51 protein-coding genes (2 of these 51 cut by a window edge) are annotated in these 57,126 nt (G+C 65.6%); 43 read left to right on the top strand and 8 right to left on the bottom strand.

Annotated features, from left to right (window positions below):
• A protein-coding gene (locus ACS5NL_RS11690) for a Gfo/Idh/MocA family protein (RefSeq protein WP_439353963.1) crosses the window boundary here: on the top strand, positions 1–893 show its 3' portion. Its footprint begins 112 nt before the window's first position; only the last 893 of its 1,005 coding nucleotides appear in the window; its start codon lies off the left edge, out of view; its stop codon occupies positions 891–893.
• A 50-nt stretch (positions 894–943) separates the two neighbouring features.
• Here ACS5NL_RS11690 and ACS5NL_RS11685 read toward each other — a convergent pair whose 3' ends face one another.
• Complete coding sequence (locus tag ACS5NL_RS11685) at positions 944–2,431, bottom strand: C13 family peptidase (RefSeq protein ID WP_439353962.1); 1,488 nt, start codon at positions 2,429–2,431, stop codon at positions 944–946.
• A 78-nt stretch (positions 2,432–2,509) separates the two neighbouring features.
• On the opposite strand from ACS5NL_RS11685, the gene ACS5NL_RS11680 reads away from it, so the two are divergent.
• The gene (locus ACS5NL_RS11680) at positions 2,510–3,727 is read left to right on the top strand and encodes an MFS transporter (protein ID WP_439353961.1); all 1,218 of its coding nucleotides are present in this window, start codon (positions 2,510–2,512) and stop codon (positions 3,725–3,727) included.
• A gap of 89 nt (positions 3,728–3,816) precedes the next feature.
• On the opposite strand, the gene groL is transcribed toward ACS5NL_RS11680, so the two are convergent.
• Together groL and groES are read right to left on the bottom strand one after the other, a co-directional pair.
• A complete protein-coding gene (gene groL, locus ACS5NL_RS11675; RefSeq protein ID WP_411365855.1) occupies positions 3,817–5,463 on the bottom strand; it encodes a chaperonin GroEL in 1,647 nt (548 codons plus the stop codon).
• Between the two features lie 45 nt (positions 5,464–5,508).
• The gene (groES, locus tag ACS5NL_RS11670) at positions 5,509–5,799 is read right to left on the bottom strand and encodes a co-chaperone GroES (protein ID WP_411365854.1); all 291 of its coding nucleotides are present in this window, start codon (positions 5,797–5,799) and stop codon (positions 5,509–5,511) included.
• A 320-nt stretch (positions 5,800–6,119) separates the two neighbouring features.
• On the opposite strand from groES, the gene ccoG reads away from it, so the two are divergent.
• The 3 genes from ccoG (at position 6,120) to ACS5NL_RS11655 (ending at position 11,730) form a co-directional block, all read left to right on the top strand.
• The gene (gene ccoG / locus ACS5NL_RS11665; RefSeq protein WP_439353960.1) at positions 6,120–7,553 is read left to right on the top strand and encodes a cytochrome c oxidase accessory protein CcoG; all 1,434 of its coding nucleotides are present in this window, start codon (positions 6,120–6,122) and stop codon (positions 7,551–7,553) included.
• A gap of 100 nt (positions 7,554–7,653) precedes the next feature.
• Complete coding sequence (locus tag ACS5NL_RS11660) at positions 7,654–9,903, top strand: carotenoid biosynthesis protein (protein WP_439353959.1); 2,250 nt, start codon at positions 7,654–7,656, stop codon at positions 9,901–9,903.
• A gap of 24 nt (positions 9,904–9,927) precedes the next feature.
• Entirely contained in the window at positions 9,928–11,730 is a 1,803-nt protein-coding gene (locus tag ACS5NL_RS11655; RefSeq protein WP_439353958.1) for a sensor domain-containing diguanylate cyclase, read from the top strand.
• Positions 11,731–11,751: 21 nt separating this feature from the next.
• Here ACS5NL_RS11655 and ACS5NL_RS11650 read toward each other — a convergent pair whose 3' ends face one another.
• Both ACS5NL_RS11650 and metK read right to left on the bottom strand, forming a co-directional pair.
• Complete coding sequence (locus tag ACS5NL_RS11650; RefSeq protein WP_439353957.1) at positions 11,752–13,827, bottom strand: PAS domain-containing sensor histidine kinase; 2,076 nt, start codon at positions 13,825–13,827, stop codon at positions 11,752–11,754.
• A 164-nt stretch (positions 13,828–13,991) separates the two neighbouring features.
• Entirely contained in the window at positions 13,992–15,170 is a 1,179-nt protein-coding gene (gene metK / locus ACS5NL_RS11645; protein ID WP_439353956.1) for a methionine adenosyltransferase, read from the bottom strand.
• Between the two features lie 209 nt (positions 15,171–15,379).
• Between metK and ACS5NL_RS11640 the strand changes: the two genes are divergently transcribed.
• The gene (locus ACS5NL_RS11640) at positions 15,380–16,261 is read left to right on the top strand and encodes a lysophospholipid acyltransferase family protein (protein WP_439353955.1); all 882 of its coding nucleotides are present in this window, start codon (positions 15,380–15,382) and stop codon (positions 16,259–16,261) included.
• A 13-nt stretch (positions 16,262–16,274) separates the two neighbouring features.
• Positions 16,275–17,192 carry a lysophospholipid acyltransferase family protein gene (locus tag ACS5NL_RS11635; protein WP_439353954.1) on the top strand — a complete coding sequence of 306 codons (918 nt, stop codon included), beginning with the start codon at positions 16,275–16,277 and terminating at the stop codon, positions 17,190–17,192.
• Between the two features lie 3 nt (positions 17,193–17,195).
• On the opposite strand, the gene yihA is transcribed toward ACS5NL_RS11635, so the two are convergent.
• The gene (yihA, locus tag ACS5NL_RS11630; RefSeq protein ID WP_439353953.1) at positions 17,196–17,906 is read right to left on the bottom strand and encodes a ribosome biogenesis GTP-binding protein YihA/YsxC; all 711 of its coding nucleotides are present in this window, start codon (positions 17,904–17,906) and stop codon (positions 17,196–17,198) included.
• Between the two features lie 104 nt (positions 17,907–18,010).
• On the opposite strand from yihA, the gene ACS5NL_RS11625 reads away from it, so the two are divergent.
• The 5 genes from ACS5NL_RS11625 to msrQ all read left to right on the top strand — a co-directional run bounded on the left by ACS5NL_RS11625 (position 18,011) and on the right by msrQ (position 24,057).
• Complete coding sequence (locus ACS5NL_RS11625) at positions 18,011–18,622, top strand: c-type cytochrome (RefSeq protein WP_439353952.1); 612 nt, start codon at positions 18,011–18,013, stop codon at positions 18,620–18,622.
• A 160-nt stretch (positions 18,623–18,782) separates the two neighbouring features.
• Complete coding sequence (locus ACS5NL_RS11620) at positions 18,783–20,927, top strand: cytochrome c biogenesis protein ResB (protein ID WP_439353951.1); 2,145 nt, start codon at positions 18,783–18,785, stop codon at positions 20,925–20,927.
• Positions 20,924–22,288 carry a c-type cytochrome biogenesis protein CcsB gene (gene ccsB / locus ACS5NL_RS11615; RefSeq protein WP_439353950.1) on the top strand — a complete coding sequence of 455 codons (1,365 nt, stop codon included), beginning with the start codon at positions 20,924–20,926 and terminating at the stop codon, positions 22,286–22,288. The genes ACS5NL_RS11620 and ccsB overlap by 4 nt, the downstream gene beginning before the upstream one ends.
• Positions 22,289–22,411: 123 nt before the next feature.
• Positions 22,412–23,419 (top strand): protein-methionine-sulfoxide reductase catalytic subunit MsrP, encoded by a 1,008-nt coding sequence (gene msrP / locus ACS5NL_RS11610; protein ID WP_439353949.1) that lies wholly within the window; start codon positions 22,412–22,414, stop codon positions 23,417–23,419.
• Positions 23,419–24,057, top strand: coding sequence for a protein-methionine-sulfoxide reductase heme-binding subunit MsrQ (msrQ, locus tag ACS5NL_RS11605; protein ID WP_439353948.1), 639 nt, complete (start codon positions 23,419–23,421; stop codon positions 24,055–24,057). The genes msrP and msrQ overlap by 1 nt, the downstream gene beginning before the upstream one ends.
• Here msrQ and lptM read toward each other — a convergent pair.
• Positions 24,038–24,259 carry an LPS translocon maturation chaperone LptM gene (lptM, locus tag ACS5NL_RS11600; protein WP_439353947.1) on the bottom strand — a complete coding sequence of 74 codons (222 nt, stop codon included), beginning with the start codon at positions 24,257–24,259 and terminating at the stop codon, positions 24,038–24,040. The genes msrQ and lptM overlap by 20 nt on opposite strands.
• 15 nt (positions 24,260–24,274) lie before the next feature.
• Between lptM and cyaY the strand changes: the two genes are divergently transcribed.
• The gene (gene cyaY, locus ACS5NL_RS11595; RefSeq protein ID WP_439353946.1) at positions 24,275–24,604 is read left to right on the top strand and encodes an iron donor protein CyaY; all 330 of its coding nucleotides are present in this window, start codon (positions 24,275–24,277) and stop codon (positions 24,602–24,604) included.
• Here the strand turns inward: cyaY and ACS5NL_RS11590 are convergent.
• Positions 24,594–27,020, bottom strand: coding sequence for a penicillin-binding protein 1A (locus ACS5NL_RS11590; protein WP_439353945.1), 2,427 nt, complete (start codon positions 27,018–27,020; stop codon positions 24,594–24,596). The genes cyaY and ACS5NL_RS11590 overlap by 11 nt on opposite strands.
• A 270-nt stretch (positions 27,021–27,290) precedes the next feature.
• On the opposite strand from ACS5NL_RS11590, the gene ACS5NL_RS11585 reads away from it, so the two are divergent.
• From ACS5NL_RS11585 to hisA, 30 genes are all read left to right on the top strand, one after another.
• Entirely contained in the window at positions 27,291–28,370 is a 1,080-nt protein-coding gene (locus ACS5NL_RS11585) for a pilus assembly protein PilM (protein WP_439353944.1), read from the top strand.
• Positions 28,367–29,002, top strand: a complete 636-nt coding sequence (locus ACS5NL_RS11580) for a PilN domain-containing protein (RefSeq protein ID WP_439353943.1) — start codon at positions 28,367–28,369, stop codon at positions 29,000–29,002. Before ACS5NL_RS11585 ends, ACS5NL_RS11580 begins: the two co-directional genes overlap by 4 nt.
• A gap of 12 nt (positions 29,003–29,014) precedes the next feature.
• Positions 29,015–29,722: a type IV pilus inner membrane component PilO gene (locus ACS5NL_RS11575; RefSeq protein WP_439353942.1), complete on the top strand. Its 708-nt coding sequence runs from the start codon at positions 29,015–29,017 to the stop codon at positions 29,720–29,722.
• Between the two features lie 2 nt (positions 29,723–29,724).
• Positions 29,725–30,270, top strand: a complete 546-nt coding sequence (locus ACS5NL_RS11570) for a pilus assembly protein PilP (RefSeq protein WP_439353941.1) — start codon at positions 29,725–29,727, stop codon at positions 30,268–30,270.
• Positions 30,267–32,453, top strand: a complete 2,187-nt coding sequence (locus tag ACS5NL_RS11565; protein ID WP_439353940.1) for a type IV pilus secretin PilQ — start codon at positions 30,267–30,269, stop codon at positions 32,451–32,453. Before ACS5NL_RS11570 ends, ACS5NL_RS11565 begins: the two co-directional genes overlap by 4 nt.
• Positions 32,431–32,859, top strand: a complete 429-nt coding sequence (locus ACS5NL_RS11560; protein ID WP_439353939.1) for a hypothetical protein — start codon at positions 32,431–32,433, stop codon at positions 32,857–32,859. The genes ACS5NL_RS11565 and ACS5NL_RS11560 overlap by 23 nt, the downstream gene beginning before the upstream one ends.
• Before the next feature lie 29 nt (positions 32,860–32,888).
• Positions 32,889–33,425: a shikimate kinase gene (locus ACS5NL_RS11555; RefSeq protein ID WP_439354206.1), complete on the top strand. Its 537-nt coding sequence runs from the start codon at positions 32,889–32,891 to the stop codon at positions 33,423–33,425.
• Between the two features lie 70 nt (positions 33,426–33,495).
• Entirely contained in the window at positions 33,496–34,617 is a 1,122-nt protein-coding gene (gene aroB, locus ACS5NL_RS11550; RefSeq protein WP_439353938.1) for a 3-dehydroquinate synthase, read from the top strand.
• On the top strand, positions 34,617–35,840 hold the full coding sequence (locus ACS5NL_RS11545) for a deoxyguanosinetriphosphate triphosphohydrolase (RefSeq protein ID WP_439353937.1): 1,224 nt from the start codon (positions 34,617–34,619) through the stop codon (positions 35,838–35,840). Before aroB ends, ACS5NL_RS11545 begins: the two co-directional genes overlap by 1 nt.
• Before the next feature lie 6 nt (positions 35,841–35,846).
• The gene (locus tag ACS5NL_RS11540) at positions 35,847–37,106 is read left to right on the top strand and encodes an MFS transporter (RefSeq protein ID WP_439353936.1); all 1,260 of its coding nucleotides are present in this window, start codon (positions 35,847–35,849) and stop codon (positions 37,104–37,106) included.
• Positions 37,107–37,126: 20 nt separating this feature from the next.
• On the top strand, positions 37,127–37,774 hold the full coding sequence (locus ACS5NL_RS11535; protein WP_439353935.1) for a hypothetical protein: 648 nt from the start codon (positions 37,127–37,129) through the stop codon (positions 37,772–37,774).
• A 59-nt stretch (positions 37,775–37,833) separates the two neighbouring features.
• Entirely contained in the window at positions 37,834–38,532 is a 699-nt protein-coding gene (locus tag ACS5NL_RS11530; RefSeq protein ID WP_439353934.1) for a transposase, read from the top strand.
• A 192-nt stretch (positions 38,533–38,724) separates the two neighbouring features.
• Positions 38,725–43,500: a glutamate synthase-related protein gene (locus ACS5NL_RS11525; RefSeq protein ID WP_439353933.1), complete on the top strand. Its 4,776-nt coding sequence runs from the start codon at positions 38,725–38,727 to the stop codon at positions 43,498–43,500.
• Between the two features lie 27 nt (positions 43,501–43,527).
• Positions 43,528–45,009 carry a glutamate synthase subunit beta gene (locus ACS5NL_RS11520; protein WP_439353932.1) on the top strand — a complete coding sequence of 494 codons (1,482 nt, stop codon included), beginning with the start codon at positions 43,528–43,530 and terminating at the stop codon, positions 45,007–45,009.
• Positions 45,010–45,086: 77 nt separating this feature from the next.
• On the top strand, positions 45,087–45,902 hold the full coding sequence (locus tag ACS5NL_RS11515) for an ABC transporter ATP-binding protein (protein ID WP_439353931.1): 816 nt from the start codon (positions 45,087–45,089) through the stop codon (positions 45,900–45,902).
• The gene (gene mlaE / locus ACS5NL_RS11510) at positions 45,899–46,684 is read left to right on the top strand and encodes a lipid asymmetry maintenance ABC transporter permease subunit MlaE (protein WP_439353930.1); all 786 of its coding nucleotides are present in this window, start codon (positions 45,899–45,901) and stop codon (positions 46,682–46,684) included. Before ACS5NL_RS11515 ends, mlaE begins: the two co-directional genes overlap by 4 nt.
• A gap of 13 nt (positions 46,685–46,697) precedes the next feature.
• Complete coding sequence (gene mlaD, locus ACS5NL_RS11505; protein WP_439353929.1) at positions 46,698–47,177, top strand: outer membrane lipid asymmetry maintenance protein MlaD; 480 nt, start codon at positions 46,698–46,700, stop codon at positions 47,175–47,177.
• Between the two features lie 43 nt (positions 47,178–47,220).
• On the top strand, positions 47,221–47,949 hold the full coding sequence (locus ACS5NL_RS11500) for an MlaA family lipoprotein (RefSeq protein ID WP_439353928.1): 729 nt from the start codon (positions 47,221–47,223) through the stop codon (positions 47,947–47,949).
• 127 nt (positions 47,950–48,076) lie between these two features.
• Complete coding sequence (locus ACS5NL_RS11495) at positions 48,077–48,703, top strand: MlaC/ttg2D family ABC transporter substrate-binding protein (protein ID WP_439353927.1); 627 nt, start codon at positions 48,077–48,079, stop codon at positions 48,701–48,703.
• Positions 48,704–48,712: 9 nt separating this feature from the next.
• Positions 48,713–49,000 carry an STAS domain-containing protein gene (locus ACS5NL_RS11490; RefSeq protein ID WP_439353926.1) on the top strand — a complete coding sequence of 96 codons (288 nt, stop codon included), beginning with the start codon at positions 48,713–48,715 and terminating at the stop codon, positions 48,998–49,000.
• A gap of 100 nt (positions 49,001–49,100) precedes the next feature.
• Positions 49,101–50,030 (top strand): ABC transporter ATP-binding protein, encoded by a 930-nt coding sequence (locus ACS5NL_RS11485; protein WP_439353925.1) that lies wholly within the window; start codon positions 49,101–49,103, stop codon positions 50,028–50,030.
• On the top strand, positions 50,027–50,782 hold the full coding sequence (locus ACS5NL_RS11480; protein ID WP_439353924.1) for an ABC transporter permease: 756 nt from the start codon (positions 50,027–50,029) through the stop codon (positions 50,780–50,782). The genes ACS5NL_RS11485 and ACS5NL_RS11480 overlap by 4 nt, the downstream gene beginning before the upstream one ends.
• 9 nt (positions 50,783–50,791) lie before the next feature.
• Positions 50,792–51,031 carry a BolA family protein gene (locus ACS5NL_RS11475; protein WP_439353923.1) on the top strand — a complete coding sequence of 80 codons (240 nt, stop codon included), beginning with the start codon at positions 50,792–50,794 and terminating at the stop codon, positions 51,029–51,031.
• 15 nt (positions 51,032–51,046) lie between these two features.
• Complete coding sequence (gene murA / locus ACS5NL_RS11470; RefSeq protein ID WP_439353922.1) at positions 51,047–52,315, top strand: UDP-N-acetylglucosamine 1-carboxyvinyltransferase; 1,269 nt, start codon at positions 51,047–51,049, stop codon at positions 52,313–52,315.
• Positions 52,312–52,965 carry an ATP phosphoribosyltransferase gene (gene hisG / locus ACS5NL_RS11465; RefSeq protein WP_439353921.1) on the top strand — a complete coding sequence of 218 codons (654 nt, stop codon included), beginning with the start codon at positions 52,312–52,314 and terminating at the stop codon, positions 52,963–52,965. Before murA ends, hisG begins: the two co-directional genes overlap by 4 nt.
• A gap of 11 nt (positions 52,966–52,976) precedes the next feature.
• A complete protein-coding gene (gene hisD, locus ACS5NL_RS11460) occupies positions 52,977–54,320 on the top strand; it encodes a histidinol dehydrogenase (protein ID WP_439353920.1) in 1,344 nt (447 codons plus the stop codon).
• A gap of 5 nt (positions 54,321–54,325) precedes the next feature.
• Positions 54,326–55,417 (top strand): histidinol-phosphate transaminase, encoded by a 1,092-nt coding sequence (gene hisC / locus ACS5NL_RS11455; RefSeq protein WP_439353919.1) that lies wholly within the window; start codon positions 54,326–54,328, stop codon positions 55,415–55,417.
• Positions 55,414–56,028 (top strand): imidazoleglycerol-phosphate dehydratase HisB, encoded by a 615-nt coding sequence (gene hisB / locus ACS5NL_RS11450; protein ID WP_439353918.1) that lies wholly within the window; start codon positions 55,414–55,416, stop codon positions 56,026–56,028. The genes hisC and hisB overlap by 4 nt, the downstream gene beginning before the upstream one ends.
• A gap of 22 nt (positions 56,029–56,050) precedes the next feature.
• Complete coding sequence (gene hisH, locus ACS5NL_RS11445; protein WP_439353917.1) at positions 56,051–56,713, top strand: imidazole glycerol phosphate synthase subunit HisH; 663 nt, start codon at positions 56,051–56,053, stop codon at positions 56,711–56,713.
• A 22-nt stretch (positions 56,714–56,735) separates the two neighbouring features.
• On the top strand, positions 56,736–57,126 hold the 5' portion of the coding sequence (hisA, locus tag ACS5NL_RS11440; protein WP_439353916.1) for a 1-(5-phosphoribosyl)-5-[(5-phosphoribosylamino)methylideneamino]imidazole-4-carboxamide isomerase. 350 nt of this gene lie beyond the right edge of the window; 391 of the gene's 741 nt are visible here — the first part of the coding sequence; the start codon lies at positions 56,736–56,738; its stop codon lies off the right edge, out of view.

Raw genomic sequence — 57,126 nt, 5'->3', positions numbered from 1 at the left:
CGCTGCCTGCGGCCCAGGCCGCGGCGCGGTCGGCGGGCATCGCGCAGGCCTACGGCAGCTATGAGGCCTTGATCGCCGACCCCTTCATCGAGGCGATCTACAACCCGCTGCCCAACCACCTGCACGTGCCGCTGACGCTGCAGGCCGCCGCGGCCGGCAAGCACGTGCTGTGCGAGAAGCCCTTTGCCCTGAGCGCCAGCGAGGCGCAGGGTGCCCGGGATGCCGCGGCGCGGGTGCACATCGAAGAGGCCTTCATGGTGCGGCACCACCCGCAGTGGCTGCGTGCGCGGGAACTGGTGCGGGCCGGGCGCATCGGCGAGCCCCGGGCGGTCCAGGTGTTCTTCTCGTACTTCAACGACGACGCGGCCAACATCCGCAACCAGACCGCGATGGGCGGCGGCGCTTTGTACGACATCGGCTGCTACGCGGTGCTGGCCGGCCGCTATCTGTTCGAGGCCGAACCGCTGAGGGCGGTGTCGCTGGTCGACCGTGACCCGGTGCTCGGCACCGACCGGTTGACGAGCGCACTGCTGGACTTCGGTGCGGGTCGGCAGCTGAGCTTCACGGTGTCGACCCAGTGCGTGCCCTTCCAGCGGGTGCAGGTGGTGGGCACCCTGGGGCGGATCGAGCTGTTGGTCCCGTTCAACGCCGAGCGCGGCGGGCAGATGCGGCTGGCGCTCGACGTCGGGGGCCGGCTGGACGGCAGCAGCGTCACGCTGGAGACCTTGCCCCCGGCCGACCAGTACCGGCTGGAGGTCGAGGCGTTTTCGCGCCGCGTGCGGGAAGGCCGACCGCCGGGTGGTGCCGGCGTTGGCGATGCCGTGGCCCAGGCGCAGGTGATCGATGCACTCTGGCGGTCCGAACGCAGCGGGGCCTGGGCGGCGGTGGCCTGAGCAAGGGTGTTGCGCGGTTCCCGGGGGCGGGCGCACAGCCGCCGCTGGCGTCAGCGCGTGCTTTCAGGTGCAGCGGCGCGGCGCTCCATCCAGTGCGCCCACTGCGCACGAAAGCCTTCGCCGACCGCGATCTGCGGGTTCGAAAAACCGTCGTCCTTGCCCGCTTCGATTTCGCGCGTCCGGATGCGCGGCACCGCGTCGGCAAACGCGGCTTCCAGCGACAGCATGCGGTTCAGCGACTCTTCGAACACCGCCTTGCCGAAGAAGGTCAGCTCCGAGCGGTTGCCGCAACCGTAGGACGTGTGCTGTGCGTCGGCGGCCGTCATCACCAGCGTGTCCGCGCCCTTGAGCGGATCGATCCAGCCGCCCGAGTAGCAGGCCGACACCGCGATCGCCCGGTAGCGGATGCCCGCTTCGTCCAGCCACTGTCGCAGCTGGGCGGCGGTCAGTTCGTCCACCTGCAGCGGCCAGTGCGACGAGGACAGGTGGTGGTCACGCCCGCCGTGCGAGGTCATGTAGATCAGCAGCACGTCGCGCTCGCGGTCCATGCGGGCCGCCAGCGCCTGGATGGCGCGCTGCAGGTTCAGCGGCGTGGCCCAGGGCCACTGTTCGGTGGCGGCCGGGTGGTTGAGCAGGCGCACGACGCGGCCTTTCGCGTCCAGACGGCGGGTCATGCGTTCGGCCACCATCTCGCTCTCGCGCTGGAACACGTCCTGGGCGTAGGGCGCGTAGACCAGGCCGTACACGCGGATGTCGTCGGCGGCGGGGCGTTCCTCGAGGCCGGACAGGGTCTTCTGCAGCAGCGCTTCCTGGGCCATGAACACCGGCTGGCTCAGGCTCAGCTGGGGACGGTCCCCCTCTTCGGCATTCTGTCGCGGCTCCCAGGAGGAGGTGCGCAATGTCCAGCTCTGCAACACCAGCAGACCCAGGGCCAGCAACGGCAAACCCAGGCGCACGGCGCGCCACTGGTGCAGCGCCTGCGCCAGCCGCCAGAAGATGAGCAGGGCCCACAGCAGGCACAGCCCCCACAAGGACCAGCCGACCCATTCCTGGCGGGCCAGCGCGGGCGTCCAGCCATGGCCGTTGAGGACCGCGAGGCCGCGCATCAGCAGCGCCGGACCCATCAGGGCCAGCTGGCTGAGCAGCACCCAGGCGGCGACCGGGCTGGCGTGTCGCAGGCCGCGGCGCGTGGACGAAAACACCCACCAGACCAGCGCCAGCGGAAAGAGCAGGTGGATCTGGCTCCAGACCCAGCCATACGGCGAGAAGTCCACCGCCTGGGGATAGGCTGCGCGGTCGGCCGCCAGGATCAGCAAGGCGGCCATCGCCAGCACGGCGGCCATGGTGAGCGGCCCGACCTGTGCCGGCAGCTCGCGCAGCGGGCGCAGCAGCATGGCGCGCAGGCTTTCGGTCCACCAGCGTCGCCAGGACGGGCCGGCGGGCGCTGGTCGCTGCTCGGCAAGCGGTGGTGGCTCGGGGATCGGTGGCGGTGTTTCGGGGGGCGTGTCGGGGGCGGGCGGCTGTTGATCGGTGGTCATGCGAGGAGGGTGTGACAGCTGACGGTGCATTGTCGTTCAGCGCATGAGGGGTTCGGGGTGCGTGCTAGCCTCGAACGCATGCCCGAACTGCTCGCCCACCCCTCCTTTGTCCGCTTCTGGTGCGCCCGGGTGGCGGCGGTCGCGGGCACGCAGATGCTGATGCTGACCATCGGCTGGCACATGTACGAGCTGACCGCCAGCGCCTGGGACCTGGGCCTGGTCGGGCTGTTCCAGTTCGTGCCGGCGCTGATGACCACGCTGCTGGCCGGTCACGCCGCCGACCGCTTCCACCGGGCGCGCATCGTGGCCCTGTGCCTGTCCGCGCAGGCGGCGGTGGCGGTCCTGCTGGTGGCCGGCACACTGGCGCACGCGGTGTCGCGCGAATGGCTGCTGGTGCTGTCGGCGATGCTGGGGGCGATCCGGCCGTTCCAGATGTCGGCCCAGCAGGCGCTGCTGCCCTCGCTGGTGCCGGCGCCGTTGCTGGCCCGCGCGACCGCGGTCACCTCCACCGGCACGCAGGCGGCCATCATCGGCGGGCCGGCCATCGGCGGGCTGATCTTTGCGGTCGACGTGAACGCGGTCTACCTCGTCTGCACGGCGCTGTTCTGCGGCGCGGCGCTGGCCTGCCTCTGGGTGCGCTACGAGCGCCAGCCGGTGGCGCGCGAACCGGTCAGCATGTCGACGCTGCTGGCCGGTGTGCGCTACGTGTGGGGCCACCCGGTGCTGCTGGGGGCGGTGTCGCTGGACCTGTTTGCGGTGCTGCTGGGTGGAGCCACCGCGCTGCTGCCGATTTTTGCCAAGGAAATCCTCCACGTCGGTCCCGAAGGGCTGGGCGTGCTGCGCTCGGCACCGGCGGTCGGTGCGCTGGCGGCCGGTCTGGTGCTGTCGCACTTCGCGCTGGAGCGGCGCGTGGGCCGCAAGCTGCTGGTGGCGGTGGCCGTCTTCGGGCTGTGCATGGTGGTGTTCGGCCTGTCGACCTCGTTCTGGCTGTCGCTGCTGGCGCTGGCGGTGTCCGGCGCGGCCGACATGGTCAGCGTGGTGGTGCGGCAGACCCTGGTGCAGCTGGAAACGCCGGACCAGATGCGGGGCCGTGTGGCGGCGGTCAACACGCTCTTCATCGGCGCCAGCAACCAGCTGGGCGAATTCGAGTCCGGCGTGACGGCGGCCGCCTTCGGCCCGGTCGGCTCGGTGGTGCTCGGCGGCCTGGGCACCATCGGCATCAGCCTGGCGTGGTGGCGGCTGTTCCGGCCGCTGGCCGAGCGCGACGCGCTGGCCGGTCCGCACCGCAACGCCTGACCTCGCCGGCCATGAAAAAAGCCCCGCAAGTTGCCTTGCGGGGCTTTGGGTTCGGGTGAGGGCCGGAGCCCTCAGGCCGGGGGAGGCAATTACATGCCCATGCCACCCATGCCGCCCATGCCGCCCATGTCACCGCCACCCATGGACGGTGCGTCGTCCTTGGGGGACTCGGCAACCATGCACTCGGTGGTCAGCATCAGGGACGCCACGGAAGCGGCGTTCTGCAGCGCGGTGCGGGTCACCTTGGTCGGGTCCAGGATGCCCATTTCGATCATGTCGCCGTAGGTGTCGTTGGCGGCGTTGAAGCCGTAGTTGCCCTTGCCACCCAGGATGGCGTTGACCACCACGCTCGGCTCGCCACCGGCGTTGGCCACGATCTCGCGCAGGGGCGCTTCGATGGCCTTCAGGACCAGCTTGATGCCGGCGTCCTGGTCGGCGTTGTCACCCTTGATGGTGCCAGCGGCCTGACGGGCGCGCAGCAGGGCCACGCCACCACCGGCGACGATGCCTTCTTCCACCGCAGCGCGCGTGGCGTGCAGGGCGTCTTCCACGCGGGCCTTCTTTTCCTTCATCTCGACTTCGGTGGCAGCGCCGACCTTGATCACGGCCACGCCGCCGGCCAGCTTGGCCACGCGCTCTTGCAGCTTTTCGCGGTCGTAGTCGCTGGTGGCTTCTTCGATCTGCACGCGGATCTGCTTGACGCGGGCTTCGATGTCAGCGGCAGCGCCGGCGCCGTCGATGATGGTGGTGTTTTCCTTGCCCACTTCGATGCGCTTGGCCTGGCCCAGATCGGCCAGGGTCACCTTTTCCAGGGTCAGGCCGATTTCTTCGGCGATCACCTTGCCGCCGGTCAGGATGGCGATGTCTTCCAGCATGGCCTTGCGGCGGTCGCCGAAGCCAGGAGCCTTGACGGCGACAACCTTCAGGATGCCGCGGATGGTGTTGACCACCAGGGTCGCCAGGGCTTCGCCTTCGACGTCTTCGGCAATGATCAGCAGCGGACGGCCGGCCTTGGCCACGGCTTCCAGCGTGGGCAGCAGGTCACGGATGTTGCTGATCTTCTTGTCGAACAGCAGAACAAACGGGTTGTCCAGCAGGGCGGACTGCTTTTCGGGGTTGTTGATGAAGTAGGGCGACAGGTAGCCGCGGTCGAACTGCATGCCTTCGACCACGTCGAGTTCGTTCTGCAGCGACTTGCCGTCTTCCACGGTGATCACGCCTTCCTTGCCGACCTTGTCCATCGCGTTGGCGATGATGTCGCCGATGCTGGAGTCGGAGTTGGCGGAGATGGAACCGACCTGGGCGATTTCCTTGCTGGTGGTGGTGGGCTTGGAGGCCTTCTTCAGCTCGGCGATCAGGGACTCGACAGCACGGTCGATGCCGCGCTTGAGGTCCATCGGGTTCATGCCGGCGGCCACGTACTTCATGCCTTCGCGCACGATGGCCTGGGCCAGCACGGTGGCGGTGGTGGTGCCGTCACCGGCGTTGTCGGAGGTCTTGGAAGCGACTTCCTTGACCATCTGGGCACCCATGTTCTGGAGCTTGTCCTTCAGTTCGATTTCCTTGGCCACGGACACACCGTCCTTGGTCACGGTGGGGGCGCCGAACGAGCGCTCGAGCACCACGTTGCGACCCTTGGGGCCCAGGGTGGTCTTGACCGCGTTGGCCAGGATGTTCACGCCTTCAACCATGCGTGCGCGGGCTTCGCCGCCGAAAATGACGTCTTTAGCTGCCATGTTGATTTCTCCGGATTCAGTAAATGGGGATGGATGAGAGAAGGATTACTTCTCGACGACCGCGAACAGGTCGTCTTCCTTCATGACCAGCAGCTCGTCGCCGTCGACCTTGACGGTCTGGCCAGAGTACTTGCCGAACAGGACGCGGTCGCCGACCTTGACGGTCAGGGCCTTGGTCTCGCCCTTGTCGTTCGTCTTGCCCGGGCCGACGGCCATCACCTCACCCTGGTCGGGCTTCTCGGCGGCGGCGTCGGGGATGACGATGCCGGAGGCGGTCTTGGTTTCGCTGTCAATGCGCTTGACGATCACGCGATCGGCGAGAGGACGAAGTTTCATTGCATCTCCTGAGATGGAAAAAGTTGGGGGTCAGATGGGCGGGGCCACTGGCCATGGGGCGAAGCCCCGCGGATCGACTGGGAGTCGGGTGTTAGCACTCAACTCCAGCGAGTGCTAATGATAAGGGCGGGACGCACCGTTTTCAATAGAGTCTGTGCCGATAAGGGCATTCACTGCCATGACTGCCAAAAATGGCGGTTGTGGTGTGGCGGGTGACGGCGGTGGTGGCCGAAAGCGCGCGCAAGTGCCTGTTTTTGCAGGAATGGGCGGGCTGGCACGGATCTTGGACGGTGTCTGGTGACCCACCACGAGATAGACCCATGTCCCACAGCACTGTTCTCCCGGACGCCAGTCCTGCCCCCGACGTCGAGCCCGACGAGATCGAGGTCTCGCTGTACGAGTCGCGCAAGAAGATCCAGACGCGTTCGGTCACCGGCACCTTCGTGCGCTGGCGCTGGGCGCTGGTCTGGCTGACCCAGATCCTGTTCTACGGCGTGCCCTGGTTCCAGTGGAACGGGCGCCAGGCGGTGCTGTTCGACCTGCTCTCGCGCCGCTTCTACCTGGGCGGTCTGGTGCTGTACCCGCAGGACTTCATCTACCTGACCGGCCTGCTGGTGATGTCGGCGCTGTCGCTGTTCCTGTTCACGGCGGTGGCCGGGCGGCTGTGGTGCGGCTACGCCTGCCCGCAGACGGTCTACACCGAGATCTTCATGTGGATCGAGAAGAAGATCGAGGGCGACCGCGCGGCGCGCATCCGGCTGGACGACGCGCCGCTCTCCGGCGCCAAGTTCGGCCGCCGCGGCGCCAAGCACCTGGCCTGGATCGTGTTCGCGCTGTGGACCGGCTTCACCTTCGTCGGCTACTTCACGCCGATCCGCGACCAGGGCGCCGAGATGCTGGCCGGCACGCTGGGCGCCTGGCAGACCTTCTGGATCTTCTTCTACAGCTTCGCGACCTACGGCAACGCCGGCTTCATGCGCGAGCAGGTCTGCAAGTACATGTGCCCCTATGCGCGCTTCCAGAGCGCGATGTTCGACAAGGACACGCTGATCGTGACCTACGACGCCGCCCGCGGCGAGCCTCGCGGTTCGCGTGGCAAGAAGGTGGACTACCAGGAAAAAGGCCTGGGTGCCTGCGTGGACTGCACGCTGTGCGTGCAGGTCTGTCCGACCGGCATCGACATCCGCAAGGGCCTGCAGTACGAGTGCATCGGCTGCGGCGCCTGCGCCGACGTCTGCGACGAGGTGATGGGCAAGTTCGGCTACGCGCCCGGCCTGGTCAAGTACTCGACCGAGAACGCGATGACCGGCGGCTGGGACCAGTCACAGATCGTCCGCCGCGCCCTGCGTCCGCGGGTGCTGGTCTACACGGCCATCCTGGCCGCCATCGCGGTGGCGGTGGGGGTGAGCCTGACCCTGCGGGTGCCGATGAAGGTCGACGTGATCCGCGACCGCGGCGCGCTGGCGCGCATGGTCGAGCAGGGCCGCATCGAGAACGTGTACCGCCTGCAGATCATGAACGCCACCGAAGCCAAGCAGGTGGTGACCCTGGCGGTGGAGGGCATGGACGGCATCACGCTGGCCTCCGATCCGACGGTGGAGGTGCTGCCGACCGAGGTGCGCACGCTGGCGGTGCGGGTGCAGATCCCGCCGGGCGCCCCGAGTGGCTCGCACCCGATCCGGTTCAGGCTGCAGTCGCAGAACGAGGCGGCGATCCGCCTGGACGAGAAGACGACCTTCCTGGTGCCGCGTTGATGCATGACTGCGGGTAAACCCGTAGTGATGCGCATCGCACTTCGGGTCCAATGCCTGCGGTCCAGGGGGTCAACGCATGCACTGAGAGAAGCTGCCTGTGGTGTCGTCCATTGCCTCCGCGTCCGCCCCTTCCCCCGATTCCTTTTCCCCCACCGACCGCTTCCTGTACCGGCTGGCCGCCGCCGGCTCGGTGCTGCTGCTGGCGCACACCGCCTGGCGGTACCCGACGCTGACCCTGGCGCTGGTGTTCGCCTGCGTGGCGATGTTCTGGGCCTGCGCCTGGTCGGCCCACCGGCTGCTGGGCGCGCGCGGTGCCTGGGCGCTGACCGGGCTGGCGCTGGCGCTGGGCTGGTTCGCCGAGCAGATGGGCTCCACCCGCGGCTGGTTCTTCGGCCGCTACACCTACACCGAGGTGCTCGGCCCGCGGCTGGGCGACGTGCCGCTGGCGATTCCGCTGATGTGGTTCGCGATCAGCCTGGTCGGCTACGTGATGGCCTCGCTGATGCTCTGGCGCCAGCCGGTGCACACGCAGCCCACGCTGCGCAGCGGGCTGCTGACGGCCTGGCTGGCGGCGATGGTGATCACGGCCTTCGACCTCGGCGCCGATCCGTATTTCGTCTTCGTGCTCAAGGCCTGGATCATGCAGAAGACCGACGGCGGCTGGTTCGGCGAGACGCTGCAGGGTTTTGCGGGCTGGATGGCGGTGGCGCTGTTCATCCTCTGCAGCTTCCAGGCGATCGCGCCGCCGCGGCGTTCGCCGCCGCCGGCCGATGGCGCGGCGCTGGCGGTGCTGGTGCCGATCCTGGTCTATGCGTCCGGCCTGGTGTTCCAGTTCTTCCTGGGGCACCCGGTGGAGATCCGGGCGATTGCCTTTTTTGCCATGGGGCTGCCGGTGCTGGTGGCCTGGGCGGCGTGGTACGGCTGGTCGCGTCCGGCGACGGCGGCTGCCGGGGTGCCGCAGGCCGCCGGGCCTGACCTGGCGCCGATGCAGGGGGTGGCCGACCCGCTGGCCGACCGCACGGTGGCGGCGCTGATCGGTCCCTGGGAAACGGGGGGTGCGGCCACCGGCGAGGGCCTGCAGCGCATCGGCCAGGCCAACCGCCTGATGGCGCTCTGGACCCACAACGCGGCGCTGGCGGGCGACTGGGCGCAGGGCGCGCCGGCCGATCCGGCGGTGACGCAGGCCCTGCAGGACTATGTGGCGCAGGCCCGGCGCCTGCCCGACTGGGTCGATGCCGCCAAGGTCGCGCGGGCCGAGGCCATCTTCATGGAGCAGGGGCCGCTGTCGTGCACGCTGCTGTTCTGCTCCAGCCTGCCCGAGTGCTACGAGCTGCCGCAACTGGCCGAGGTGCTGCACATCGCCGGCCAGCTGGAGCAGCACACCGAACACCGCATCCGCCAGACCGCGGCCATGGTGTTCCCGGTGATGATGAAAGGCGGCCTGACCGATCCGGAGGGCGCGGGCGTGGCCCAGGTGCTCAAGGTGCGGCTGATCCACGCGACGATCCGCCACCTGATCCTGCACGGCGATCCGGAGCAGGTGCGTGGCCGGGTGCTGCCGTCGGCCGCGAACGCCGCATCCGGCCCGATGTTCTCGGCGCTGTCGGCGCACGGCTGGGACGTCGACGCGCAGGGGCTGCCCTGCCACCAGGTGGAGCTGGCCTACACGCTGCTCACCTTCAGCTACAGCTTCCTCAAGGGCATGCGCACCCTGGGCCTGGGGCTGCCGCGCGCGGACGAAGAAGCCTATCTGCACGCCTGGAACGTGATGGGCCATGTGCTGGGCGTGCGGCGCGAGCTGATGGCCTGGACCATGGACGAGGCCGCCGTGCTGTTCGAGCGTGTGCAGGCGCAGGCCACGCTGCTGCCGGGCCAGCCGGACGTGCGGCCGCCGCTGGGGCGTGCGCTGATGGACGCGATGGCGCGCTCGATCCGCCTCCCGGTGCTGCGGCATCTGCCGGTGCCGCTGACGCGCTGGCTGGTGGGGCCGGAGACGGCCAACCGCATTGGCGTGGACGGGCGGGTGTCCTGGCTGGTGCGGGGGGTGTTCCAGCTCGGTCGCCTGCTGGTCGGGCTGGTCGACGGCATCGGCGGGCTGCTCTGGCCGGGGTTTTCGCTCTCGCGCCTGCTCACGCGGGTGGTGGGCTACCACCTGCTGACCCACTTCCTGATGGACCAGACCCGGCCGCTGGCCTTGCCCGACCGGGTGCTGCAGCCGATGCGCTCGACGGTGTCGTCCTGGAGCCACGACGGGCGGGCGCCGGGCTGGATCAACGCGCTGGAAGATCGCCTGACGACCCGCGGAGACTGGACCGGCACCGACCGGCGCAGCGCCGATGCGACAGCCTGAGTGCATTTCGGTCGGGTTTTGGTGATGAAGATCACGATCGACACGGTCGGCCATTACGATCCCCTCATGCCCGCAACCCGGCCCCTACGGCCCGCACCTGCCGCCCGCACCGGCCACGTTTCCCGTGGGCTGCGCTGGCTGCTGTGCCTCTGGCTGACGCTGCTGGCCTGGCCGGCGCTGGCCCTGCACGTGCCCGGCGAGGGCGATGTCACCCTGCAGACCCGGTTCTGGATCGACAGCGCCGGTCAGGCCTCGGCTGGCGAGGTGGAGGCCCATGCCGACCGGCTGGAAGACATGGCGCACGACCGGTCGTTCGATCTCGGCCCGCAGGCCGCGCTCTGGATCCAGGTCCGGCCGGAAGCGCTGGACCCGGCCAAGCGCTGGTTCCTGCTGCTGACCGCCTCGGCGTTCAACAACGAGGTCAGCCTGCACGCGCGCGACGTGCACGGGGCCTGGGTGGTGCAGCGCTCGGGGGACCACCTGCCGGTGGCGCAGTGGGACCATCCCGACCAGACGCCGGTGTTCGCGGTCGATCCGGCGCTCGCCGGCCCGCTGTGGCTGCGGATCGTCAATTCACCGACGCCCACCAGCCCGCGGCTGCAGCTGCTGACCGAAGAAAGCCTGCAGACCAAGCGCTACACCACCTTCCTGTTCATCGGCGGCTACCTCGGCTTCGGCCTGCTGGTGCTGTTCCTGGGCTGGGTGCACGCGCGCCTTTACGGCGACCGGGCGTTCGTCGCCTACTGTTTCTATGTGGCCTGCATGCTGGGCTTCCAGGCGTCCTACACCGGCATTGCAGGCCTGTTCTTCTGGCCGCACTGGGCGGCGTGGAACGACGTGGCGCCGGCGTTCTTCATGCTCTGGCTCACCGGCTCGGGCATCTGGTTCGTGCGCGAAGCCTGCGCCGTGTCGCGGCACCACCGCGGCATCGACCGCTTGGTGGTGGCCTGGTCGCTGTTCGGGCTGCTCTATCCCTTCCTGTACGCGATGTTGCAGAGCCCGGCGGCGTTCAAGCTGCTCAACCTCTACGGCCTGTTGTCGGTGCTGCTGAGCATCTCGCTGTGCGTCTGGACCTGGCGCAAGGGCGAGAGCTACGCCGGCTGGCTGGCGCTGGGCTTTCTGCCGGTGCACCTGGGGTATCCGTTTCCGGCGCTGCGCAGCGCCGGTGTGCTGCCCGACAGCTGGGCCACGCAGTACGCCGTGCTGATCGGTTCGGCGATCGAGATTCCGCTGCTGCTCTACATCCTGCACCGGCGGGCCAAGGACTTCAGCGAGAACCGCGCCCGGCTGCGGGCCATGGAAAGCACCGACCCGCTGACCGGTCTGACGATCATGCCGGTGCTGCGTCTGCGGCTGCGCGATGCGCTCAAGCGGGCACGGCGCGGCAAGCACCAGTGCGGCCTGCTGCTGGTGGAGCTGTCCAACCACGGCGAGATTGCCGTGCGCGAGGGGCGCGAGGCGGGCGACCGGGCGCTGGTGGTGGCCGCCTCCCGGCTGGCCAGCGTGGTGCGCGATGTGGACACGGTCTGCCGCGTGTCCGACACCCGTTTCGCGCTGCTGATCGAAGGGCCGGTCAAGCCCGAGATGCTCAAGCTGGTGGCGCAGCACGTGGTGGCCAAGGGGCTGGAGCGGGTGCCGACCCTGCCCAACGACCTGTCGCTGAAATTCCGGCTGGTGTCGGCGGCGCCGCCGGAGGCCGACGACGAAGGCGGCGATGCGCCCGACGAGCAGCTGTTGCAGCGGCTGCACCGGGCGCTGGACCGTCTGGGCGGCGAGCCGCGCAAGGTGGTGCTGCACCTGCCGACCCGGCAGCAGGCGCCCGCCTGAGGCGGGGCCGGCGGGCAGGCCTCAGATCGTCAGGTCGGCCAAGGCGGACTTCGGGAAATCCATCTCGGGTTCCGCGCCGTCGAACGGCAGCGTGAAGTAGAAGGTGCAGCCTTCGCCGGGCGCGGTCTCGGCCCAGATGCGGCCGCCGTGGCGCTCGATGATGCGCTGCGACAGCGCCAGGCCGGTGCCCGTGCCCTCGAAGTCCATCGAGTGGTGCTGGCGCTGGAACATCACGAACAGGTTGTGGGCCTTTTCGAGGTCGAAGCCGACACCGTTGTCGTGCACGTAGAACGTGCGGCCGCCCACCGGGTTGACCTTCCAGCCCACCTCGATGCGCGCCTTCTCGCGCGGCCGGGTGTACTTGACCGAGTTGTTGAGCAGGTTGCCGAAGGCCTGGGCCAGCAGCATCGCGTCGCCACGCACCACCGGCAGGTCGTTGTCGATCACCCATTCGATCGGGCGGTTCTGGTTTTCCTGTTTCAGGTGCACGACCAGGCCTTCGAGCAGCGGCGCCAGCGGCACCGGCTGAGCCTCGATGGCCACGCGGCCCAGGCGCGCGTATTCGAGCAGGCCTTCGATCATGTGGCTCATGCGCTTGCTGGCCTTGGTGATCGAGTTGAGGTACTGCAGCGCGATCGGATCGCTGACTTCGCCCAGCTGCTCCTGCAGCAGCGTGACGAAGCTGCTGATGTGGCGCAGCGGTGCGCGCAGGTCGTGCGAGACCATGTGCGAGAACACGTCCAGATCCTTGTTGGCCGCGACCAGCTGCTGCGTGCGTTCGGCCACGCGCTTTTCCAGTTCGCGGTTGAGGTCGTTCATCACGTCCTCCAGGCTCTTGGCGGCGGTCATGTCGCGCGAGATGCACGACAGGCCCTGCAGCTCGCCCGATTCGTTGCGCAGCGCGGTGAGCACGGTGTGGGCCCAGAAGCGCGAGCCGTCGTCGCGCAGGCGCCAGCCACGGGTTTCCCATTGGCCGTGGGCCGTGGCCAGGCGCAGCACCTGGGAGGGATCGACCTCGTCCTCGCCGGCGTTGTCCACCGCCAGCAGGCGCAGGTAGGGCTTGCCGACCATCTGGGTGCGGGTGAAACCATGCAGGCGCTGGGCGCTCTCGGTCCATTCGGTCACCGCGCCCTGCTCGTCGACGAAGTAGATGCAGTGGTCCTGGATCGCGTCGACCATCAGGCGGTAGCGTTGCTCGCTCTGGAACAGCTCGGCGGTGCGTTCGCGCACCCGGTCCTCGAGGTCGCGGTTGGCTTCGAGCACGAACTCTTCGGTGCGGCGGCGCTCGGTGATGTCGTGCAGTTCGATGAAGATGCCCTCGACCACATCGTGCTGGTAGTCGGGGATGTAGTGGATCTCGTAGAAGCTGCGCGATCCGTCGGTCTCGATGCGTTCGGCCTCGAAGGTCTGCTTCTGCCCGTTGAGGGCGTCGGCGACGTGGGGCAGGATGTCGGGCAGCTGGGCCGGCTCGACCAGCTGGCTCAGGTGCATGCCCACCATCTCGCTGGCCTGCTTGCCGCTGCGGGCCGCGTGCGCCGTGTTGGCGAAGCGGCAGATCAGGTCCTTGTCGTAGTAGGCCAGGTGCGAAGGAACACGGTCGGTGATGCTGCGCAGGAAATCGTCGTGCGCCGCCAGCCGCTGTTCGGCCGCCTTGCGCTCGCTGATGTCGGCCACCGTGGTGTTGCTGTAGAGGAAGCGCCCCTGCGGATCGACCACCGCGGTGGACGAGCACAGGGCGTGGAACCGGGAGCCGTCCTTGCGGCGGAACTCCAGTTCCAGCGGGTCGCTGCGGCCGTTCTGCGCCAGCTCTTCGAGGCGGTGCCGCACCAGGAACACCCAGTCGGCGTCGATCAGCGCGGCCAGATCGAACTGCTCCACCAGTTCCTCCCGCCCGTAGCCCAGCCAGTCCAGCAGGGTGCGGTTGATGTTGACGAAGTGCAGGTTGGTGTCCAGCGACAGGTAGCCGCAGGGGGCCTGGTCGTAGAGCGACTGGGCGCGCTCCAGGGCGATCTTGAGCTCCTGCGTGCGCAGGGCCACGAGGCGTTCCAGCTCAGGACTGGTGGTGTCGGACCGTTCCGGGCAGGTGGCGGTATCCATGTTGGGCAGGCTCCAGGTCGTTGCGGGTACGGGGCGAGGGTTTCTGTTCACACCGTATCGGCGGCTGGACGAAAAACTTCAGGTCATTGTGCGACCGTGAGGTTTTTCACAGGCAAAGAAAAAGCCCCGCGGAGCGGGGCTTTTTCGGGGTTGCGGCGAAGGGTTTACAGACCGGCGGCAGCGCGCAGGGCTTCCACCTTGTCGGTGCGCTCCCAGGTGAATTCCGGCTCCTCGCGGCCGAAGTGGCCGTAGGCGGCGGTCTTCTCGTAGATCGGGCGCAGCAGGTCGAGCATCTGGATGATGCCCTTCGGACGCAGGTCGAACACCTCGGCGACGATGGCCGACAGCTTCTCGTCGCTGATCTTGCCGGTGCCTTCGGTGTAGACCGTGATGTTCATCGGCCTGGCCACGCCGATGGCGTAGGCGACCTGCACCTGGCACTGCTTGGCCAGGCCGGCGGCGACCACGTTCTTGGCGACGTAACGCGCGGCGTAGGCGGCCGAACGGTCGACCTTGGACGGGTCCTTGCCGGAGAACGCGCCACCGCCGTGCGGGCAGGCGCCGCCGTAGGTGTCGACGATGATCTTGCGGCCCGTCAGGCCGCAGTCACCCTGCGGGCCACCGACCACGAAACGGCCGGTCGGATTGATCAGGTAGCGGGTGTTCTGCAGCCATTCCTTGGGCAGCACCGGCTTGATGATCTCCTCGATGATGGCCTCGTTGAACTCGGGCTTCATCTTGTCGCCCAGGCTCCACTCGGGCGCGTGCTGGCTGGACAGCACCACGGTGTCGATGCTGTGCGGCTTGCCGTCGACATAGCGCATCGTGACCTGGCTCTTGGCGTCGGGGCGCAGGAAGGGCAGACGGCCGTCCTTGCGCAGCTGGGCCTGGCGCTCGACCAGACGGTGCGCGTAGTAGATCGGCGCGGGCATCAGCTCGGGCGTCTCGTCGCAGGCGTAGCCGAACATCAGGCCCTGGTCACCGGCGCCGGTGTTCAGGTGGTCGTCGGAGGCATGGTCCACGCCCTGGGCGATGTCGTTGGACTGCTTGTCGTAGCAGACCATGACGGCGCAACCCTTGTAGTCGATGCCGTAGTCGGTGTTGTCGTAGCCGATGCGCTTGATGGTGTCGCGGGCGACCTGGATGTAGTCGACGTGCGCGTTGGTGGTGATTTCACCGGCCAGCACCACGAGGCCCGTGTTGGTGAGCGTCTCTGCGGCGACGCGCGAGCGCGGGTCCTGCTTGAAGATCGCGTCGAGGATCGCGTCCGAGATCTGGTCGGCGACCTTGTCGGGGTGGCCTTCGGAGACGGATTCGGAGGTGAAGAGGAAATCGTTCGCCATATAAACTCCAGTGTGGATGAACCGGCGTTGCCGGTTTTCTGGGTTCGGCGAACGCTTTAGCGGAATTTGTGAATCGCCCCGCAATTAGTTCAATAACTCGGCGATGTCGCTGATTTTAAGCCGATTTGGCGAACCCCCTCCGGTGCGGCAGGCCCTGAAAAGACCGGGGTTTCCGGCCCAATCGCCTGTCCGTTCTCGTACTGACCATCTTGTATCCGTCGCTGTTCCGCTTTCTGTCGCGCCTGCCTCTGCCCGTGCTGCACGCGCTGGGTTGGGCTCTGGGCTGGTTGAGTTTCGCCCTGTCGGCGCGTTACCGCCGCAAGCTGTTCGAACAGGCGCAGCAGGCGGGCTTTGCGCGGTCGGTCGCCCTGGGGTCGGTGGCCGAGGCAGGCAAGATGGTGACCGAGCTGCCGCGTCTGTGGCTGGGCGGTCCGGTGCATCTGGAATGGGACGGCATGGCCCTGATCGAAGAAGCCATTGCCGACGGCAGCGGGGTGCTGTTCCTCACGCCCCACCTGGGCTGCTTCGAAATCACCGCGCAGCTGGTGGCGCAGCGTTTCGGCGACCGGCTGCCGGTCACGGTGCTGTACCGCCCGGCGCGCCAGCCCTGGCTGCGCGACATCATGGAGACCGCCCGCAGCCGACCCGGCCTTTCCACCGCGCCGACCACCCTGGCCGGGGTCAAGCAGCTGATCAAGGCGCTCAAGCTGCACCAGGGCGTCGGTCTGCTGCCGGACCAGGTGCCGCCCGAAGGGCAGGGTGTCTGGGCGCCGTTTTTCGGCCGCGACGCCTACACCATGACCCTGTCGGCGCGGCTGGCGCTGACCGCGGGTGCGCGCGTGTTGCTGATCTGGGGCGAGCGCCTTTCGTGGGGACGCGGCTACCGGGTGCACCTGCGCCCGTTCAGGCCGGAGGCTGGCGGCCAGCTGTCGCCGGACCCGCTCGAAGGCGCGCGGCAGATCAATGCCGCCATGGAGTCGCTGGTGCGGGAGTGTCCGGCGCAGTACCTGTGGTCCTACGACCGCTACAAGGCGCCGGCCGGCATCAGCCACTCGGCCCGCCTGCAGGCCGAAAAGACGCAGGGCGCCTGAGGCCGGTTGCACCATGACAGAAACCGCTGCCACCGCTCCCCGCAAACCCCTGGTCAAGACCCTGCTGGGCCTGATGGTGCTGGGCATGCTGCGCACCACCCGCGTGCTGCCGCTGTCGTGGCTGCGGGTGCTGGGGGCCGGCATCGGCTGGGTCCTGTACGGGCTGATCGGCCGGCGCCGCCGCATCGCCGAGATCAACATCGGCCTGTGTTTCCCGCAGCTGGACGCCGCGCAGCGCCGTGCCATGGTGCGCCGGCACTTTGTGCTGTTCGTGCAGGCCTGGCTCGACCGGGGCTGGATCTGGGGCGGCAGTCCGGAACTGGTGCGGCGCCGCCTGCGCCTGACGGGCGCGGTCGAAGAGCTGCAGAGCACGGCGCCCACGCTGCTCTTCGCGCCGCACTTCGTGGGCATGGATGCCGGCTGGATCGCCCTGACCGCCCATGTGCAGCGGCGGTTCTGCGGCCTTTATGCCCGCCAGCGCAACCCGGTGATGGACCAGTGGATGGCCGAAGGCCGGCGCCGTTTCGGCGAGCCGCACATCGTGGCCAAGAACGCCGGGCTCAAGGCCCTGGTGAGTGCGCTGCGCGCGGGCGAGCCGCTGTACCTGCTGCCCGACATGGACTACGGACCGCGCGACTCCGTGTTCGTGCCGTTCTACGGCGTGACGGCGGCGACCATCCCTTCGCTGTCGCGCTTTGCGCGCATGGGCGGCGCGCGCGTGCTGCCCATCCTCAGCCGCCTGACGCCCGAGGGCTATGACATCACGGTGCTGCCACCGTGGCAGGACTTCCCGACCGACGACGTGCTCGCCGACACGGCGCGCATGAACCGGCATCTGGAGGCGTGGATCGCTGAGGCACCCGAGCAGTACTACTGGGTGCACAAGCGCTTCAAGACCCGCCCCGCAGGCGAGCCTTCCTTCTACCGCTGAAGCTCAGACTTCCGACGGAGGTGCTTCGGCGCTGTCGGTGGTCGTCGCTGGTCTGGGCTCGTGCGCCCAGTCCCACAGCAACTGCGCCACCTCGTCCAGGCCCTGCTTCTTCAGTGCCGAGAACAGGCGGACCTCGCCGCCGCCGGTCTGCAGCTTCGCGATCGACAGGGCCTTGTTGGCCTCGGCGCGCGAGAGCTTGTCGGCCTTGGTCAGCAGCACCAGGAACTTCAGGCCCGCTTCGACGCGCGGCCGGATGATTTCCAGCAAGGCCTCGTCCAGCTCGGTCAGCCCCAGCCGCGGGTCGCACAGCAGCACCACAGCCTTGAGGTTCTCCCGCGTGACCAGGTAGTTGGCCATGACGCGCTGCCAGCGCAGCTTGGCTTCCCGGGGCACGGCCGCGTAGCCGTAGCCCGGCAGGTCGGCCAGCACCGCATCGGTCTCACCCTGCTTGCCCAGGGCAAACAGGTTGATGCTCTGCGTGCGCCCCGGCGTCTTGGAGGCAAACGCCAGGCGCTTTTGCTGGGTCAGCGTGTTGATCGAGGTGGATTTGCCCGCGTTGGAGCGTCCGACGAAGGCGATTTCCGGCAGGTCCAGGGCCGGAAGGTGCTCGAGTTGGGGGGCGGTGGTCAGGAAGCGCGCAGTGTGCAGCCAGCCGTGGGCGATCTTGGGGTCCGGGCGCCTGACCGGTGGTGCTGTACTGGTGGGTGGAGTCATTTGGGGGTTTTCCCGGTGGGACATTGTAAAATCATTGGGTTGTTCTCAGACCAGTTGCCAATTCCATCAACCCGACGCCGTCCCCTGCGACGATCGCCCCAGACATGAAACTGCCTGCATCACTTCTTTGCGCCGCCGCGCTCGTCCTGTCGTTCAGCGCACATGCTCAGAGCACCAAGCCCGATCTCGCCAAGGGTGCTGCCACGTTCGGGCAGGTCTGCGTGGCCTGCCATGCGGCCGACGGCAATTCGACCACGCCCGCCAACCCGAAGCTGGCGCACCAGCACCCCGAGTATCTGCTCAAGCAGCTGCAGGAGTTCAAGTCGGGCAAGCGCGACAACGCGGTGATGAAGGGCATGGCATCCGCCCTGTCCGACGACGACATGCGCAACGTCGCCTTCTGGCTGGCCGATCAGAAGGCCACCGGCGGCTTCGCCACCGAGAAGGACCTGGTCCGCGCCGGTGAACGCATCTACCGCGGCGGCATCCCCGATCGCCAGATCGCCGCCTGCGCCGGCTGCCACGGCCCCCGCGGCTCCGGCATCCCGGCCCAGTACCCGCGCCTGTCGGGCCAGCACGCCGAATACACCAGCACCCAGCTCAAGGCTTTCCGTGCCGGCACCCGCGGCAACAACGCCCAGATGCTGGGTGTGGCCGCCAAGATGAACGACACGGAAATCAAGGCCGTGTCCGACTACATCGCCGGCCTGCACTGACCGCAACAGCCCCGGAAAGTCCGGGGGCTTAAGCCTCAAACAATATTTGGCGGAACAATCGGGAAAGTTTGGCATTCCGGTTGAACCCCCAGCCTCTCGACAACTCTCAGCAGGGTGTGTTCTGGTTCTGCCGGAACCGCCCTGTTTCTGTTTCTGACGTATGACTGCATCCACCCAAGGCCTCCAGATCCGCTCGGGATCCCGCGTGTTCGGCAACCTGGTGGAACTGTTGTCGTCGATGCGCTTTGCGATTTCGCTGCTGACGGTGATCTGCATCGCGTCGGTGATCGGCACGGTGGTCAAGCAGCACGAGCCGCTGAACAACTACGTCAACCAGTTCGGTCCGTTCTGGGCCGAGGTGTTCGGCAAAGCCGGGCTGTTCACGGTGTACAGCGTCTGGTGGTTCCTGGTGATCCTGGCGTTTCTGGTGATCAGCACCAGCCTGTGCATCGCCCGCAACACGCCCAAGATCTTTGCCGACTTCAAGACCTTCAAGGAAAACATCCGCGAGCAGAGCCTGCGCTCGTTCCCGAACCGGGCCGAAGGTTCGGTCGACGGTCAGCCCGAGGTGGCCGCCCGCAGCCTGGGCCAGTCGCTGTTGTCGGCGGGGTGGCGGGTGAAACTGCAGTCGCGCGACACCCCCGAGGGTCAGGGCTGGATGCTGGCGGCCAAGAAAGGCACGGCCAACAAGATCGGTTATCTGGCGGCGCACAGCGCCATCGTGCTGGTGTGTCTGGGGGGGCTGCTGGACGGTGACCTGATCGTGCGGGCGCAGATGTGGTTCAACGGCAAGACGCCGTACAGCGGCGGCGGCATGATCGCCGACGTGCCGGCGCAGCACCGCCTCTCGCCCACCAACCCGACATTCCGCGGCAACCTGATGGTGAGCGAGGGCACCAGTTCGGGCACCGCCATCCTCAGCCAGTCCGACGGCGTGCTGCTGCAGGACCTGCCGTTCTCGGTCGAGCTCAAGAAGTTCGTGGTCGAGTATTACGACACCGGCATGCCCAAGCTGTTCGCCAGCGACATCGTGATCCACGACCACGAGACCGGCGAGAAGAAAAATGCGCGCGTCGAGGTGAACCACCCGGCCAGCCACCGCGGCATCAACATCTACCAGTCCAGCTTTGACGACGGTGGCTCGAAGGTGAAGTTGCAGGCCTACCCGATGGGGGCGGCGATCGCTCCGTTCGAGGTCTCGGGCACCGTGGGTGCCACGACATCCCTGAGCAACGGCGACAACAAGCTGACGCTGGAATACACCGCGCTGCGGGTGATCAACGTCGAAAACTTCGGCAAGGACGCCGACAGTGAGGCCACCGACGTGCGCAAGGTGGACCTGCGCGACGCGATCGAAAGCCGCCTGGGTTCGGGCCACAAGACCGGGTCGGAGAAGAAGCTGCGCAATGTCGGCCCGAGCATCACCTACAAGCTGCGCGACGCGTCTGGCCAGGCGACCGAGTTCCACAACTACATGCTGCCGATGGAACTGGACGGTGCGCGGGTGTTCCTGATGGGGGCGCGCGAATCGACCGGTGAGCAGATGCGCTACCTGCGGGTGCCGGTGGACGACAAGGACAGCATTGAGGGTTTCGTGCACCTGCGTTCGGCGCTGGCCGATCCGGCGCTGCGGGCCGAGGCGGTGCGCCGCTACACGGCCATGGCGGTGGAGCCCGGCAAACCCGAACTGAGCCAGGCGCTGGAAGGTTCGGCCCAGCGGGCGATCGCCCTGTTCGCCGGCACGGAGAAGATCGCGCCGCCCAAGACAGGTGCAATCAACAAGGACGCAGACATCCGCGGCGGCCTGCCGGCGGTGTCCGCGTTCCTCGAAGCGAACGTGCCGGAAACCGAGCGCGAACGGGCCAGCGAAGTGCTGGTGCGCATCCTCAACGGCACGCTGTTCGAGTTGCTGCAGATCAGCCGCGAGAAGGCGGGGCTGGCCCCGCTGCCGCGCGACGATGCGGCGCAGCAGTTCATGTCGCGCGCGGTGCTCAGCCTGAGCGACAGTTTCTATTACCCGGCGCCGATGGCGTTTGAGCTCAAGGACTTCCAGCAGGTGCAGGCCAGCGTGTTCCAGGTCGCTCGCGCACCGGGCCAGACCATCGTCTACCTCGGTTGTGTGCTGCTCATCCTGGGCGTGTTCGCGATGCTGTATGTGCGTGAGCGGCGCCTGTGGATCTGGCTTGCACCCGGTGCCGAAGGGGCCAGCCACGCCACCATGGCCCTGTCGTCGAACCGCAAGACGATGGAATCCGACCAGGAATTTGAACAGTTGAAGTCGACCTTGCTGAAGGGAAATGCATGAACACCGCCACACAGACCTTTGAGCTCAAGAGCGACCGGCAGGGTTCCGGCAGCGGCAACGCCTTCCTGGGCGGCCGGCAACTGTGGGACTGGCTGTTTGCGGCGCTGATCGTGGCCGGGGCGGCCTGGGCCTTCTTCCGCTACGAAGCCGCGATGGACATCTACGAAAAGGGCATCCTGCTCGGCGCGGTGCCCTCGCTGATCTGGCTGGGCTGGTTCTGGCGCCCGCTGGGCAAGCTCATGGCGGTGGTGACGGGGTTGTCGCTGCTGGCGATCTGGCTGTACCAGACGCCGGCCGGTGCGGCCGACCTGACCCGCGCCGACCATGTGTTCATGCTGAAGTACTTCATCTCCAGCCAGTCGGCCATCCTCTGGATGAGCATGCTGTTCTTCATGAGCACGGTCTTTTACTGGATCGGCATGTTCTCGCGCGACGGCAGCACCTTCGAGATGCTGGGCTCGCGCGTGGCCTGGGTCGCGGTGACGCTGGCGCTGGTCGGCACCATGGTGCGCTGGTACGAGAGCCACCAGATCGGCCCGGACATCGGCCACATCCCGGTCAGCAACCTCTACGAAGTGTTCGTGCTGTTCTGCTGGCTGACCGCGACCTTCTATCTGTATTACGAAGACCAGTACAAGACGCGCTCGATGGGTGCCTTCGTAATGCTGGTGGTCAGCGCCGCGGTGGGGTTCCTGCTCTGGTACACGGTGGTGCGCGAAGCCCACCAGATCCAGCCGCTCGTGCCGGCGCTCAAGAGCTGGTGGATGAAGCTGCATGTGCCGGCCAACTTCATCGGCTATGGCACTTTCGCGCTGTCGGCCATGCTGGCCTTTGCCTACCTGATCAAGCAGAGCGCCACCGAGAGCCGCTGGTACAAGCTCGCGCCGTTGTGGATCCTGGGTGTGGTGCTGTGTTTCGAGCCGGTGGTGTTCCGCCAGGGCGCAGCGGCCGCCAAGGGCAGCAGCTACTGGTTCATCTACTTCGGCATTTCGGCGCTGATCGCCGGCGGCATCCTGTCGGTGCGCCAGCGCATCGCCGCGCGCCTGCCCAGCTTCGAGGTGCTGGACGACGTGATGTACAAGGCGATCGCCGTCGGCTTCGCCTTCTTCACCATCGCCACGGTGCTCGGCGCCTTCTGGGCGGCCGAGGCCTGGGGGGGCTACTGGAGCTGGGACCCGAAGGAAACCTGGGCGCTGATCGTCTGGCTGAACTACGCGGCCTGGCTGCACATGCGGCTGATGAAGGGGCTGCGCGGCACGGTGGCGGCCTGGTGGGCGCTGGTGGGTCTGGCGGTGACGACCTTCGCGTTCCTGGGCGTGAACATGTTCCTCTCGGGACTGCACAGCTACGGCGAGCTCTGATCCGGCGCGCCGGACTGGTCGACACCCCGCTGCGGCGGGGTGTTTCTTTTGGCGTGCACGGTTTGCCGCGAACTTTGTAAGACACTGGCGCCTCGTACGACGGATGTCTTTAAGGAGCTCGCCATGATCATTCGTTCGACCGACGACGGTTTCCAGCATCCCGTCCCCAGCGACATCACTTCGCGCGAGGCGTATCTCGGCCGCCGCGCCTGGATGCAGCGCATGGCCTTGGGGGCAGGCGGAGCCGCGCTGGCGGCCTGGGCATCCCGCGATGCGCTGGCGCAGGCGGCGGCGATCCGTGCGCCGGGCAAGCTGCTGCCCTTGCCTTCGGTGCGCTCCAGCATCGCGGGCGCGCAGGCGGCCGACAAGCCGACAGAGTACGAACACGCCAGCAGCTACAACAACTATTACGAGTTCGGTACAGACAAGTCCGACCCGGCGGCGTATGCGAAGACCCTGAAACCACGTCCCTGGACGGTGTCGGTCGAGGGCCTGGTCAACAAGCCGCGCACCTACGGTCTGGACGACCTCATGAAGCTGGCGCCGATGGAGGAGCGCCTTTACCGGCTGCGCTGCGTCGAGGGCTGGTCGATGGTGATTCCCTGGGTCGGTTTTTCGCTGGCCGAACTGATTCGCCAAGTGGAGCCGCAGGGCAGCGCGAAATACGTGGAGTTCGTCACGCTGGCTGATCGCCAGATGATGCCCGGAGTGTCTTCGAATGTGCTGCTCTGGCCGTATGTGGAGGGCCTGCGCATGGACGAGGCGCGGCATCCGCTGACCATGCTGGCGTTCGGCATGTACGGCGAGGTGCTGCCCAACCAGAACGGCGCGCCGGTGCGGCTGGTGGTGCCCTGGAAGTACGGGTTCAAGAGCGGCAAGTCGCTGGTGAAGATCCGTTTCGTGGAGAAAGAGCCCAAGACCGCCTGGAACATCGCGGCACCGCAGGAGTACGGCTTCTATTCCAATGTGAATCCCGACGTGCCGCACCCGCGCTGGAGCCAGTCGACCGAACGGCGCATCGGCGACGAGGGCGGGCTGCTGGCCAAGCGGCGAAAGACCGAGCGCTTCAACGGCTATGAAGCCCAGGTCGGCCAGCTCTACGCCGGCATGGACCTCAAGAAGTTCTACTGATGCGCTGGCTGGGACACCCGGCGGTCAAGCCGGGGGTGTTTGTCGTCTGGTTGTTGCCGGCGGCCTGGCTGACCTGGGCGGCGTTCGCGGACCGCCTGGGTGCGAATCCGGCGGAAGCACTGATCCGGTCGCTGGGCGACTGGACCTTGCGGGCACTGGTGCTGGTGCTGCTGGTGACGCCGCTGCGGGTCTGGACCGGCTGGTCCCAGTTGGCGCGGCTGCGCCGCATGCTGGGTCTGTTCGTGTTCTTCTACGGCAGCCTGCACTGGCTGGCCTATGCCTGGTTCGACAAGGGGTTTGACTGGCAGGAGGTGCTGGTCGATGTGCCCAAGCGCCCGTTCATCCTGGTGGGCACGCTGGCCTGGCTGCTGCTGGTGGTGCTGGCGGCCACTTCCTTCAACCGCGCCATCCGCTGGCTGGGCGCGGCACGTTGGCAGGCCTTGCACCGCGCGGTGTACGCGGTCGCGCTGCTCGCGGTGCTGCACTTCTTCTGGATGCGGGCCGGCAAGCACAACTTCGCCGAAGTGGCGGTCTATGCCTCGATCTTCGCGGTGCTGCTGGGCTGGCGCTGGTGGCGCCATCTCATGCGCCGGCGGTCGTCTGCCGCCGCGGGCCGGGTCAGCGTGCCGCAGGGGTAGCCGCGTCCGCGGGCTTGGCCTTGCTGTCGGCCGCGGCCGGGGCGGCCTGTGGCGGTGCGACGGGGGCAGATGCCGACGCTGGCGGCGGAGGCAGGTACAGCGGACCCTTCTGACCACAGCCGGCGATCACCGACGCAGCCACCAGCAAGGCCAGGGCGCTGCAGCGAAAGAGACGGCGGCCTAGAATGGTTTGATTCGACATAGTGGTGGCATTGTAATGACCGACATGGAATATCAGGACCTGGCCGACGCCCTGTTGCGAGCGGTGGAGCGCGGGTGCGACCGCATCAACGACGAGAGCGATGCCGACCTGGACAATCAGCGCGTGGGTGGCATGGTGACGCTGACGTTTGCCAACCGCAGCCAGATCATCATCAACCTGCAGAAGCCCTTGCACGAGGTCTGGCTGGCCGCCCGCGCCGGCGGCTTCCACTACAAGTGGGACGGCAGCCTCTGGATGGACACCAAGGGCAACGGCGAGTTTTTTGCCCACCTGTCCCGTTGCGCGAGCGAGCAGGCGGGCCAGGAACTGGTCTTCAGTTCCTGAACAGGTCCAGGATGCTGCGGCGGTCCTCGCTTTCGCCGGCGGGGCGGGTGCCGGCTTCGCCTTCCTGAGCGCTGCCGGCCGCCGATTCGCCCGACGACGTGCCGGGCCACGGGTCGTTCAGACCCAGGCCGCGAACCCCGTGACCAGGCCCGTACTCCTCGAAATACCACTCGTTGCCGACATGTATCACGCCCGGCGGGGCCTGGATTTCCGCCACTGGAACACCCTTGAGCGCTTCGGTCATGTAGGAGATCCAGATTGGCAGGCTCAGGCCGCCGCCGGTTTCGCGGCTGCCCAGGTTGCGGGGTGTGTCGTAGCCGACCCAGGCCGCGCCAACGAGGGTGGGCTGAAAGCCCACGAACCAGGCGTCCATGGAGTCGTTGGTGGTGCCGGTTTTGCCGTACAGATCGGGGCGCTTGAGGGTCGCCTGGGCCCGGGCGGCGGTGCCGGAGCGGGTGATTTCCTGCAGCAGGGTGCTCATGACGAAGGCGTTGCGCGCGTCGATTGCCCGTTGCGACTCCGACGGCGCCACCGCCGGGGCTTCATACAGCACGCGGCCCTTGTGCTCGACCACCTTCGACACCAGCGAGGGCGTCACGCGGTAGCCCCCGTTGGCGAACACCGAGTAGCCGGCGATCATCTGCATGGGGGTCACCGTGCCGGCGCCCAGTGCCATCGTCAGGTAGGGCGGGTGCTTGTCGGCCTCGAAGCCGAAACGGGTGACCCACTCCTGCGCGCTGCGCGTACCCACGAGCTGAAGCACCCGGATGGACACCATGTTCTTGGACTTGGCCAGCGCGCGCCGGATCGTCATCGGACCTTCGAACTGACCGTCGTAGTTCTTGGGCTCCCAGGGCTTGCCACCGGTTTCGGTGGCCGAGAAGAAGAGCGGCGCGTCATTGACCACGGTCGCCGGCGTCACGCCCTTTTCCAGCGCTGCCGAGTAGATGAAGGGCTTGAAGCTCGACCCGGGCTGGCGCCAGGCCTGGGTGACGTGGTTGAACTTGTTCTTCTGGAAGTCGAAACCGCCGACCAGTGACCGGATGGCGCCATTGCGCGGGTCCATGGCCACAAAGGCCGACTCCACTTCGGGCAGCTGGCTGATGCGCCAGCCAGATTGCGGTGACTTGACGACGCGGATGATGGCGCCACGCCGGATCCTGATGCTGGGGCTGGCCTTGTCGCTCAGCCCGGACGTGACAGGCCGCAGGCCGTCACCGGTGATCTCGAACGGATCGCCGTCCTGGCGGATGGCCACCACCTTGCCGGGGTTGGCCTCCAGGACGACGGCAGACATCAGATCGTCGTTGTCGGGGTGATCGTTGAGGGCGTCGTCGATGGCTTCATCGCGGGCAGCCTTGTCGGCGGGCAGGGTGATGAACTGCTCAGGCCCCCGGTACTGCTGCCGACGCTCGTAATCCAGGATGCCCTGCCGCACGGCCCGGTAAGCGGCCTCCTGCTCGTTGCCTTGCAGGCTGGTCGTCACCACCAGTCCGCGGGTGTAGGCCTCGTCGCCGTATTGGGACACCATCGACTGCCGCACCATTTCAGCCACGTATTCGGCATGCACCTTGGGTTGGGTGTGGCTCGGACGCAGCTTGAGCTCCTCGCTCTTGGCCTGCAGGGCCTGCTCCTGGGTGATGAACCCGTTTTCCAGCATGCGGTCAATGATGTAGAGCTGGCGGATCCGGGCGCGCTTGGGGTTGGTGATCGGGTTGTAGGCGGAAGGCGCCTTGGGCAGGCCGGCCAGCATGGCCGCCTCGGCCACGGTGACGTCCTTGAGTTCCTTGCCGAAATAGGTCTGGGCGGCGGTGGAGAAGCCATAGGCGCGCTGGCCCAGGAAGATCTGGTTCATGTAGATCTCGAGGATCTGCTCCTTGGTCAGCAGATGTTCGAGCTTGAAGGTCAGCAGCACCTCATAGATCTTGCGGGTGTAGCTCTTCTCGGCCGACAGGTAGACGTTGCGGGCCACCTGCATCGTGATGGTCGATGCGCCCTGACTCTTGGCCTGACCGAGGTTGGCCAGGGCGGCGCGCATCATGCCCCGGTAGTCGACACCACTGTGTTCGAAGAAGCGGGAGTCCTCGATGGCCAGCACCGCGTTCTTCATGACATCCGGAATTTCCTTGAATGTCAGCAGGTTGCGCCGTTCTTCCCCGAATTCGCCGATCAGCTGGCCGTCGGCGGTCAGCACACGCAGGGGTAGTTTGGGCCGGTAGTCGGCCAGGTCGGCGACGTCCGGCAGGTTGGGGTAAGCGACGGCAAGCGCCAGACCGATGCCCATCAGCAGGGCAAGAACACCTGCAACCAGCAGGCCGGCCGTCGCGGCCGCGGCCTTGCCTATCCAGCGCAGCAGCGACGGGGCTTTGCCGCCGGCTGGTCTAGAGGGTCGTGCGGCGTCTTGGTCGTTGGCCATGCAATCGGTCCGGGCAATGAAGTGAGATCGGAAAAAGAGGTCGTGGGCACAGGCGCCAGACCGCATCCCCGATATTGTCGGGTGTCGCGCACCGCCGAACGGTCGGGGCCTTGCGAGGAGCGGTCATCACCAGAATTTGCGTATGCTTTTGACAACGTTTCTGTTTGTGCCAAACATGTAAATTCTTTGCTGCACAAAGGGCTTGCTGCTAGCATTGAAGTGATTTCTTAAGTCCGGCGCCCTCTGGCGCCACCATTTCTGGGGGCCACCTTGATCTCATTGGGGTCGTTTTTCAGCCGGGATCCGGCTCCGCTGCTGGGCATTGACGTCAGCTCGTCGAGTGTCAAGCTGGTCGAGCTCAGCCGCAACCGGTCCGGCGAACTGGTGCTGGAGCGCTGCGCCATCGAGCCGCTGGAGCGTGGGTGGATCACCGATGGCAACATTGAAAAATTCGACGAGGTGGCTGAAGCCATCCGGCGCGTGGTCCGCAAGAGTGGCAGCAAGACCAAGAATGTGGCGTTGGCGTTGCCTGCGTCGGCCGTCATCACCAAGAAGATCGTGCTGCCCGGCGGGCTGACAGAAAAAGAACTGGAAGCGCAGGTCGAGTCGGAGGCCAACCAGTACATCCCGTTCTCGCTGGACGAGGTGAGCCTCGATTTCTGTGTCATCGGACCCAGCGCAAGTTCTGCTGGCGATGCGGAGGTGCTGATCGCTGCATCCCGCAAGGAAAAGGTGTCGGATCGCCAGGGACTGGCCGAGGCCGCCGGCCTCAAGCCGGTGATCATGGATGTAGAGCCCTATGCGTCCCGCATGGCTGCCGGGCGGGTGATCGAGACCCTGCCCAATCAGGGCGTGGACTCTCTGGTCGCGTTGTTCGAGGTCGGCGCACTGACCACCAGCATGCAGGTGATGCGCAACGACGATGTCCTGTATGAACGTGATCAGGCCTTTGGTGGCGCACAGCTGACGCAACTGATCGTCCGTCAATACGGATTCTCCGCCGACGAGGCCGAGGCGAAAAAACGCTCGGGGGATCTGCCCGACGACTACAAGACCTCCGTTCTGGACCCGTTCATCGAGAGCATGGCTCAGGAAATTGGCCGCGCGTTGCAGTTCTTCTTCACGAGCACACCCTTCAACAAGGTTGACCACATTCTGCTGGCCGGCGGCAGTGCGGCGCTCCCTGGATTGACCGAAGCAGTGACCCATCAGACATCGTTTGCCTGCATGGTGATCAATCCGTTTGATGGCATGGAGATGTCGTCTACGGTGCATGCCCGCAAGATCGCGCGAGAAGCGCCCTCGTACCTCACCTCCACCGGCCTGGCCCTTCGGAGGTTCCACCAATGATCTTAATCAACCTTCTGCCGCACCGCGAAGCGACGCGGAAAAAGCAGAAAGACCAGTTCTTTACGCAATTGGGTCTTTCCGCCTTGCTCGGGGGCATCATCTGCGGAGCCGTGTACACCTGGTACCAAGGACGGATATCGGAGCAGCAGGAGCGCAATGCTTTTCTCCAGAAGGAGGCAGCCCGCCTTGATGCCGAGATCAAGGACATTGCCTCCTTGCAAGCCGAGATCGCTTCCTTGCGTGCCCGCCAGACTGCGGTGGAAAATCTTCAAGCTGATCGCAACATGCCTGTGCACTTGCTCGAAGAGATTGTCGGTGAAATGCCCGATGGCATCTATCTGCGCAGTCTGAAACAGGAAAACCAAAGCGTGTTGCTCACCGGTGTGGCTCAATCCCAGGAGCGGGTTTCGGATTTGCTTCGAAGTCTCTCCACCAGGACCAAGTGGTTGGTCAAACCAGAGCTGGTTGAAATTATCGCGGCCAATGCTGCGGTCTCCAGCCGGGAGCAACGCAGAGTGTCCAACTTCACCATTCGGGTGGGCTTGAATCGTCCCACGAGTGAAGCAGCCAAGCCTGTTGTGCCTGCAGTCGTGCCGACTTCCGGTGCGGTACCGGCTCCTGGAAAAGTTTGAGGAGCTTGGGTCATGGTCAAAGCTACAAATATCAATATCGACTTCAAATCGATTCAGGACAAGTTGAAGTCGCAGTTCACCGGACTGGATCCTAACGACCCTTCTCAGTGGCCGGCGGTTCCTCGGAATCTTTTGTTCGTTTTCGTCTGTGTTGCCGTGATGACGGCTTTGTGGTTCACCTGGCTAAAGGCGGTCGACGAAGAATTGATGGCCGAGCAGGCGCGAGAGCAGACGCTGAGAGAGGATTACCGGAAGAAACTGGTGCAGGCGGTCAATCTGGATGCTCTGAAAAAGCAGTTGGAGCAGGTACAGCAGTACGTGAGTCAGTTGGAAAAGCAGCTTCCCAGCAAAGCCGAGATGGATGCTCTTCTATCTGACATCAATCAGGCAGGGCTGGGTCGTAGTTTGCAGTTTGAGCTATTCAGGCCAGGTCAGGTGTCTGTCAAAGAGTACTATGCTGAACTTCCGATCTCGGTGAAGGTGACCGGGGCATATCACGATATTGGGTTGTTTGCTGCCGATATTGCAAATCTTTCTCGTATTGTGACTTTGAATAATCTGTCCATTTCCCCGCTCAAAGATCGGGACGGTTTTTTGACGTTGGACTGCGTTGCAAAAACCTTTAGGTATCTTGATCAAGAAGAGATCGCTTCCCAGCAAAAAGCGACCGCGGGCAAACCCAATGCTGCTGGTGCCGAGAAAGCAGGTGTGGGGAAATGACAATGAGATTATTTTTTGCTGTGCCGCTGCTCGCTCTGTTGTCAGCGGTGGCTGGGTGTTCCGGTTCTGATCAGGAAGAGCTTGGTGCGTGGATGCAACAAGAAAGAAACTCCATCAAACCAGATGTCAAGCCTCTTCCAGAACCGAAAAAATTTGAGCCCTATTCGTATGGTGGGGAGCGTTTTGTAGAGCCATTCAGCAGTGAAAAGCTCGCGAGCATTCTTAAAAGTGGTCAGTCTTTGCCGGCAGAAAAGTCGGCGTTGATCGAGCCGGAGCTCAATCGACGCAAACAACCACTAGAAGCCTTTCCTCTGGACACCATGAGTATGGTGGGCAGTCTGAACCGGGGTGGAAAGCTTGTTGGGCTTGTCAAGGTGGATTCGTTGCTGTATCAGGTGGCTCCGGGGAATTATCTGGGGCAAAACTTCGGTCGGATCCTGAAGGTTGAGGAAAACCAGATCGTCCTGCGGGAAATCGTGCAGGATGCTGCGGGTGAGTGGATTGAGCGACCTGCTGCATTGCAATTACAAGAGGAATCGACCAAATGATCAAGATGAATCAAATTGCGCCGCACGGGGGACGGATGGCTGCCGTTCGTGCAGTTTCGTTTTGTGTGGTTTCTGCGCTGTCGTGCTCAGTCGCACTGGCCCAGAACGCCATTCAGGCCCTCACCGGAAGTATCCAGTCTGGGGTGGAGGTCGTCCGCATTGAAACCGCAGAGCCGTTGACAGCGGTTCCTACCGGTTTCACCATTCAATCGCCTGCGCGCATCGCGCTGGATTTCCCCGGCGTGGTCAATGGCATTGGTCGCAGCGCCATCGAAATTGGGCAAGGGAATCTGCGCTCAGCGAACGTGGTGCAGGCCGGTGACCGTACCAGGGTTGTCATCAACCTCAAACAGTCTTCTGCCTATCAGGCCAAGCTGGAGGGCAAAACACTCCTGCTGGTGCTGGAGGCGCCGCCCAGCCCCACCGCAGCGCCCGCTCCCGCTGCGACTCAGGCTCAACCGACTACTTTTGCCCCTGCAGGCAATAGTGGAGTTTCCGTGTTGAAGGACATTGATTTCCGTCGTGGTACGGGCAATGCCGGACGGGTCGTGGTCGAGCTGGCGAACAATCAGACTGGAGTTGACATCCGGCAGCAAGGCAAAGACCTTGTGGTGGACTTCCTCAAGACCTCATTGCCTGAGGGTTTGCGCAGGAAACTGGACGTTTCAGATTTCGGAACACCAGTGCAATCCGTTGTGACCACCCAGATGGGAGACCGTGTTCGCATGCTGGTCACACCCTCTGGTTTGTGGGAGCACTCTGCCTACCAGAGCGACAACCAGTTTGTGCTCGAAATTCGCGAGCAGAAGGTGGATCCTGGGAAGTTGACGCAGGGTCCCGGCTACAACGGAGAGAAGCTCTCCCTGAACTTCCAGAACATTGAGGTGCGGTCTCTTCTGCAAGTCATTGCCGACTTCACTAATTTCAACGTGGTCACGTCCGACTCTGTGAGTGGTGCGGTCACGCTGCGGCTCAAGGATGTGCCTTGGGATCAGGCCTTGGACATCATTCTTCAAGCCAAAGGCCTGGGGATGCGAAAGAGTGGCAACGTTCTTTGGATTGCTCCAAAAGATGAAATTGCTGCCCGTGAGAAGCAGGATCTTGAATCCAAGGTCTCGGTGGAAAATCTTGAAACTCTGAGGACCCAGGGATTCCAGATGAACTACGCCAAGGCCAGCGATATTGCAGCGCAGCTGACTGCGAGCGGTGCTGGAGCAGGTGCTGGCGCGCAAGGAGCAAGTGCTCGCCTTCTTTCGTCCCGTGGCAGCGTCATGGCCGAACCTCGGACCAACCAGCTGTTTGTCACGGACATTCCCTCCAAGCTGGAACAGGTGCAGCAGCTGATATCGAAGCTTGATATCCCTGTACGTCAGGTGTTGATTGAGGCACGGATCGTTGAGGCAAATGATACGTTTGGCCGCTCTTTGGGGGTGCGTCTGGGTGGTAGTGATCTCCGCGGCGTCCGAGGAGGAGAGGCAGGGTATCCCGTGGCTGGCAACTCCCGTGTTGCGGTGGGGGGCAGCTACGACGCTGTGTCGAGCTCCACGGTGGAATCTGAAAACACCATGGACACCGTCAACACCAGTTTTGTGAACCTGCCGTCGACGGGTGCTGGTGGATTCTTGCCTGCAGCCTTCGCCGTTTCTTTGTTCAGCAAGGCGGCCAACCGCTTTCTCAATCTGGAAATCTCGGCGCTAGAAGCTGATGGGCGAGGGAAGATCGTTTCCAGCCCCCGGGTCGTGACTGCAGACCAGGTGAAGGCATTGATTGAGCAGGGTACCGAGTTCCCGTACCAGACCGCAACCTCCAGCGGCGCAACCGCGGTGGCTTTCCGCAAGGCCAATCTGAAGCTGGAGGTGACTCCACAGATCACTCCGGAAGGCAACATCATTCTGGATGTGGACATCAACAAAGACAGTCGAGGCGAAACGACCGCCGCCGGTATTGCCATCAATACCAAGCACGTTCAAACCCAGGTGCTGGTGGAAAATGGCGGAACGGTGGTGATCGGCGGTATCTTCACAGAAGATGAAACCGAGGATGTGGCCAAGGTGCCTCTGTTGGGGGATATACCCATTGTTGGTAACTTGTTTAAAAACAAGGCCAAGTCCTCACGCAAACAAGAGTTGCTGATTTTTATTACGCCGCGCTCAATCAGTGATGGCAATGTGGCGCGCCGTTGACTTATTTTTGGGGTATCCAATGAAATCCTGTGCAGCAAAATTGTGTGTGGTGATATTGGCTGGCTTTCTTGCCTCCTGTGGTGGGGGTGGGGATGTTGCTGGAGATGTTTCTACATTTAGCTTGAGTCCTAAAGAGATATCGATTGGTTGTCCTCCTGACTTAAATCCTACATACATTACTATCATTGGGGGGCAGCCACCCTATCGCATCATAAATTCTTGGCCTGATGCGATGATTGTCGATAAAACAGAGGCGACTGGTAAAGATCCTGTGTTCAAGGTGACGGCTACTGGCACTTCTTGCGTCAATCCTGGCACCATTACCGTTCTGGACTATCACTCTAAGATGGTGGGGCTTGAAGTTAAAATGGAAACTAAGGAGGCTGCGGCCACCACGGGTAATTGACTTTCAGATGATTGATTTCTGTTCATAGCTTGCATAAATCTATTGCTTTGGTCGGTCTACCGGGTTCTGGGAAGTCCACGATTGGCCGGCATCTTTCTCGGCGGCTTCTCGTCTCGTTTGTAGATTCTGATCATGTGATCGAGCACCGCTTGGGTAGCACGATTCGTGAGTATTTCGAACGGGAAGGCGAGGAGCGCTTTCGGGACGTCGAGCAGGCGGTCATCGACGAACTGACGCAACAACCGTCGTCTGTGCTTTCGACGGGTGGTGGTTCGGTGTTGCGGCCTGCGAACCGGGAACATCTGCATCAGCGTTGCCGGGTGGTGTATCTCCGGTCTTCTCCCGAAGAGGTGTTCAGGCGCCTGCGCCACGACCGGAACCGGCCGCTTTTGCAGGTGGCGGACCCGTTGCAGCGTCTGAAAGACCTGTACGCAGCCAGGGACAGCCTCTACCGAGAGACGGCCCATTTCGTGATCGACACCGGGCGTCCTTCGGTGGCCACCTTGGTCAACATGATCGTCATGCAGCTGGAACTGGCGGACCCACAGCCATCGACCTCGCCGTAAGCTGGCCTGGATCTCCTTGGAGGCGCCTCGGCGCCTCTTCCTCCAAGGTCGCTGCCCTACACTCAGGGGCATGCAAAGCACCTCTGAAAACACCGTCCCGCAACAGGTTGCCATCGCCCTGGGGGACCGCAGCTATTCCATCGACATCGGAACTGCGCTGCTGCACAAGACGTCGAGTTTTTCGGGTCTGCCCCGGGCTTCGACGGCGATGGTGGTCACCAACCACACCGTCGCTCCGCTCTATCTCGAACAGCTCCGGTCCGCGCTGGCTCCGGTCTATCCAAGGGTGCTGCAGGTGTCGCTGCCTGACGGCGAAGCGTTCAAGACCTGGGAATCGCTCAACCTCATTTTCGACGCGCTGCTCGCCAACGAATGCGATCGCAAGACCGTGCTGTTCGCACTGGGTGGTGGTGTGGTCGGGGATATGACCGGGTTCGCGGCGGCGTCCTTCATGCGTGGCGTGCCCTTTGTGCAGGTGCCGACCACCTTGCTGGCGCAGGTGGATTCTTCGGTTGGTGGCAAGACGGCGATCAACCATCCGCTGGGCAAGAACATGGTCGGTGCGTTCTACCAGCCGCAGCGGGTTGTGTGCGACCTGTCGACGCTCGATACCCTGCCCGAGCGGGAGCTTTCTGCCGGGCTGGCGGAAGTGATCAAGTACGGGCCGATTGCCGACATGGCTTTCCTCGACTGGATCGAGGCGAACATGCAGGGCTTGCGGGCGCGCGACACCCGGGCGCTGGCCCATGCCGTGCGCCGCAGTTGCGAGATCAAGGCCGAAGTCGTCGGTCAGGACGAGCGCGAATCCGGCCTGCGGGCGATCCTCAATTTCGGTCACACCTTCGGTCATGCGATCGAGGCCGGGATGGGTTACGGCCAGTGGCTGCATGGTGAGGCCGTGGGCTGCGGGATGGTGATGGCGGCGCGCCTGTCGGCCCGGGTCGGGCTGGCCGACGAAGCCTTCGTGGGGCGATTGCAGACCCTGGTGGAAGCAGCCGGGTTGCCTGTGACCGCGCCGGTGCTGGATGCGGCGGACAACGTGGGTCGCTACCTGTCGCTGATGCGGCTGGACAAGAAGTCGGATGCGGGCGAGATCCGGTTCGTGCTGGTGGACGGCCGTGGCACGGCGGTGGTGCAAGGCGCCCCCGACTCCCTGGTGGCCGAGGTGATTGCCGAAAGTTGCCAGGCGTGATGGAAGGCTCGGTCTCGCTGGTGCGCGGTGCGGTGGCTGGTCCCTTGCGCGCGGCCCCGGGACTGGCGCCGTACGCCGCCGACCCGCAGGCCAGCCGTGGACGCCGGTTTCCGGAGCCCGAGGCGCCGACGCGCTCGGTGTTCCAGCGCGACCGCGACCGCATCATCCACTCCACGGCGTTCCGCCGGCTGGTCTACAAGACACAGGTCTTTCTCAACCATGAAGGCGACCTGTTCCGCACGCGGCTGACCCACTCGCTGGAGGTCGCACAGCTGGGGCGAAGCATTGCGCGGACCCTGGGGCTCAATGAAGACCTGGTCGAAGCCATTGCGCTGGCCCACGACCTGGGACACACACCGTTCGGCCATGCCGGCCAGGATGCGCTGAATGCGTCGATGCGCGCGGCACAACCGGACAAGGCGGCGGCAGGTGGAGACTGGGGCTTCGAGCACAACCTGCAAAGCCTGCGGGTGGTCGACGAACTGGAGGAGCGTTACCCGCTGTTTGACGGGTTGAACCTGACCTTCGAAACGCGGGAAGGCGTTCTCAAGCACTGCTCGCGCAACAACGCCGAACGTCTGATGGCCACAGATCCTTCGGGCATCGCGCGCCGCTTTGTGGAGGGCGGCTCGCCGTCGCTGGAGGCGCAGCTGTGCAACCTGGCCGACGAGATCGCCTACAACGCCCACGACATCGACGACGGCGTGCGGTCCGGCCTGCTCACGCTGGACAAGATGAACGACGTGCCGCTGTTCGACCGCTACCGGCGGCAGGCACTGGCGACGCATCCCACGCTGAAGGGGCGGCGCCTGCTGTTCGAGTCGATCCGGCTTATGCTCAGCGATCAGGTCTACGACGTGATCGATTGCACCCGGCAGCATCTGCAGGCGTCGGGCGTGTCGGGCATCGATGAGGTGCGCGCAGTGCGCCGGCCGCTGGTGGGCTTCACGCCGGACATGACCGCCGAGTCGCAAGGCCTCAAGCAGTTCCTGTTCCGCAATCTGTACCGCCATCCCCAGGTCATGGAGACCACAGAGCGTGCGGCCCGCGTGGTGTCCGAACTGTTCACGCTCTATCTGGAGCGACCGGCGGAGTGTCCGGCGATTGCCGCCCAGCCGGGAGTGTCGCCGGCCCGCGCGGTGGCGGACTACATCGCTGGCATGACCGACCGTTTTGCCATCCGCGAGCACCAGCGACTCAGCGGCCGCGTTCTGTTCCCCTGAACGGGCATGGTGATGGACGCTGCGGAGTCGTCAGCCAACCTCAAGCGCCTTGGGGCAGACGGCGCACCCGTGGCGCCCCTGGTGGTCGGCGTGGGTGTGAGTTGCGCACTGCATGTGGGCAAGCTGCCGGTGGCGATTCCGCTGCTGCAGGCCGAACTGGCGCTGGATCTGGTGCAGGCCGGTTTTCTGCTGTCGCTGGTGCAACTGGCCGGCATGTCGCTCGGGCTGGTCGTGGGCTTGCTGGCCGACCGGCAGGGACCGCGGCGCGTGATGCTCTGGGGCCTGTCCGTGCTGGCGCTGGGCAGCCTGATCGGTGCAGCAGCACCCGGCGTTCGGGTGCTGCTGCTGTCGCGCGTGGTGGAGGGCGCGGGGTTTCTCCTGGCCGTGCTGCCGGCGCCCGGCTTGTTGCGCATGCACCTGACCACGCCAGCGGGCCTGTCGCGCGCGCTGGGCTGGTGGGGCACCTACATGCCACTGGGCACTTCGCTGGCGCTGTTGCTCGGTGTGCCCCTCATGGCGGTCGCGGGCTGGCGGGGGGCCTGGGTCCTGCTGTCGGCCCTGAGTCTGTTGGCGGTGCTGGTGCTGTGGTTTCGTGTGCCGGCGGACCGGCCGCCACCACCGGGGCAGGTCACAGCGCTCTGGCCGCGCCTGTCGAAGACCCTCCGGGCACCCGGGCCCTGGCTGGTGGCGCTGGGGTTCTTCCTGTATTCGGGCCAGTGGCTGGCGGTGATCGGCTTTCTGCCGACGATCTACCACGCCGCGGGCCTGGGCGCGGGCATGGTGGCCGTGCTGAGTGCGCTGGCCGCGGCGATCAACATGGGCGGCAACATCGCGGCCGGCCGCGGGCTCGCGCGAGGAGCGCAGCCTGCGTTCATGCTGGTGGCCGGGTACCTGGCCATGGCGCTGGGGGCCTGGGTGGCGTTTGGGGCAGAGGGGCATCCGGTCTGGCAGTACCTGGCGGTGCTGCTGTTTTCGGCCGTCGGCGGCCTGATTCCCGGCACGCTGTTCGGTGTGGCCGTGAACCTTTCGCCCGGTCAGGACACGGTGTCGACCACGGTGGGCTGGATGCAGCAATTCTCGTCGCTGGGCCAGTTTGCCGGGCCGCCGCTGGTGGCCTGGTGGGTGACGCGGGTGGGGGGGTGGCAGTGGACCTGGGTGATGACGGGCGCCTGCTCGCTGCTGGGTCTGCTGGTGGCTGCGTGTCTGCACCGGGCCTGGCGCCGGCGCGGATACACTGCCGCGGACCGGGGCAACACCGGCGACTGAAAATCCACAGGGGTGAAACGATGAGCTATCTCCACCAGCTCAAACGACAGGCGCAGTCTCTGCAGTCCGACCAGGGGGCGCAGCTGCAAGGCGCGGAGGCCAACACACAGGCCACCGAAGTGGCTTGCAGCCGGGTCTGGAGCTACTTCTCCGAACTGACGCGCCAGCTCAACGTGATCGAGCCGGCCTCGACCCGGATGGGTCTGGACAAGCGCAGCATGTGGCCCGACATGAAGCAGACCGGCTTCCGGTTCGACGCCCGCAAGAAGATGCTGCGCGACAAGGAAGTGTTCGACTACCTGGCCATCGGCTGGCAGATCCTGCCCCGCACGGGCGATGTGCGCCGGGCCTCCGTGAGCGTCAACTTCCCGCCGGATCTTGAGCGGGTGCAGACCCGCCTGGCCGCCGGTCACGTGGCGCACGATCGCACCGAGCAGCGGCACCCCGAATCCAATGCCTTGCTGGCCATCGTTTTCGAGTACGACCTGACCGCCCGTGCCAGCGTGCTGGTGACGGCCGATCACGACAGCGCGCGGCTGCAGTTCCGGCTCGCCTGCGTCAACGGCATGGAAATCGTGCAGCACAGCCTGCCGGCCAGCCAGGTCGATGCGGCCACGATGGATGAACTGGCGCGCCTGATCGTCGGCGAACCCAGCCGCTTTCCCTGAGACAGGTCTCCTGTTGCCTGGTGTCTCCATAATCGGGGTCGGATGACAAGGAGATCTTCGTGGCCCGACTCGCTCGCCTGACCCTGCCCGGCCGGGTGCACCTGGTGACCCACCGGGGCAACAACCGCCAGCCGGTGTTCGTCGACGACGAGGACCGCCAGAAGCTGCTCGACCTGCTGGGCGAGCAGGCCGTGCGCCACCGGGTGACCGTGCATGCCTATGTCCTGCTGCCCGGCGCCATCTACCTGCTGCTCACGCCCGAGACCGACCAGGGCGTGCCGGCCCTGATGCAGGCCATCGGACGCACCTATGTGCGGCACTTCAACGCCCGCCACGGGCGCAGCGGTACCCTGTGGGAAGGGCGTTACCGTTCGACCCTGATCCAGCCCGAGCGGCACCTCTTTGCCTGCATGAGCATGATGGACTCCGCGCCAGTGCGCGAGGGCCTGTGCGCGGAGCCCTTCGCGTATGCCTGGTCGAGCCACCGGCACCACATCGGTCAGGCCCACGACCGGCGCCTGACACCGCACCCCTTGTACTGGAGCCTGGGAAACACGCCGTTTGCCCGGGAAGCGGCCTACGCCGAATTGGTGCATCGCGGCCTGGATCTGCCGCAGTTGGGTGCCATCACCGACGCCGTGTGGCACGGCTGGGCGCTCGGTGACAGCCAGTTCGTCGATTCGTTGCAGCGCGACACCGCGCGTCGACTCGCGCCCGCACGGCCCGGTAGGCCGCCAAAACAGCGATCCGTCGGTTGAGAGGGGAAATCCCTTTCTGAATCAACGGGTTGTTTGTTCATTTGATCTGTCCCTATTTATCTTTGACAATATCTTTGTCTCTTTAAATCGGAATCTGACCCTGATTTATTTGCTTGGCATTGATGTTGCAATGCACTAAGCTTCGCGTCCCGCGCAATTTTTGCCATGCCCTTGTCCAGAAAAGGAAGCGCCATGACCACGGCAGCCGAACAGCAGCACATCCAGCAACAAGGTCTGTACGACCCGGCCAACGAACACGATGCCTGCGGCGTCGGCTTCGTGGCCCACATCAAGGGCGAGAAGCGTCACGACATCGTGACCCAGGCGCTCAAGATCCTGGAAAACATCGACCACCGTGGCGCCGTGGGGGCCGATGCCCTGATGGGCGACGGCGCCGGCATCCTGATCCAGCTGCCCGACGCGCTCTACCGCGAAGAAATGGCCAAGCAGGGCGTGAACCTGCCGCCGGCCGGTGAATACGGTGTCGGCATGATCTTCCTGCCCAAGGAGCACGCCAGCCGCCTGGCCTGCGAGCAGGAGATGGAGCGCGCCATCAAGGCCGAGGGCCAGGTGCTGCTGGGCTGGCGCGACGTGCCGGTCAACAAGGACATGCCGATGTCCCCGACGGTGCGCGAGAAGGAGCCGATCATGCGGCAGGTCTTCATCGGCCGCGGCAACGACGTGATCGTGCAGGATGCGCTGGAGCGCAAGCTGTACGTGATCCGCAAGACCGCCAGCGCCCACATCCAGGCGCTCAAGCTCAAGCACAGCAAAGAGTATTACGTGCCCAGCATGAGCAGCCGCACCGTGGTCTACAAGGGCCTGCTGCTGGCCGACCAGGTGGGCACCTACTTCCTGGACCTGCAGGACCCGCGCTGCGTCTCCGCGCTCGGTCTGGTGCACCAGCGCTTCTCCACCAACACCTTCCCCGAGTGGCCGCTGGCCCACCCGTACCGCTACGTCGCCCACAACGGTGAAATCAACACCGTCAAGGGCAACTACAACTGGATGAAGGCGCGCGAAGGCGTGATGTCTTCGCCGGTGCTGGGCGCCGACCTGCAGAAGCTCTACCCGATCAGCTTCGCCGGCCAGTCCGACACCGCCACGTTCGACAACTGCCTCGAACTGCTGACCATGGCCGGTTACCCGATCAGCCAGGCCGTGATGATGATGATTCCCGAGCCCTGGGAACAGCACACCATGATGGACCCGCGCCGCCGCGCGTTCTACGAGTACCACGCCGCGATGCTGGAGCCCTGGGATGGCCCGGCTTCCATCGTGTTCACCGACGGCCGCCAGATCGGCGCCACGCTGGACCGCAACGGCCTGCGCCCCTCGCGCTACTGCATCACCGACGACGACCTGGTCATCATGGGTTCCGAATCGGGCGTGCTGCCCGTGCCGGAAAACAAGATCGTGCGCAAGTGGCGCCTGCAGCCCGGCAAGATGTTCCTGATCGACCTGGAGCAGGGCCGCATGATCGATGACGAGGAGCTGAAAGCCAACCTCGCCAACAGCAAGCCCTACAAGCAGTGGATCGAGAACCTGCGCATCCGCCTGGACGACGTGGAGCACCCCGTCGCCGGTGAAGACGCGGTCGAGCTGCCGATCGCCCAGACCGAGCCGCAATCCACCGGTGCCGAACGCGTCTCGCCCGAGCTGCTGGACGCCCAGCAGGCCTTCGGCTTCACCCAGGAAGACATCAAGTTCCTGCTCAGCCCCATGGCCGCCAACGGCGAAGAAGGCATCGGCTCCATGGGCAACGACAGCCCGCTGGCCGTGCTCTCGGGCAAGAACAAGCCGCTGTACAACTACTTCAAGCAGCTGTTCGCGCAGGTGACCAACCCGCCCATCGACCCGATCCGCGAAGCGATCGTGATGTCGCTGGTGTCCTTCGTCGGTCCCAAGCCCAACCTGCTGGACATCAACCAGGTCAACCCGCCGATGCGGCTGGAAGTGAGCCAGCCGGTGCTGGACGCCGCCGACATGGCCAAGCTGCGCAACATCGAATCGGTGACGCAGGGCAAGTTCAAGAGCGCCACGCTGGACATCACCTACCCCGCCGCCTGGGGCAAGGAAGGTGTGGAAGCCAAGCTGGCTTCGCTGTGCGCCGAAGCGGTGGACGCGATCAAGGGCGGCAAGAACATCCTGATCATCAGCGACCGCGGCGTCAGCCGCACCCAGGTGGCCGTGCCCGCGCTGCTGGCGCTGTCGGCCGTGCACCAGCACCTGGTGCGTGAAGGCCTGCGCACCACCGCCGGTCTGGTGGTCGAGACCGGCACCGCGCGCGAGGTGCACCACTTCGCCGTGCTGGCCGGCTACGGCGCCGAAGCCGTGCACCCCTACCTGGCCATGGAAACCCTGCAGGCCATCGCCCAGGACCTGCCGGGCGAGCTGAGCGCCGACAAGGCGATCTACAACTACGTCAAGGCGATCGGCAAGGGCCTGTCCAAGATCATGTCCAAGATGGGCGTGAGCACTTACATGAGCTACTGCGGCGCCCAGCTGTTCGAGGCCATCGGCCTGAACAGCGAGACCGTGTCCAAGTACTTCACCGGCACCGCCAGCCGCGTGGAAGGCATCGGCGTGTTCGAGATCGCCGAAGAAGCCATCCGCATGCACAAGGCCGCCTTCGGCGACGACCCGGTGCTGGCCAACCTGCTGGAAACCGGTGGCGAATACGCTTGGCGCGCCCGTGGTGAAGAGCACATGTGGACGCCCGACGCGATCGCCAAGCTGCAGCACAGCACCCGCGCCAACAACTGGAACACGTACAAGGAATACGCGCAGATCATCAACGACCAGAGCAAGCGCCACATGACGCTGCGCGGCCTGTTCGAGTTCAGGATCGATCCGTCCAAGGCGATCTCCATCGACGAGGTGGAACCCGCCAAGGAGATCGTCAAGCGCTTCGCCACCGGTGCCATGTCGCTGGGCTCCATCTCCACCGAGGCGCACGCCACGCTGGCTGTGGCCATGAACCGCATCGGCGGCAAGAGCAACACCGGTGAGGGCGGTGAAGACGCGCTGCGTTACCGCAACGAACTCAAGGGCATCCCGATCAAGCAGGGCCAGACCATGTCCGACCTGCTGGGCAACATCTTCGAGGTCGACTACCCGCTCGAAGCCGGTGACTCGCTGCGTTCCAAGATCAAGCAGGTGGCATCGGGCCGTTTCGGTGTGACCGCCGAGTACCTGTCCAGCGCCGACCAGATCCAGATCAAGATGGCCCAGGGCGCCAAGCCCGGCGAGGGCGGCCAGCTGCCCGGCGGCAAGGTGTCGGAATACATCGGCAAGCTGCGCCACAGCGTGCCTGGTGTGGGTCTCATCAGTCCGCCGCCGCACCACGACATCTACTCGATCGAAGACCTGGCCCAGCTGATCCACGACCTGAAGAACGTGGCGCCGCACAGCGACATCAGCGTCAAGCTGGTGTCCGAAGTGGGCGTGGGCACCATCGCCGCCGGCGTGGCCAAGTGCAAGGCCGACCACGTCGTGATCGCCGGCCACGACGGTGGCACGGGTGCTTCGCCCTGGTCGTCGATCAAGCACTGCGGTTCGCCCTGGGAAATCGGCCTGGCCGAAACCCAGCAGACCCTGGTGCTCAACCGCCTGCGCAGCCGCATCCGCGTGCAGGCCGACGGCCAGATGAAGACCGGCCGCGACGTCGTCATCGGCGCGCTGCTGGGCGCGGACGAATTCGGCTTCGCCACCGCACCGCTGGTGGTCGAGGGCTGCATCATGATGCGCAAGTGCCACCTCAACACCTGCCCTGTGGGCGTGGCCACGCAGGACCCGGCGCTGCGCAAGAAGTTCTCCGGCAAGCCCGAGCACGTCGTCAACTACTTCTTCTTCATTGCCGAAGAAGTGCGCCAGATCATGGCCCAGCTGGGCGTGCGCAAGTTCGACGACCTGATCGGTCACGCCGAGCTGCTGGACATGAAGCAGGGCATCGAGCACTGGAAGGCCAAGGGCCTGGACTTCAGCCGCCTGCTGGCCACACCGAATGTGCCGGCCGACGTGCCGCGCCTGCACACGCTGACCCAGGACCACGGTCTGGACAAGTCGCTCGACAACGTGCTGATCGCCAAGAGCAAGGCGGCCATCGAGAAGGGCGAGAAGGTCCAGTTCATGGAGCGCGCACGCAACGTGAACCGCTCCGTCGGCGCCATGCTCTCGGGTGCGGTCACCAAGGTGCACCCCGAAGGTCTGCCGGACGACACCATCCGCATCCAGCTCGAAGGCACGGGCGGCCAGTCCTTCGGCGCCTTCCTTACCAACGGCATCACGCTCTACCTGATCGGTGACGCCAACGACTACACCGGCAAGGGCCTGTCGGGCGGCCGCGTGGTGGTGCGCCCCAGCATCGACTTCCGCGGTGAATCGACCCGCAACATCATCGTGGGCAACACCGTGATGTACGGCGCCACCAGCGGTGAAGCCTTCTTCAGCGGCGTGGCCGGTGAACGCTTCGCTGTGCGCCTCTCGGGCGCCACAGCGGTGGTGGAGGGCACGGGCGACCACGGTTGCGAATACATGACCGGCGGCACCGTGCTGGTGCTGGGCAAGACCGGCCGCAACTTCGCCGCCGGCATGAGCGGCGGCATCGCCTACGTCTATGACGAAGATGGCCTGTTCGCCCAGCGCTGCAACACCGCCCAGGTCGCCCTGGACAAGGTGCTGCCCGCCGCCGAGCAGGAGGCTTCCGTCGACAAGGCTGTGTGGCACCGCGACCAGACCGACGAAGCCCAGCTCAAGAAGCTGCTGGAAGACCACAACCGCTGGACCGGCAGCAAGCGCGCGCGCGAACTGCTGGACAACTGGGCCGAAGCCCGTGCGAAGTTCGTGAAGGTGTTCCCGACCGAATACAAGCGCGCCCTGGGCGAGATCAACGCCAAGAAGGCGGCCGTGGTCGCCACCGGCAAGGCCCAGACCAGTGCCAAGAAACAGGCCGCACCCGCCAAATAAAAACACCTACCCACGCAGGAAACCATCATGGGAAAAGTCACCGGCTTCATGGAATTTGAGCGTCTGGAAGAGGGCTACAAGCCCGTTGCCGAGCGCCTGAAGCACTTCAAGGAATTCGTGGTCGGCCTGGACGACAGCCAGGCCAAGATCCAGGGCGCGCGCTGCATGGACTGCGGCACGCCGTTCTGCAACAACGGCTGCCCGGTCAACAACATCATTCCGGACTTCAACGACCTCGTGTACGCGGGCGACTGGCAGAACGCCATCACCGTGCTGCACAGCACCAACAACTTCCCCGAGTTCACCGGCCGCATCTGCCCCGCACCCTGCGAGGCCGCCTGCACCATCAACGTGAACGGCGACGCGGTGGGCATCAAGTCCATCGAGCACGCCATCATCGACAAGGCCTGGGAAAGTGGCTGGGTCCAGCCGCAGCCAGCCAAGCACAAGACCGGCAAGAAGGTCGCCGTGGTCGGTTCCGGCCCGGCCGGCATGGCCGCCGCCCAGCAGCTGGCGCGCGCCGGCCACGATGTGACGGTGTTCGAGAAAAACAGCCGCCTCGGTGGTCTGCTGCGCTATGGCATCCCCGACTTCAAGATGGAGAAGTCGCACATCGACCGCCGCGTGGCGCAGATGGAAGCCGAAGGCGTGGTGTTCAAGACCAGCACGCTGATCGGTACCGTGCCCGAGAGCCTCAAGGTCACGAACGACGCCAAGACGGTGATCAGCGCGGAAGACCTCAAGGCCCAGTTCGACGCCGTGCTGCTGACCGGGGGTTCCGAACAGAGCCGCGACCTGCCGGTGCCCGGCCGCGACTTGGACGGCGTGCACTTCGCCATGGAGTTCCTGCCGCAGCAGAACAAGGTCAACGCCGGCGACAAGCTCAAGAACCAGCTGCGCGCCGACGGCAAGCACGTCATCGTCATCGGCGGTGGCGACACCGGCTCCGACTGCGTTGGCACCAGCACCCGCCACGGGGCGGTGAGCGTGACCCAGTTCGAGGTGATGCCCCAGCCGCCCGAGCAGGAAAACAAGCCGCTGGTGTGGCCGTACTGGCCGCTGAAGCTGCGCACCAGCTCCAGCCACGACGAGAGCGCCGAGAAGGGCATCCTGGCGCGCGAGTTCGCCATCTCCACCAAGGAGTTCGTGGGCAAGAACGGCAAGCTGACCGGCCTGAAGACCGTGAACGTTGAGTTCAAGGACGGAAAGATGGTCGAAGTCGCCGGTTCCGAGAAGGAATACAAGGCCGACATGGTTCTGCTGGCCATGGGCTTCGTGAACCCGGTCGCCACCGTGCTCGACGCGTTTGGCGTGGACAAGGACGCCCGCGGCAACGCCAAGGCGTCGACCGACTTTACCGGTGGTTACATCACCAGCGTGCCCAAGGTTTTTGCCGCCGGCGACATGCGTCGCGGCCAGTCCCTGGTGGTGTGGGCCATCCGGGAGGGCCGCCAGGCCGCGAGGGCGGTGGACGAGTACCTGATGGGCCAGTCCGACCTGCCTCGCTGACCCGTGGGGGAATGGTGCGGGGTGGTCCGGGGGGTGTGCATGCACATGCGACAATCCGCGGTCAAACTTTTGGCTTCATGAGCGACACCCCTTTCATCGACATTGACCATGTCACCTTCGGCTACGACAGCCGAAGGACCATCCTCAACGACCTTTCCCTGACATTCGCCCGCGGCAAGATCACTGCCGTGCTGGGCGGGTCGGGGTGTGGCAAGACCACGCTGCTGCGTCTGATCGGTGGTGTGCATGCCGCCTCCAGCGGGCGCGTGGTGTTCGACGGTGAAGTGATCGATGCCTCCGACAAGGCGCAGCTGTTCCGGCTGCGCCGCCGCCTGGGCATGCTGTTCCAGTTCGGTGCGCTGTTCACCGACCTGAATGTCTTCGACAACGTCGCGTTCCCTTTGCGGGAAATGACCGACCTGCCCGAAGAACTGATCCGCCACATCGTGCTGATGAAGCTCAATGCGGTGGGGCTGCGCGGCGCGGCCGGGCTCAAGATCAGCGAAGTGTCGGGCGGCATGGCGCGTCGCGTCGCGCTCGCACGTGCGATCGCGCTCGATCCCGAACTCATCATGTACGACGAACCCTTCGCCGGTCTCGACCTGGTGTCCATGGGCGTGGCGGCCAAGCTGATCCGCACCCTGACCGACGTGACCGGCGCGACCTCGCTGCTGATCTCGCACGACGTGCCGCAGTGCATGGCGATCAGCGACTGGGTGGTGCTGCTGGCACCGGGCGGCCGTGTCGTGGCCCAGGGTACGCCGGCCGAGCTGATGGCCAGCACCGAGCCGGAGGTCCGGCAGTTCGTGCGCGGAGAGCCCGATGGTCCGGTCAAGTTCCACTATCCCGCGCGGTCGGTGGCAGAAGATTTCGGTCCGAGGGTGGCGTCATGATCGTGAACTTCCTGCAAGGCGTCGGCCAGACCACGCTCGGCGTGCTCGGGCGCTGGGGCCACGGCGCCCTGTTCTTCCTCGAGCTGTTGCGGGCTGTGCCGGCCGCGCTGCGCCGCTTCGGCCTGGTGGTCGGCCAGATCCACGCCATCGGCAACCGCTCGCTGGTGATCATCCTGGCCTCGGGGCTGTCGGTTGGCTTCGTGCTGGCCCTTCAGATGTATTACGCCCTGGTGACCTATGGCGCGGCCGAGTCGCTGGGCCTGATCGTCAACCTGGCGCTGGTGCGGGAGCTCGGCCCGGTGGTGGCAGCGCTGCTGTTTGCCGGTCGCGCCGGTACCTCGCTGACGGCTGAGATCGGCCTGATGAAGGCGGGCGAGCAGATCGCCGCCATGGAGCTGATGGCCATCGATCCCAAGGTGCGCGTGCTGGCGCCGCGGTTCCTGGGCGGCATGCTGTCCATGCCCCTGCTGGCGGCCATGTTCTCGACCATCGGCATTCTCGGTGCCTACGTCGTGGCCGTGATGCTGATCGGTGTTGACTCGGGCAACTTCTGGTCCATCATGCAGGACCGCGTCGACGTCTGGCGCGATGTCGGCAACGGCATCGTCAAGTCCTTTGTGTTCGGTGTGATCTGCACCGTTGTCGCCCTCTACCAGGGCTTCGAGACCGAGGCCACGCCGGAAGGGGTGGCCTACGCCACCACCCGCACCGTGGTCACTGCCTCTCTGGGCGTCCTGGCGATGGACTTCATCCTCACCGCCCTGATGTTCTCGACCCCTTGATCCGGGAGAACCCATGAACAAAAAAAGTACGGAAATCCTCGTTGGCCTGTTTGTCGTCCTCGGCGCGTTGTCGTTGCTGTTCCTCGCGCTGAAGGCCGCGAACCTGGGCAGCTTCGCGAGTGGTGGCGACACCTACACACTCAGGGCGCGCTTCGACAACATTGGTGGCCTCAAGGCCCGCGCGCCCGTGCGCTCGGCCGGCGTGAACGTCGGCCGTGTGACCAGCGTCACACTGGATCCGCAGACCTTCCTGGGCGTGGTGACGCTGGAAGTCAACAAGGGCGTGAGCTTTCCCAAGGATTCGTCGGCCAAGATCCTGACGGCCGGTCTGCTGGGCGACCAGTACATCGGCATCGAGCCGGGCGGCGATGAGAAGAACCTGGTGGCCGGTGACGTCATCACGCAGACCCAGTCGGCGGTGGTGCTGGAAAACCTGATCGGCCAGTTCCTGTTCAACAAGGCCGCCGACGGTGGCGAAAAGAAGCCGCAGTGACGGCGCGGCCCGTCGCTGCCGGCGCACACGCAGGGGAACGGTCATGAGACCCGATCGTGGACACATTCTTCGCTGGACGGCATCTCTGGTGCTGACCGGGATGCTTGCGGCCTGCGCCACAGGCCCCGACGCCAACCCGCGCGATCCGCTGGAGCCGATGAACCGCAAGGTGACTCAGTTCAACGACGCGGTGGACGGCGCGCTGCTCAAGCCGGTGGCCACGGTGTACCAGGAGGTCACCCCCGATCCGGTCCGCACCGGCGTCAACAACTTCTTCGAGAACCTGCGCGACGTCTGGTCGTTCATCAACGCCTCGCTGCAGCTGCGTCCGCGCGAGGCGGCCGAGAACTTCCTGCGCTTCAACGTCAACACCTTCTTCGGCGTCGCCGGTCTCTTCGATGTGGCCTCCGAAATGGGCATCGAGCGCACGCGGCTGGACTTCGGGCAGACGCTCGGCCGCTGGGGCGTGCCCTCCGGCCCCTACCTGGTGCTGCCGATCTTCGGCCCCTCCACGGTGCGCGATGCGGCCGGTTTCAGCATTGAGTCGAGCGGGGATCTGGTCCAGGGCCTGTCCAACATTCCGACCCGCAACTCGCTGTATGTGCTGCGTGCGGTGGAAACCCGTGCCAACCTGCTGCGTGCCACCACGCTGCTCGAAGGGGCCGCGCTGGACAAGTACAGTTTCACGCGCGAGCTCTACCTGCAGCGCCGCGAGAGCCAGATCGAGGACCTGATCGACAAGGGCATCGGTCTCAAAGACGGGTCCGAGTGACCCACAAAACGATACGTCAGAATTACAGTTCCGACACATTTGACCGGAACCGGTGCCGTACAGTCCCGGTCCCAAGCGGTACAAGTCCGGCATGGCGCCGGAACCCGCTTCTGAAAGGAAATCACACATGCAACGCCGCCACTGGATCTTCAGCCTGATCACCGCCGCCGCCGTTTTCGCCAGCCCGCTGGCCATGGCCGAGGCCGAGGCGCCCGATGCGCTGGTCAAGCGCATCTCCAGCGACGTGCTGGCGTCGGTCAAGGCCGACCCGGCGATCCAGAAGGGCGACATCAGCCGCATCGTCGCCTTGGTGGACGCCAAGATCATGCCCAACGTGAATTTCTCGCGCATGACCTCGATGGCCGTGGGCCGGGCCTGGCGCCAGGCCACGCCCGAGCAGCAGAAGCAGCTGCAGGACGAGTTCAAGACCCTGCTGGTGCGCACCTACGCGGGCGCCCTGGGCGAGGTGCGGGACCACACCCTGAGCTTCAAGCCGATGCGCTCCAAGCCGGAAGACACCGAAGTGGTGGTCCGCACCGAAGTGCGTGGCAAGGGCGAGCCGATCCAGCTGGATTACCGCCTGGAGAAGACCCCCGACAGCTGGAAGATCTATGACCTGAACGTGCTGGGTGTCTGGCTGGTGGAAACCTACAAGTCCCAGTTTGCCCAGGAAATCAGCACCAAGGGCATCGACGGCCTGATCGCCAACCTCGCGCAGCGCAACAAGAGCGCTGCCGCGGGCAAGACCAGCTGAAAGCCCGACATGAGCGTGCCCGGTACCGCTTCCGTATCCCTGCCCGAGCAGCTCACCCTGCCGGAGGCCGCGCAGACCCTGGAGCGGCTGCGGTCGGCCCTGCTGGCGCAGGAGGGGGCGCCGATGCTGCTGGACGCCGCGCCGCTGAAGGTGTTTGACACCTCGGCGGTGGCGGTGCTGCTGGAGCTGCGCAACGCGGCCCTGGCACGGGGCAAGTCGTTGCAGATTTCCGGCATGCCCCGGCGCCTGCAGGCGCTGGTCACCCTTTACGGGGTGGCCGAGTTGTTGCCCGCCTGAGGCGCTCGCCAGCGGCGGCGCGCGCGGCCGCATAAAATCCAGGGTTCACCGCGGTCAGCAGATGTCCTGCCAGCGTCCGGTGACCTGGCCCGCTCCCGCAATGCCCGCTGTCTCCTTCCAGAACGTTTCCAAGACTTACCGCTCCGCACGCGGTGAGCTGCAGGCGCTCAAGGGCGTGTCCTTCGACATCCGGCCCGGTGAGTTTTTCGGTCTGCTGGGCCCCAACGGCGCCGGCAAGACCACACTGATCAGCATCCTGGCCGGGCTGGCACGGCCCACCGGCGGTCGTGTGCAGGTGCAGGGGCACGACGTTCAGGCCGATTACGCCGCCGCACGGCGCGCGCTGGGCGTGGTGCCGCAGGAACTGGTGTTCGATCCGTTTTTCAATGTCCGCGAGGCGCTGCGCTTCCAGTCGGGCTATTTCGGCCTTCGCCACAACGACGCCTGGATCGACGAATTGCTGGAAGGTCTGGGACTGGCCGACAAGGCGGGTGCCAACATGCGCCAGCTTTCCGGCGGCATGAAGCGCCGTGTGCTGGTGGCGCAGGCCCTGGTGCACAAGCCACCGGTGATCGTGCTGGACGAGCCCACGGCGGGCGTCGATGTGGAGCTGCGCCAGACGCTCTGGCAGTTCATCAGCCGGCTCAACAAGCAGGGCAGCACGGTGCTGCTGACGACCCACTACCTGGAAGAAGCAGAGGCCCTGTGCGGCCGCATCGCCATGCTGCAAAAAGGGCAGGTGGTGGCGCTGGAGAAGACCTCCGATCTGCTGAGCCAGGCGTCGTCCAATGTGCTGCGCTTCAAGACCGATCAGGCACTTCCGGCCGAACTGGCCCGGCAGGCGCGGATCACCGGGCGCGTGGTGCAGCTGCCGGCGCACAACGCCATCGAGGTCGAACAGTGGCTGGCGCGCGCGCGCGAAGCCGGTGTGACCGCCGAAGACGTGGAGATCCGCAAGGCCGACCTGGAGGACGTGTTCATCGAGGTGATGGAGCGCGCCTCCGGCCCTGCAAAGGAAGGCACCGCATGACCGGCTGGCAGATGCTGTTCTACAAGGAAGTGCTGCGCTTCTGGAAGGTGGGTTTCCAGACCGTGGCGGCGCCGGTGATCACGGCGATCCTGTACATGATGATCTTCGGCCATGTGCTCGAAGGCAGCGCCAAGGTGTACGGGCAGGTCAGCTACACCGCGTTCCTGCTGCCGGGTCTGGTGATGATGAGCGTGCTGCAGAACGCGTTCGCCAACAGCAGCTCGTCGCTGATCCAGAGCAAGATCATGGGCAACCTGGTGTTCCTGCTGCTCACGCCGTTGTCCCACCGGGCCTGGTTCGTGGCCTATGTCGGTTCGTCGATCGTGCGCGGCCTGGCGGTGGGTGCGGGCGTGATGGCGGTGACCTGGTGGTATGCCCGGCCCGATCTGGTGGCGCCGCTGTGGATCCTCACCTTCGGTTTCATGGGCGCGGCGTTGCTGGGTGCGCTCGGCCTGATCGCCGGACTCTGGGCCGAGAAGTTCGACCAGATGGCGGCGTTCCAGAATTTCGTGATCGTGCCCATGACCTTCCTCTCGGGCGTGTTCTATTCCATCCATTCGCTGCCGGCCTTCTGGCAGCAGGTGAGCCACCTCAACCCGTTCTTCTACATGATCGACGGTTTCCGCTACGGTTTCTTCGGGGTGAGCGACGTCTCGCCCTGGACGAGCCTGGCGCTGGTGGGCTCCGCTCTCGTCGTGGTCAGCGCGGTCGCGCTGCACCTGCTGCGCACCGGCTACAAGATCCGTCACTGAGGCCCTCCCATGACCGCTGAACAACTGCAACACATCATCGCCGCCGGCCTGACCTGCGAGCACCTCGAGGTCTCGGGCGACGGGCGCCACTGGTCGGCTGTGATCGTCTCGCCCGAATTCGAGGGCAAGCGGCCGATCGCGCGCCACCAGCGCGTCTACGCCACGCTCGGCGAACGCCTGAAGACCGACGAGGTGCACGCCCTGTCGATGAAGACATTCACCCCCGCCGAATGGGCGGCCCAAGCCTGAAACGGACCCTGATCCATGGACAAACTGCGCATCACCGGCGGACGCCCGCTCAACGGCGAAGTCATCATTTCAGGCGCCAAGAACGCCGCACTGCCCGAGCTGTGCGCGACGCTGCTGACCAGCGATCCGGTGCACCTGAACAACGTGCCGCGCCTGCGCGATGTCGCCACCATGCGGCTGCTGCTGGACAACATGGGTGTCCAGACCGAGACCCACGGCGAGCGCGGCGGCATGAGCTTCCAGGCGCCCGACACGCTCAGCCCCGAAGCGCCCTATGAGCTGGTCAAGACCATGCGCGCCTCGGTGCTGGTGCTGGGCCCGCTGCTGGCGCGCTTTGGCCGCGCCAAGGTGTCGTTGCCGGGCGGCTGCGCCATCGGTTCGCGGCCGGTGGACCAGCACATCAAGGGCCTGCAGGCCATGGGCGCCGAGATCGTGGTCGAACACGGCTACATGGTGGCCCAGCTGCCACAGGGCCGCAGTCGGCTCAAGGGCGCCCGCATCGCCACCGACATGGTCACCGTGACCGGTACCGAGAACTTCCTGATGGCCGCCGCGCTGGCCGAGGGCGAGACGGTGCTGGAGAACGCGGCGCAGGAGCCCGAGATCCCCGACCTGGCCGAGATGCTGATCGCCATGGGCGCCAAGATCGAAGGCCACGGCACCAGCAAGATCCGCATCCAGGGCGTCGAGCGCCTGCACGGCTGCACCCACCAGGTGGTGGCCGACCGCATCGAGGCCGGCACCTTCCTGTGCGCGGTGGCCGCCACCGGCGGTGACGTGGTGCTGCGTCATGGCCGCGCCGAACACCTGGATGCCGTGATCGACAAGTTGCGCGACGCGGGTGCCCAGATCGAGGTGGGCGACGGTTTCATCCGCGTGAAGGCTTCGGGCCGCATGAAGGCGCAGAGCTTCCGCACCACCGAATACCCGGGTTTCCCGACCGACATGCAGGCGCAGTTCATGGCGCTCAACTGCATCGCCACGGGTTCGAGCAAGGTCACCGAGACCATCTTCGAAAACCGCTTCATGCACGTCAACGAGCTGGTGCGCCTGGGTGCCCACATCCAGACCGATGGCAAGGTGGCGGTGATCGAGGGCATCGACAAGCTGCAGGGCGCGACCGTGATGGCGACCGACCTGCGCGCCTCGGCCAGCCTGGTGATCGCCGGTCTGGTGGCCGAAGGCGAAACCATCGTCGACCGCATCTACCACCTGGACCGGGGCTACGACCAGATGGAAGCCAAGCTGCGCGGCATCGGCGCGGACATCGAGCGCATCAAATGATCACACTCGCCCTCTCCAAAGGCCGCATCTTCGACGAGACACTGCCGCTGCTGGCGGCGGCCGGCATCGAGGTGCTGGAAGACCCGGAAACCTCGCGCAAGCTGATCCTGCCGACCAACCAGCCGGACGTGCGCGTCGTGCTGGTGCGCGCGACCGACGTGCCGACCTATGTCGAACACGGCGGCGCCGACCTGGGCGTGACCGGCAAGGACACGCTGATCGAACACGGCGGCCAGGGCCTGTACCAGCCGCTGGACCTGCAGATCGCCAAGTGCCGCATGAGCGTGGCGGTGCCGGCCGATTTCGACTACGCCTCGGCCGTGAAGCAGGGCTCGCGCCTCAAGGTCGCGACCAAGTACACGACGATCGCGCGCGACTTCTTCGCCAGCAAGGGCGTGCACGTGGACCTGATCAAGCTCTATGGCAGCATGGAACTGGCGCCACTGACCGGCCTGGCCGACGCCATCGTCGACCTGGTGTCCACCGGCAAGACCCTGCAGGCCAACAACCTGGTCGAGGTCGAGCGGATCATGGACATCAGCTCGCGCCTGGTGGTCAACCAGGCTGCCCTGAAGCTCAAGCAGGCTGCCATCCGCCCCATCCTCGACGCGTTCTCGCAAGCCATCGCTGCCCGCGCTGTTTCCCAATAAGCCGTTCCATCATGAGCCTGTCCGCCAAGCCCGCCCGACTGAACACCGCCTCGTCCGACTTCGAGGCGCAGTTTGCGGCGCGCTTGCATTGGTCGGCCGAGACCGACGGCGCGATCGAGCAGCGGGTGGCCGACATCCTGTCGGACGTGAAGGTGCGCGGCGATGCCGCGGTGCTGGAGTACACGGCGCGCTTCGACGGCCTGCAGGCCGACAGCCTCCAGGCGCTGGAACTGACGCAGCCCGAGCTCAAGGCCGCCTTCGATGGCCTGCCCGAGGCCCAGCGCGGTGCGCTGGAAGCGGCCGCACGGCGCGTGCGCAGCTACCACGAAGCGCAGAAGAAGGCCTCCGGCGAAAGCTGGACCTACCGCGACGAAGACGGCACCCTGCTGGGCCAGAAGGTCACGCCGCTGGACCGCGTGGGCATCTATGTGCCCGGTGGCAAGGCGGCCTATCCGAGCAGCGTGCTGATGAACGCCATCCCGGCCCATGTGGCCGGCGTGGGCGAAATCGTCATGGTGGTGCCGACGCCCAGGGGCGAAAAGAATCCGCTGGTGCTGGCGGCCGCCTATGTGGCCGGGGTCACCCGGGCCTTCACCATCGGCGGCGCGCAGGCCGTGGCGGCCCTGGCCTATGGCACGGCCACCGTGCCCAAGGTCGACAAGATCACCGGTCCCGGCAACGCCTATGTCGCCAGCGCCAAGAAGCACGTCTTCGGCGTGGTGGGCATCGACATGATTGCCGGGCCCAGCGAAATCCTGGTGCTGGCCGACGGCACGACGCCCGCTGACTGGGTGGCCATGGACCTGTTCAGCCAGGCCGAACACGACGAACTCGCGCAGAGCATCCTGCTGTGCCCCGACGTTGCCTACCTCGACGCAGTGCAGGCCGCCATCGACCGCCTGCTGCCGGCCATGCCACGCGCGGCCATCATCGCCAAGAGCCTGAACGACCGTGGCGCGCTGATCCTCACGCGCGACATGGAAGAAGCCTGCGCCATCAGCAACCGCATCGCGCCCGAGCACCTGGAGGTCTCCAGCCGCGATCCGCACCGCTGGGAACCGCTGCTGCGGCATGCCGGCGCCATCTTCCTGGGCGCCTACACCAGCGAGAGCCTGGGCGACTACTGCGCCGGCCCCAACCACGTGCTGCCCACCAGCGGCACCGCCCGTTTCTCCTCGCCCTTGGGCGTCTACGACTTCCAGAAGCGCAGCAGCCTGATCGAGGTCAGCGAGGCCGGGGCCCAGCAGCTGGGCACCATCGCTGCCGAGCTGGCCTACGGTGAAGGCCTGCAGGCCCATGCCCGCGCCGCCGAGCTGCGCTTGGCCACCGTGCCGCCGATGCGGGTCGCGAAATGAACGCCATGAACACGCCGAACCCGCTGCGGAACATCCGCCAGGACATCCAGTCCATGCACGCCTACGCCATCCAGGACTCGACCGGCATGGTCAAGCTGGACGCGATGGAAAACCCGTTTGCGTTGCCGCTGGAGCTGCAGAAGGCCTTGGGCGAGCGCCTGGGCGCTGTCGCGATCAACCGCTATCCCGGCGCACGCATCGAAGACCTCAAGCGGGCGCTGGCCCGCTACGTCGACCTGCCCGCAGGCAACGCGCTGATGCTGGGCAATGGTTCCGACGAACTGATCTCTCTGCTGGCCATGGCCTGCGACGTGCCGGGTGCGAGCGTGCTGGCGCCGCTGCCGGGTTTTGTCATGTACGCCATGAGCGCCCAGCTGCAGGGGCTGGCCTTTCACGGTGTGAACCTGACCGCAGATTTCGGACTGGACGAAGCGGCCATGCTGGCCGCGCTGCGCCAGCACCAGCCCACCATCACCTACATCGCCTACCCCAACAATCCCACAGCCAACCTGTGGGACGCTGGCGTGATCCGGCGCCTGATCGCCGAGGCCGCGACCTTCGGTGGCCTGGTGGTCATGGACGAGGCCTACCAGCCGTTTTCCAGCCGCAGCTGGCTGGACGAGATCCGCGCGAACCCGGCGGCCAATGCCAACGTGCTGCTGATGCGCACGCTTTCAAAATTCGGCCTGGCCGGCGTGCGGCTGGGCTACATGGTCGGTCCGCAGGCGCTGGTGCACGAGGTCGACAAGCTGCGCCCGCCCTACAACGTGAGCGTGCTCAACGCCGAGTGCGCGCTGTTCGCGCTCGAACACGCCGACGTGTTCGCGCAACAGGCGGCGAGCATCCGAAGCGAACGTGTGCGTCTGCTGACCGAGCTGGCGGCGATGCCGGGCGTCAGGCCTTTTCCGAGCGAAGCCAACATGGTGCTGGTGCGATTGCCGGACGCGCAGAAGGCCTTCGATGGCCTGAAGGCGCGCGGCGTGCTGGTCAAGAATGTTTCTAAAATGCACCCATTGCTGGGCAATTGCCTGCGCCTGACGGTCGGCACCCCCGACGAGAACACGCGGATGATCGCCGCCCTGCAAGCCAGCCTATGACCACCCCTACCATCGCCACACCCGCCCGCGTGGCAGAAGTCCAGCGCGACACGTCCGAGACGCAGATCCGCATCCGCGTCAATCTCGACGGCACCGGCACGGCCAGGCTGTCCACCGGCATTGGTTTCTTCGACCACATGCTCGACCAGATCGCCCGCCACGGGCTGATCGACCTCGAGATCGACGCCAAGGGCGACCTGCACATCGACGGCCACCACACGGTGGAAGACGTGGGCATCACCCTCGGCCAGGCCTTTGCCAGGGCCGTGGGCGACAAGAAGGGCATCCGCCGCTACGGCCACGCCTATGTGCCGCTGGACGAAGCGCTCTCGCGCGTGGTGGTCGATTTTTCGGGTCGCCCGGGCCTGCACATGCGCGTGCCGTTCAAGGCCGGCATGGTGGGCGGTTTCGATACCCAGCTGACCTACGAGTTCTTCCAGGGCTTCGTCAACCACGCCGGCGTGACCCTGCACATCGACAACCTGCACGGCGAGAACGCCCACCACCAGGCCGAGACCGTGTTCAAGGCCTTCGCCCGCGCGCTGCGCATGGCGCTGGAGCGCGACGAACGCCTGGGCGATGTGATTCCCTCGACCAAAGGTTCGCTCTGAATCTTCTTTCCTTCGGGTTCTGATGAAAGCCAAGACAGTCGCCGTGGTGGACTACGGCAGCGGCAATCTGCGTTCGGTGTCGCAGGCCGTCATCCATGCGGCCCGCGACAGTGGCGTCGAGGTCGTCGTGACCTCGCGCGCGCAGGACGTGTTCGATGCCGAACGTGTGGTGCTGCCCGGGCAGGGCCACATGGCGGACTGCATGAACGAGCTGGCGGCTTCCGGTCTCAAGGACGCCGTGTTGCACGCCGCGGCCCACAAGCCGCTGTTCGGCGTCTGTGTCGGCATGCAGATGCTGCTGGAGCGCAGCGAAGAGGGGCCGACCGACGGTCTGGGGCTGCTGACCGGTGAGGTGGTGCGGTTTCAGCTGGCCAACCGGCTGCAGGAAGACGGCAGCCGTTTCAAGGTCCCGCAGATGGGCTGGAACCAGGTGTTCCATGCACTCGGCCGCGGGCCGGCGCACCCGTTGTGGGCCGGCATCGACGACGGCGCCTATTTCTATTTCGTTCACAGCTACTACGCCCGGCCGGCCAATCCGGCCCATGCCGTGGGTGAGACCGACTTCGGTGGCCGCTTTGCGTCGGCCATCGCCCGCGACAACATTTTTGCTACCCAGTTCCATCCCGAGAAGAGCGCCGACCAAGGTCTGGCGCTTTACCGGAACTTCCTGTCCTGGAAACCCTGACTGCCATTACCTGACGATCATCATGTTGCTGATTCCCGCCATTGATATGAAAGACGGCCAGTGTGTTCGCCTCAAGCAGGGGGACATGGACCAGACCACCGTGTTTGGCGAAGACCCTGCGGCGATGGCCCGCAGCTGGGTCGACAAGGGCGCCCGCCGCGTGCACCTGGTGGACCTCAACGGCGCGTTTGCCGGCAAGCCCAAGAACGAGCAGGCGATCCGTGCGGTGCTCAAGGAGGTGGGGTCCGAGGTCGATGTGCAGCTCGGCGGTGGCATCCGCGACCTGGACACCATTGAGCGTTACCTGGACGCCGGTCTGCGCTACGTGATCATCGGCACCGCCGCGGTCAAGAACCCCGGCTTCCTGCAGGATGCCTGCACCGCGTTCGGTGGCCACATCATCGTTGGCCTGG

The organism is Hydrogenophaga sedimenti (genome assembly GCF_051857515.1).
Lineage (GTDB): Bacteria > Pseudomonadota > Gammaproteobacteria > Burkholderiales > Burkholderiaceae_C > Hydrogenophaga.
The sequence above is the reverse complement of the archived record's forward strand: the minus strand, read 5'-3'. Positions and strand labels throughout refer to the sequence as shown.

Coding starts and splice junctions, on each gene's coding strand:
- ACS5NL_RS11685 (WP_439353962.1), bottom strand. CDS start 2,431: ATGACCACCGATCAACAGCCGCCCGCCCCCGACACGCCCCCCGAAACA.
- ACS5NL_RS11680 (WP_439353961.1), top strand. CDS start 2,510: ATGCCCGAACTGCTCGCCCACCCCTCCTTTGTCCGCTTCTGGTGCGCC.
- groL (WP_411365855.1), bottom strand. CDS start 5,463: ATGGCAGCTAAAGACGTCATTTTCGGCGGCGAAGCCCGCGCACGCATG.
- groES (WP_411365854.1), bottom strand. CDS start 5,799: ATGAAACTTCGTCCTCTCGCCGATCGCGTGATCGTCAAGCGCATTGAC.
- ccoG (WP_439353960.1), top strand. CDS start 6,120: ATGTCCCACAGCACTGTTCTCCCGGACGCCAGTCCTGCCCCCGACGTC.
- ACS5NL_RS11655 (WP_439353958.1), top strand. CDS start 9,928: ATGAAGATCACGATCGACACGGTCGGCCATTACGATCCCCTCATGCCC.
- ACS5NL_RS11650 (WP_439353957.1), bottom strand. CDS start 13,827: ATGGATACCGCCACCTGCCCGGAACGGTCCGACACCACCAGTCCTGAG.
- metK (WP_439353956.1), bottom strand. CDS start 15,170: ATGGCGAACGATTTCCTCTTCACCTCCGAATCCGTCTCCGAAGGCCAC.
- ACS5NL_RS11635 (WP_439353954.1), top strand. CDS start 16,275: ATGACAGAAACCGCTGCCACCGCTCCCCGCAAACCCCTGGTCAAGACC.
- yihA (WP_439353953.1), bottom strand. CDS start 17,906: ATGACTCCACCCACCAGTACAGCACCACCGGTCAGGCGCCCGGACCCC.
- ACS5NL_RS11625 (WP_439353952.1), top strand. CDS start 18,011: ATGAAACTGCCTGCATCACTTCTTTGCGCCGCCGCGCTCGTCCTGTCG.
- ACS5NL_RS11620 (WP_439353951.1), top strand. CDS start 18,783: ATGACTGCATCCACCCAAGGCCTCCAGATCCGCTCGGGATCCCGCGTG.
- ccsB (WP_439353950.1), top strand. CDS start 20,924: ATGAACACCGCCACACAGACCTTTGAGCTCAAGAGCGACCGGCAGGGT.
- msrP (WP_439353949.1), top strand. CDS start 22,412: ATGATCATTCGTTCGACCGACGACGGTTTCCAGCATCCCGTCCCCAGC.
- msrQ (WP_439353948.1), top strand. CDS start 23,419: ATGCGCTGGCTGGGACACCCGGCGGTCAAGCCGGGGGTGTTTGTCGTC.
- lptM (WP_439353947.1), bottom strand. CDS start 24,259: ATGTCGAATCAAACCATTCTAGGCCGCCGTCTCTTTCGCTGCAGCGCC.
- cyaY (WP_439353946.1), top strand. CDS start 24,275: ATGACCGACATGGAATATCAGGACCTGGCCGACGCCCTGTTGCGAGCG.
- ACS5NL_RS11590 (WP_439353945.1), bottom strand. CDS start 27,020: ATGGCCAACGACCAAGACGCCGCACGACCCTCTAGACCAGCCGGCGGC.
- ACS5NL_RS11580 (WP_439353943.1), top strand. CDS start 28,367: ATGATCTTAATCAACCTTCTGCCGCACCGCGAAGCGACGCGGAAAAAG.
- ACS5NL_RS11575 (WP_439353942.1), top strand. CDS start 29,015: ATGGTCAAAGCTACAAATATCAATATCGACTTCAAATCGATTCAGGAC.
- ACS5NL_RS11570 (WP_439353941.1), top strand. CDS start 29,725: ATGAGATTATTTTTTGCTGTGCCGCTGCTCGCTCTGTTGTCAGCGGTG.
- ACS5NL_RS11565 (WP_439353940.1), top strand. CDS start 30,267: ATGATCAAGATGAATCAAATTGCGCCGCACGGGGGACGGATGGCTGCC.
- ACS5NL_RS11560 (WP_439353939.1), top strand. CDS start 32,431: ATGGCAATGTGGCGCGCCGTTGACTTATTTTTGGGGTATCCAATGAAA.
- aroB (WP_439353938.1), top strand. CDS start 33,496: ATGCAAAGCACCTCTGAAAACACCGTCCCGCAACAGGTTGCCATCGCC.
- ACS5NL_RS11545 (WP_439353937.1), top strand. CDS start 34,617: ATGGAAGGCTCGGTCTCGCTGGTGCGCGGTGCGGTGGCTGGTCCCTTG.
- ACS5NL_RS11540 (WP_439353936.1), top strand. CDS start 35,847: ATGGTGATGGACGCTGCGGAGTCGTCAGCCAACCTCAAGCGCCTTGGG.
- ACS5NL_RS11535 (WP_439353935.1), top strand. CDS start 37,127: ATGAGCTATCTCCACCAGCTCAAACGACAGGCGCAGTCTCTGCAGTCC.
- ACS5NL_RS11525 (WP_439353933.1), top strand. CDS start 38,725: ATGACCACGGCAGCCGAACAGCAGCACATCCAGCAACAAGGTCTGTAC.
- ACS5NL_RS11520 (WP_439353932.1), top strand. CDS start 43,528: ATGGGAAAAGTCACCGGCTTCATGGAATTTGAGCGTCTGGAAGAGGGC.
- ACS5NL_RS11515 (WP_439353931.1), top strand. CDS start 45,087: ATGAGCGACACCCCTTTCATCGACATTGACCATGTCACCTTCGGCTAC.
- mlaE (WP_439353930.1), top strand. CDS start 45,899: ATGATCGTGAACTTCCTGCAAGGCGTCGGCCAGACCACGCTCGGCGTG.
- mlaD (WP_439353929.1), top strand. CDS start 46,698: ATGAACAAAAAAAGTACGGAAATCCTCGTTGGCCTGTTTGTCGTCCTC.
- ACS5NL_RS11500 (WP_439353928.1), top strand. CDS start 47,221: ATGAGACCCGATCGTGGACACATTCTTCGCTGGACGGCATCTCTGGTG.
- ACS5NL_RS11495 (WP_439353927.1), top strand. CDS start 48,077: ATGCAACGCCGCCACTGGATCTTCAGCCTGATCACCGCCGCCGCCGTT.
- ACS5NL_RS11490 (WP_439353926.1), top strand. CDS start 48,713: ATGAGCGTGCCCGGTACCGCTTCCGTATCCCTGCCCGAGCAGCTCACC.
- ACS5NL_RS11485 (WP_439353925.1), top strand. CDS start 49,101: ATGCCCGCTGTCTCCTTCCAGAACGTTTCCAAGACTTACCGCTCCGCA.
- ACS5NL_RS11480 (WP_439353924.1), top strand. CDS start 50,027: ATGACCGGCTGGCAGATGCTGTTCTACAAGGAAGTGCTGCGCTTCTGG.
- ACS5NL_RS11475 (WP_439353923.1), top strand. CDS start 50,792: ATGACCGCTGAACAACTGCAACACATCATCGCCGCCGGCCTGACCTGC.
- murA (WP_439353922.1), top strand. CDS start 51,047: ATGGACAAACTGCGCATCACCGGCGGACGCCCGCTCAACGGCGAAGTC.
- hisG (WP_439353921.1), top strand. CDS start 52,312: ATGATCACACTCGCCCTCTCCAAAGGCCGCATCTTCGACGAGACACTG.
- hisD (WP_439353920.1), top strand. CDS start 52,977: ATGAGCCTGTCCGCCAAGCCCGCCCGACTGAACACCGCCTCGTCCGAC.
- hisC (WP_439353919.1), top strand. CDS start 54,326: ATGAACACGCCGAACCCGCTGCGGAACATCCGCCAGGACATCCAGTCC.
- hisB (WP_439353918.1), top strand. CDS start 55,414: ATGACCACCCCTACCATCGCCACACCCGCCCGCGTGGCAGAAGTCCAG.
- hisH (WP_439353917.1), top strand. CDS start 56,051: ATGAAAGCCAAGACAGTCGCCGTGGTGGACTACGGCAGCGGCAATCTG.